Source organism: Bdellovibrio sp. MYbb2 (assembly GCF_056175685.1).
In genome coordinates, this window is the sequence record NZ_JBJKJI010000001.1 from 1,567,414 (window position 1) to 1,622,802 (window position 55,389).

Annotated in this window: 63 protein-coding genes (2 of these 63 cut by a window edge); 50 read left to right on the top strand and 13 right to left on the bottom strand. The window is 48.2% G+C overall.

The window, feature by feature from the left end; translation table 11 throughout:
• From rpoC to AC04MQ_RS07685, 33 genes are all read left to right on the top strand, one after another.
• On the top strand, positions 1-3,935 hold the 3' portion of the coding sequence (gene rpoC / locus AC04MQ_RS07525; RefSeq protein WP_475391758.1) for a DNA-directed RNA polymerase subunit beta'. The gene continues 193 nt to the left of window position 1, outside the view; the window shows 3,935 of its 4,128 coding nt (coding positions 194-4,128); the start codon falls outside the window, past its left edge; its stop codon occupies positions 3,933-3,935.
• 182 nt (positions 3,936-4,117) lie between these two features.
• The gene (rpsL, locus tag AC04MQ_RS07530; RefSeq protein ID WP_011165356.1) at positions 4,118-4,492 is read left to right on the top strand and encodes a 30S ribosomal protein S12; all 375 of its coding nucleotides are present in this window, start codon (positions 4,118-4,120) and stop codon (positions 4,490-4,492) included.
• Between the two features lie 10 nt (positions 4,493-4,502).
• Positions 4,503-4,976, top strand: coding sequence for a 30S ribosomal protein S7 (rpsG, locus tag AC04MQ_RS07535; protein WP_015092010.1), 474 nt, complete (start codon positions 4,503-4,505; stop codon positions 4,974-4,976).
• Between the two features lie 9 nt (positions 4,977-4,985).
• A complete protein-coding gene (fusA, locus tag AC04MQ_RS07540; RefSeq protein WP_015092009.1) occupies positions 4,986-7,091 on the top strand; it encodes an elongation factor G in 2,106 nt (701 codons plus the stop codon).
• A 207-nt stretch (positions 7,092-7,298) separates the two neighbouring features.
• Positions 7,299-7,616 carry a 30S ribosomal protein S10 gene (rpsJ, locus tag AC04MQ_RS07545; protein WP_011165353.1) on the top strand — a complete coding sequence of 106 codons (318 nt, stop codon included), beginning with the start codon at positions 7,299-7,301 and terminating at the stop codon, positions 7,614-7,616.
• A gap of 9 nt (positions 7,617-7,625) precedes the next feature.
• The gene (rplC, locus tag AC04MQ_RS07550; RefSeq protein ID WP_015092007.1) at positions 7,626-8,288 is read left to right on the top strand and encodes a 50S ribosomal protein L3; all 663 of its coding nucleotides are present in this window, start codon (positions 7,626-7,628) and stop codon (positions 8,286-8,288) included.
• Between the two features lies 1 nt (position 8,289).
• Complete coding sequence (gene rplD / locus AC04MQ_RS07555; RefSeq protein WP_015092006.1) at positions 8,290-8,919, top strand: 50S ribosomal protein L4; 630 nt, start codon at positions 8,290-8,292, stop codon at positions 8,917-8,919.
• The gene (gene rplW / locus AC04MQ_RS07560) at positions 8,919-9,197 is read left to right on the top strand and encodes a 50S ribosomal protein L23 (RefSeq protein WP_041577923.1); all 279 of its coding nucleotides are present in this window, start codon (positions 8,919-8,921) and stop codon (positions 9,195-9,197) included. Before rplD ends, rplW begins: the two co-directional genes overlap by 1 nt.
• 2 nt (positions 9,198-9,199) lie before the next feature.
• A complete protein-coding gene (gene rplB / locus AC04MQ_RS07565; RefSeq protein ID WP_015092005.1) occupies positions 9,200-10,018 on the top strand; it encodes a 50S ribosomal protein L2 in 819 nt (272 codons plus the stop codon).
• A gap of 9 nt (positions 10,019-10,027) precedes the next feature.
• A complete protein-coding gene (gene rpsS / locus AC04MQ_RS07570; RefSeq protein WP_011165348.1) occupies positions 10,028-10,315 on the top strand; it encodes a 30S ribosomal protein S19 in 288 nt (95 codons plus the stop codon).
• Between the two features lie 12 nt (positions 10,316-10,327).
• Positions 10,328-10,660 carry a 50S ribosomal protein L22 gene (gene rplV, locus AC04MQ_RS07575; RefSeq protein ID WP_015092004.1) on the top strand — a complete coding sequence of 111 codons (333 nt, stop codon included), beginning with the start codon at positions 10,328-10,330 and terminating at the stop codon, positions 10,658-10,660.
• A gap of 2 nt (positions 10,661-10,662) precedes the next feature.
• Entirely contained in the window at positions 10,663-11,328 is a 666-nt protein-coding gene (gene rpsC, locus AC04MQ_RS07580; protein ID WP_011165346.1) for a 30S ribosomal protein S3, read from the top strand.
• The gene (gene rplP / locus AC04MQ_RS07585; RefSeq protein WP_041577922.1) at positions 11,315-11,722 is read left to right on the top strand and encodes a 50S ribosomal protein L16; all 408 of its coding nucleotides are present in this window, start codon (positions 11,315-11,317) and stop codon (positions 11,720-11,722) included. The genes rpsC and rplP overlap by 14 nt, the downstream gene beginning before the upstream one ends.
• A gap of 4 nt (positions 11,723-11,726) precedes the next feature.
• The gene (gene rpmC / locus AC04MQ_RS07590) at positions 11,727-11,918 is read left to right on the top strand and encodes a 50S ribosomal protein L29 (protein WP_011165344.1); all 192 of its coding nucleotides are present in this window, start codon (positions 11,727-11,729) and stop codon (positions 11,916-11,918) included.
• Between the two features lie 9 nt (positions 11,919-11,927).
• Positions 11,928-12,197, top strand: coding sequence for a 30S ribosomal protein S17 (gene rpsQ / locus AC04MQ_RS07595; RefSeq protein ID WP_041577921.1), 270 nt, complete (start codon positions 11,928-11,930; stop codon positions 12,195-12,197).
• A gap of 9 nt (positions 12,198-12,206) precedes the next feature.
• Positions 12,207-12,575 (top strand): 50S ribosomal protein L14, encoded by a 369-nt coding sequence (gene rplN / locus AC04MQ_RS07600; protein ID WP_011165342.1) that lies wholly within the window; start codon positions 12,207-12,209, stop codon positions 12,573-12,575.
• A 10-nt stretch (positions 12,576-12,585) separates the two neighbouring features.
• On the top strand, positions 12,586-13,125 hold the full coding sequence (rplE, locus tag AC04MQ_RS07605; protein WP_011165341.1) for a 50S ribosomal protein L5: 540 nt from the start codon (positions 12,586-12,588) through the stop codon (positions 13,123-13,125).
• A 10-nt stretch (positions 13,126-13,135) separates the two neighbouring features.
• Positions 13,136-13,441, top strand: coding sequence for a 30S ribosomal protein S14 (gene rpsN / locus AC04MQ_RS07610; protein ID WP_041577920.1), 306 nt, complete (start codon positions 13,136-13,138; stop codon positions 13,439-13,441).
• Between the two features lie 10 nt (positions 13,442-13,451).
• Positions 13,452-13,841: a 30S ribosomal protein S8 gene (gene rpsH, locus AC04MQ_RS07615; RefSeq protein WP_041577919.1), complete on the top strand. Its 390-nt coding sequence runs from the start codon at positions 13,452-13,454 to the stop codon at positions 13,839-13,841.
• Positions 13,842-13,848: 7 nt separating this feature from the next.
• Entirely contained in the window at positions 13,849-14,391 is a 543-nt protein-coding gene (gene rplF, locus AC04MQ_RS07620) for a 50S ribosomal protein L6 (RefSeq protein ID WP_041577918.1), read from the top strand.
• 12 nt (positions 14,392-14,403) lie between these two features.
• A complete protein-coding gene (rplR, locus tag AC04MQ_RS07625; protein ID WP_015092000.1) occupies positions 14,404-14,769 on the top strand; it encodes a 50S ribosomal protein L18 in 366 nt (121 codons plus the stop codon).
• A 10-nt stretch (positions 14,770-14,779) separates the two neighbouring features.
• Positions 14,780-15,238: a 30S ribosomal protein S5 gene (rpsE, locus tag AC04MQ_RS07630; RefSeq protein WP_041577917.1), complete on the top strand. Its 459-nt coding sequence runs from the start codon at positions 14,780-14,782 to the stop codon at positions 15,236-15,238.
• A gap of 20 nt (positions 15,239-15,258) precedes the next feature.
• Positions 15,259-15,444: a 50S ribosomal protein L30 gene (gene rpmD, locus AC04MQ_RS07635; protein ID WP_041577916.1), complete on the top strand. Its 186-nt coding sequence runs from the start codon at positions 15,259-15,261 to the stop codon at positions 15,442-15,444.
• 2 nt (positions 15,445-15,446) lie between these two features.
• Positions 15,447-15,884, top strand: coding sequence for a 50S ribosomal protein L15 (gene rplO, locus AC04MQ_RS07640; RefSeq protein ID WP_041577915.1), 438 nt, complete (start codon positions 15,447-15,449; stop codon positions 15,882-15,884).
• On the top strand, positions 15,884-17,212 hold the full coding sequence (secY, locus tag AC04MQ_RS07645) for a preprotein translocase subunit SecY (protein ID WP_475391767.1): 1,329 nt from the start codon (positions 15,884-15,886) through the stop codon (positions 17,210-17,212). The genes rplO and secY overlap by 1 nt, the downstream gene beginning before the upstream one ends.
• Positions 17,212-17,847, top strand: a complete 636-nt coding sequence (locus AC04MQ_RS07650; RefSeq protein ID WP_015091996.1) for an adenylate kinase — start codon at positions 17,212-17,214, stop codon at positions 17,845-17,847. Before secY ends, AC04MQ_RS07650 begins: the two co-directional genes overlap by 1 nt.
• A gap of 127 nt (positions 17,848-17,974) precedes the next feature.
• Positions 17,975-18,088: a 50S ribosomal protein L36 gene (gene rpmJ / locus AC04MQ_RS07655; RefSeq protein ID WP_011165332.1), complete on the top strand. Its 114-nt coding sequence runs from the start codon at positions 17,975-17,977 to the stop codon at positions 18,086-18,088.
• 2 nt (positions 18,089-18,090) lie between these two features.
• Positions 18,091-18,465 carry a 30S ribosomal protein S13 gene (rpsM, locus tag AC04MQ_RS07660; RefSeq protein ID WP_011165331.1) on the top strand — a complete coding sequence of 125 codons (375 nt, stop codon included), beginning with the start codon at positions 18,091-18,093 and terminating at the stop codon, positions 18,463-18,465.
• Positions 18,466-18,479: 14 nt separating this feature from the next.
• The gene (gene rpsK / locus AC04MQ_RS07665; RefSeq protein WP_011165330.1) at positions 18,480-18,872 is read left to right on the top strand and encodes a 30S ribosomal protein S11; all 393 of its coding nucleotides are present in this window, start codon (positions 18,480-18,482) and stop codon (positions 18,870-18,872) included.
• 10 nt (positions 18,873-18,882) lie between these two features.
• On the top strand, positions 18,883-19,509 hold the full coding sequence (gene rpsD, locus AC04MQ_RS07670) for a 30S ribosomal protein S4 (protein WP_475391771.1): 627 nt from the start codon (positions 18,883-18,885) through the stop codon (positions 19,507-19,509).
• 20 nt (positions 19,510-19,529) lie between these two features.
• Complete coding sequence (locus tag AC04MQ_RS07675; RefSeq protein ID WP_038448232.1) at positions 19,530-20,561, top strand: DNA-directed RNA polymerase subunit alpha; 1,032 nt, start codon at positions 19,530-19,532, stop codon at positions 20,559-20,561.
• A gap of 155 nt (positions 20,562-20,716) precedes the next feature.
• Positions 20,717-21,262, top strand: a complete 546-nt coding sequence (gene rplQ, locus AC04MQ_RS07680; RefSeq protein WP_041577914.1) for a 50S ribosomal protein L17 — start codon at positions 20,717-20,719, stop codon at positions 21,260-21,262.
• A gap of 209 nt (positions 21,263-21,471) precedes the next feature.
• The gene (locus tag AC04MQ_RS07685; protein WP_015091992.1) at positions 21,472-22,044 is read left to right on the top strand and encodes a TlpA disulfide reductase family protein; all 573 of its coding nucleotides are present in this window, start codon (positions 21,472-21,474) and stop codon (positions 22,042-22,044) included.
• 80 nt (positions 22,045-22,124) lie between these two features.
• Here AC04MQ_RS07685 and AC04MQ_RS07690 read toward each other — a convergent pair whose 3' ends face one another.
• The 3 genes from AC04MQ_RS07690 to AC04MQ_RS07700 form a co-directional block, all read right to left on the bottom strand.
• A complete protein-coding gene (locus AC04MQ_RS07690) occupies positions 22,125-23,228 on the bottom strand; it encodes a hypothetical protein (protein WP_051026319.1) in 1,104 nt (367 codons plus the stop codon).
• 197 nt (positions 23,229-23,425) lie between these two features.
• Positions 23,426-25,381, bottom strand: coding sequence for a TIGR03545 family protein (locus tag AC04MQ_RS07695; protein ID WP_015091990.1), 1,956 nt, complete (start codon positions 25,379-25,381; stop codon positions 23,426-23,428).
• A gap of 12 nt (positions 25,382-25,393) precedes the next feature.
• A complete protein-coding gene (locus AC04MQ_RS07700) occupies positions 25,394-25,918 on the bottom strand; it encodes a DUF2062 domain-containing protein (RefSeq protein WP_015091989.1) in 525 nt (174 codons plus the stop codon).
• A 96-nt stretch (positions 25,919-26,014) separates the two neighbouring features.
• Between AC04MQ_RS07700 and AC04MQ_RS07705 the strand changes: the two genes are divergently transcribed.
• Positions 26,015-26,998 carry a D-glycero-alpha-D-manno-heptose-1,7-bisphosphate 7-phosphatase gene (locus AC04MQ_RS07705; protein WP_015091988.1) on the top strand — a complete coding sequence of 328 codons (984 nt, stop codon included), beginning with the start codon at positions 26,015-26,017 and terminating at the stop codon, positions 26,996-26,998.
• A 1-nt stretch (position 26,999) separates the two neighbouring features.
• Here the strand turns inward: AC04MQ_RS07705 and AC04MQ_RS07710 are convergent, their stop codons facing one another.
• Positions 27,000-27,995 carry a lysylphosphatidylglycerol synthase transmembrane domain-containing protein gene (locus AC04MQ_RS07710; RefSeq protein WP_475391773.1) on the bottom strand — a complete coding sequence of 332 codons (996 nt, stop codon included), beginning with the start codon at positions 27,993-27,995 and terminating at the stop codon, positions 27,000-27,002.
• Between the two features lie 206 nt (positions 27,996-28,201).
• On the opposite strand from AC04MQ_RS07710, the gene AC04MQ_RS07715 reads away from it, so the two are divergent.
• A complete protein-coding gene (locus tag AC04MQ_RS07715; protein WP_041577913.1) occupies positions 28,202-29,602 on the top strand; it encodes a mannose-1-phosphate guanylyltransferase/mannose-6-phosphate isomerase in 1,401 nt (466 codons plus the stop codon).
• Between the two features lie 66 nt (positions 29,603-29,668).
• Here the strand turns inward: AC04MQ_RS07715 and AC04MQ_RS07720 are convergent, their stop codons facing one another.
• Entirely contained in the window at positions 29,669-30,541 is an 873-nt protein-coding gene (locus AC04MQ_RS07720; protein ID WP_235046146.1) for a murein L,D-transpeptidase catalytic domain family protein, read from the bottom strand.
• A gap of 279 nt (positions 30,542-30,820) precedes the next feature.
• Here AC04MQ_RS07720 and AC04MQ_RS07725 point away from each other — a divergent pair, with 279 nt between their 5' ends.
• The 3 genes from AC04MQ_RS07725 to AC04MQ_RS07735 all read left to right on the top strand — a co-directional run bounded on the left by AC04MQ_RS07725 (position 30,821) and on the right by AC04MQ_RS07735 (position 32,716).
• Positions 30,821-31,078: a hypothetical protein gene (locus AC04MQ_RS07725; protein ID WP_041577912.1), complete on the top strand. Its 258-nt coding sequence runs from the start codon at positions 30,821-30,823 to the stop codon at positions 31,076-31,078.
• Between the two features lie 131 nt (positions 31,079-31,209).
• Positions 31,210-31,785, top strand: a complete 576-nt coding sequence (locus tag AC04MQ_RS07730) for a hypothetical protein (RefSeq protein ID WP_475391774.1) — start codon at positions 31,210-31,212, stop codon at positions 31,783-31,785.
• Positions 31,763-32,716 carry an HTTM domain-containing protein gene (locus AC04MQ_RS07735; RefSeq protein WP_235046145.1) on the top strand — a complete coding sequence of 318 codons (954 nt, stop codon included), beginning with the start codon at positions 31,763-31,765 and terminating at the stop codon, positions 32,714-32,716. The genes AC04MQ_RS07730 and AC04MQ_RS07735 overlap by 23 nt, the downstream gene beginning before the upstream one ends.
• Positions 32,717-32,759: 43 nt before the next feature.
• On the opposite strand, the gene AC04MQ_RS07740 is transcribed toward AC04MQ_RS07735, so the two are convergent.
• Both AC04MQ_RS07740 and AC04MQ_RS07745 read right to left on the bottom strand, forming a co-directional pair.
• Positions 32,760-33,704 carry an HTTM domain-containing protein gene (locus tag AC04MQ_RS07740; protein ID WP_015091981.1) on the bottom strand — a complete coding sequence of 315 codons (945 nt, stop codon included), beginning with the start codon at positions 33,702-33,704 and terminating at the stop codon, positions 32,760-32,762.
• Entirely contained in the window at positions 33,679-34,293 is a 615-nt protein-coding gene (locus AC04MQ_RS07745; protein WP_475391775.1) for a hypothetical protein, read from the bottom strand. The genes AC04MQ_RS07740 and AC04MQ_RS07745 overlap by 26 nt, the downstream gene beginning before the upstream one ends.
• 298 nt (positions 34,294-34,591) lie before the next feature.
• Here AC04MQ_RS07745 and AC04MQ_RS07750 point away from each other — a divergent pair, with 298 nt between their 5' ends.
• The 7 genes from AC04MQ_RS07750 (at position 34,592) to AC04MQ_RS07780 (ending at position 45,401) form a co-directional block, all read left to right on the top strand.
• Positions 34,592-37,513, top strand: coding sequence for a collagen-like protein (locus tag AC04MQ_RS07750; protein WP_015091979.1), 2,922 nt, complete (start codon positions 34,592-34,594; stop codon positions 37,511-37,513).
• 200 nt (positions 37,514-37,713) lie between these two features.
• Positions 37,714-38,247, top strand: a complete 534-nt coding sequence (locus AC04MQ_RS07755) for a hypothetical protein (RefSeq protein WP_015091978.1) — start codon at positions 37,714-37,716, stop codon at positions 38,245-38,247.
• A gap of 27 nt (positions 38,248-38,274) precedes the next feature.
• A complete protein-coding gene (locus tag AC04MQ_RS07760; protein WP_475391776.1) occupies positions 38,275-41,001 on the top strand; it encodes a hypothetical protein in 2,727 nt (908 codons plus the stop codon).
• Entirely contained in the window at positions 41,001-41,603 is a 603-nt protein-coding gene (locus tag AC04MQ_RS07765) for a hypothetical protein (RefSeq protein ID WP_015091976.1), read from the top strand. Before AC04MQ_RS07760 ends, AC04MQ_RS07765 begins: the two co-directional genes overlap by 1 nt.
• A gap of 46 nt (positions 41,604-41,649) precedes the next feature.
• Positions 41,650-42,930, top strand: a complete 1,281-nt coding sequence (locus AC04MQ_RS07770; RefSeq protein ID WP_015091975.1) for a hypothetical protein — start codon at positions 41,650-41,652, stop codon at positions 42,928-42,930.
• Between the two features lie 46 nt (positions 42,931-42,976).
• Positions 42,977-44,548: a hypothetical protein gene (locus AC04MQ_RS07775; protein ID WP_148278854.1), complete on the top strand. Its 1,572-nt coding sequence runs from the start codon at positions 42,977-42,979 to the stop codon at positions 44,546-44,548.
• Positions 44,549-44,552: 4 nt separating this feature from the next.
• Positions 44,553-45,401, top strand: a complete 849-nt coding sequence (locus AC04MQ_RS07780) for a hypothetical protein (protein WP_475391777.1) — start codon at positions 44,553-44,555, stop codon at positions 45,399-45,401.
• A 19-nt stretch (positions 45,402-45,420) separates the two neighbouring features.
• On the opposite strand, the gene AC04MQ_RS07785 is transcribed toward AC04MQ_RS07780, so the two are convergent.
• Complete coding sequence (locus AC04MQ_RS07785; protein ID WP_475391778.1) at positions 45,421-46,935, bottom strand: acyl-CoA dehydrogenase family protein; 1,515 nt, start codon at positions 46,933-46,935, stop codon at positions 45,421-45,423.
• 126 nt (positions 46,936-47,061) lie between these two features.
• Here AC04MQ_RS07785 and AC04MQ_RS07790 point away from each other — a divergent pair, with 126 nt between their 5' ends.
• Together AC04MQ_RS07790 and AC04MQ_RS07795 are read left to right on the top strand one after the other, a co-directional pair.
• Positions 47,062-47,958: a S1 family peptidase gene (locus AC04MQ_RS07790; protein ID WP_235046144.1), complete on the top strand. Its 897-nt coding sequence runs from the start codon at positions 47,062-47,064 to the stop codon at positions 47,956-47,958.
• A gap of 152 nt (positions 47,959-48,110) precedes the next feature.
• Positions 48,111-49,442: a hypothetical protein gene (locus AC04MQ_RS07795; RefSeq protein WP_475391779.1), complete on the top strand. Its 1,332-nt coding sequence runs from the start codon at positions 48,111-48,113 to the stop codon at positions 49,440-49,442.
• Here the strand turns inward: AC04MQ_RS07795 and AC04MQ_RS07800 are convergent.
• Complete coding sequence (locus AC04MQ_RS07800) at positions 49,439-50,104, bottom strand: type 1 glutamine amidotransferase (RefSeq protein ID WP_475391780.1); 666 nt, start codon at positions 50,102-50,104, stop codon at positions 49,439-49,441. The two genes, AC04MQ_RS07795 and AC04MQ_RS07800, sit on opposite strands and share 4 nt — an antisense overlap.
• 44 nt (positions 50,105-50,148) lie before the next feature.
• Between AC04MQ_RS07800 and AC04MQ_RS07805 the strand changes: the two genes are divergently transcribed.
• A complete protein-coding gene (locus AC04MQ_RS07805; RefSeq protein ID WP_041577909.1) occupies positions 50,149-50,430 on the top strand; it encodes a hypothetical protein in 282 nt (93 codons plus the stop codon).
• Positions 50,431-50,452: 22 nt separating this feature from the next.
• Here AC04MQ_RS07805 and AC04MQ_RS07810 read toward each other — a convergent pair whose 3' ends face one another.
• Complete coding sequence (locus AC04MQ_RS07810; protein ID WP_475391781.1) at positions 50,453-51,583, bottom strand: AGE family epimerase/isomerase; 1,131 nt, start codon at positions 51,581-51,583, stop codon at positions 50,453-50,455.
• A gap of 210 nt (positions 51,584-51,793) precedes the next feature.
• Between AC04MQ_RS07810 and AC04MQ_RS07815 the strand changes: the two genes are divergently transcribed.
• Positions 51,794-52,339, top strand: coding sequence for a hypothetical protein (locus AC04MQ_RS07815; protein ID WP_015091965.1), 546 nt, complete (start codon positions 51,794-51,796; stop codon positions 52,337-52,339).
• 71 nt (positions 52,340-52,410) lie between these two features.
• On the opposite strand, the gene AC04MQ_RS07820 is transcribed toward AC04MQ_RS07815, so the two are convergent.
• A complete protein-coding gene (locus AC04MQ_RS07820; RefSeq protein WP_475391782.1) occupies positions 52,411-52,857 on the bottom strand; it encodes a hypothetical protein in 447 nt (148 codons plus the stop codon).
• 104 nt (positions 52,858-52,961) lie between these two features.
• On the opposite strand from AC04MQ_RS07820, the gene AC04MQ_RS07825 reads away from it, so the two are divergent.
• Complete coding sequence (locus tag AC04MQ_RS07825; protein WP_475391783.1) at positions 52,962-53,801, top strand: helix-turn-helix domain-containing protein; 840 nt, start codon at positions 52,962-52,964, stop codon at positions 53,799-53,801.
• A 17-nt stretch (positions 53,802-53,818) separates the two neighbouring features.
• Here AC04MQ_RS07825 and AC04MQ_RS07830 read toward each other — a convergent pair whose 3' ends face one another.
• Both AC04MQ_RS07830 and AC04MQ_RS07835 read right to left on the bottom strand, forming a co-directional pair.
• Positions 53,819-54,001: a hypothetical protein gene (locus AC04MQ_RS07830; RefSeq protein WP_041577907.1), complete on the bottom strand. Its 183-nt coding sequence runs from the start codon at positions 53,999-54,001 to the stop codon at positions 53,819-53,821.
• A 112-nt stretch (positions 54,002-54,113) separates the two neighbouring features.
• A protein-coding gene (locus AC04MQ_RS07835; protein ID WP_041577906.1) for an MFS transporter crosses the window boundary here: on the bottom strand, positions 54,114-55,389 show its 3' portion. It continues 218 nt past the right edge of the window; only the last 1,276 of its 1,494 coding nucleotides appear in the window; the start codon falls outside the window, past its right edge; its stop codon occupies positions 54,114-54,116.

Here is a 55,389-nt window from a genome sequence, read left to right on the forward strand (position 1 = left end):
TCAAGGACTACGAGTGCTTGTGCGGTAAGTACAAACGTATGAAGTACCGTGGCGTCGTCTGTGAAAAGTGCGGCGTTGAAGTGACTCAGACCAAGGTTCGCCGTGAGCGCCTTGGTCACATCGAATTGGCGACTCCAGTAGCCCATATCTGGTTCCTGCGTTCTTTGCCTTCTCGTATTGGTAACCTTTTGAATCTTTCTTTGAAAGACGTTGAAAAGGTTCTTTACTGTGAAGCACACGTGGTTATCGATCCAATGGAAACTACATTGGAAGAAGGCCAGGTATTGACTGAAGAAGCATTGCAAGCGGCTCTGAATGAGTTCGGCCCATCCTTCAAATACGGAATGGGTGGCGAGGCAGTTCGTGATCTTTTGAAAAAAATCGATCCTGAATACCTTTCCCGCAAACTTCGCTTGGAAGTTAAAGACACCAAGTCTGAAGCTGGTATCAAAAAATTGACTAAACGCCTGCGCGTTGTTGAGGCCTTCAAAGGTTCCATCAACAAGCCAGAGTGGATGATGTTGGAAGCACTTCCGGTTCTTCCTCCTGATCTTCGTCCATTGGTACCTCTTGATGGTGGCCGTTTCGCGACGTCTGACCTGAATGATCTGTACCGCCGTGTAATCAATCGTAACAACCGTTTGAAACGTCTTCAGGAGCTGAACGCTCCAGACATCATCATCCGAAACGAAAAGCGTATGCTTCAAGAAGCAGTGGACGCTTTGTTGGATAACGGTCGTCGCGGTAAGACCTTCACTGGTCCGAACAAACGTCCTCTTCGCTCCCTTTCTGATATGTTGAAAGGTAAGCAGGGTCGTTTCCGTCAAAACCTTTTGGGTAAACGTGTAGACTACTCTGGTCGTTCCGTTATCACCGTTGGACCTACTCTGAGACTTCATCAGTGCGGTCTTCCGAAGAAAATGGCTCTCGAGTTGTTCAAACCATTCGTTTACAACAAACTTGAAGAAAAAGGTCTTGCGACCACTATCAAACAAGCCAAACGCTTGGTTGATCAGGAAACAGTTGAAGTTTGGGATATCCTTGCTGACGTGGTGAAAGAGCACCCGGTTCTTCTGAACCGTGCACCAACCCTGCACAGACTTGGTATCCAGGCGTTCGAGCCTGTTCTTCACGAAGGTAAAGCTATCCAGTTGCACCCGTTGGTATGTACGGCGTTCAATGCCGACTTCGACGGTGACCAGATGGCAGTTCACGTTCCACTTTCTGTGGAATCCCAGGTTGAAGCACGCGTTCTGATGATGTCCACGAACAACATCCTTTCTCCTGCCAACGGTAAACCTATCATCAATCCTTCCCAGGATATCGTGTTGGGTATGTACTGGTTGACTCGTATGCGTCCGGGCGCCAAAGGATCAGGCAAAGCCTTCTCCAGCGTTCAGGAAGCTCAATACGCGTTTGAAACAGGTCTGGTAGACCTTCAGGCGGTATGTAAGGTTCGTATCAACGGAACTCTGCAAGAGACCACAGTGGGTCGTGCAATCCTTTCTGATATCGTTCCTAAAGAAGTTCCGTTCAACGAAGTGAACGTGACAATGGGTAAAAAACAGATCGCGGCCCTGATCGACAAGACTTTCCGTCTTGCCGGTGCAAAAGCGACCTGCATCCTTGCTGACAAGATCATGGAATACGGCTTCAAGTATTCAACTGCAGCAGGTATGTCCATCGGTATCGATGACATGGTGATCCCGGCGGCGAAAGCTCCGATGATCGCTGACGCAGAAAAACAAGTTACTGAGATTCAGCAGCAGTATGACGAAGGTTTGATCACAGATGGTGAGCGCTACAATAAAGTGGTCGACATCTGGGCGCAGACTGCAGACAAAATTGCTAAAGAAGGTATGAACGCGATCGAAAAGCAAACATTCAACGTGAATGGTAAAGAGGTTGTGGGTCCTTCCTTCAATCCAATTTACATCATGGCTGACTCCGGAGCCCGTGGTTCCGCTGCTCAGATCCGTCAGTTGGGTGGTATGCGTGGTCTGATGGCGAAACCTTCCGGTGAGATCATCGAGACTCCGATCACTGCAAACTTCCGTGAAGGTTTGACAGTTATCCAGTACTTCATCTCCACGCACGGTGCGCGTAAAGGTTTGGCCGATACCGCATTGAAAACAGCGAACTCCGGTTACCTGACTCGTCGTTTGGTTGACGTTGCTCAGGACGTTGTTGTGTCCGAGATCGATTGCGGTGTTGAAGATGGTTTGGAAATCACTCCGATTTACGAAGCGGGTGAGATCGTACAAAACATCGGTGACCGTATCCTGGGCCGTACAGCTTTGAAAGACGTTGTTGATGCAGCGACAAACGAAGTTGTGGTTCGTGCTAATCAGGAAATCACTGAAAATGACGTTAAGATCATCGAAGGCCGTGGTATCGACAAAGTCGACATCCGTTCTGCTCTTATCTGTCAGTCTAAACGCGGTGTTTGCGTGAAGTGCTACGGACGTGATTTGTCCCGTGGTGCGACTGTGAACCTGGGTGAAACAGTGGGTATCATTGCCGCTCAATCCATCGGTGAGCCGGGTACCCAGTTGACGATGAGAACGTTCCACTTGGGTGGTGCGGCTTCTCGTGCGGTTGAACAATCTGTTCACACATCCCGTTATGACGGTGTTATTAAACTACAAAACGTTCATGCAGTGGCAAACCGTAACGGCAAGCTGACTGTGATGAATCGTAACGGTTCTGCTCTTGTGATCGACGAAGCGGGTCGTGAGCGTGAAAACTTCAAGCTCGTATACGGCGCTGTTTTGAACTTCAAAGAAGGCGACAAAGTTGCCAAAGGTCAGACTGTTGCGGAATGGGATCCATATTCGAATCCAATCATCGCAGAGGTTTCTGCGAAGATCCAATATCAGGATATCGAAGAAGGTTCCACAATGCAGGAGCAAGTGGATGCGGTAACTGGTTTCGCGACCAAAGTTATCATGGAATCCAAGTCTTCCGATGTTAAACCAACAGTGTTCCTTGTGGACGGTGCTGGCAAAACATTGAATCTTCCTGGTCGTGATATCCCGGCTCGTTACCTGATCCCAGTTGGGGCTCAGTTGCTTGTTGCGGATCAACAGGAAGTGCATGCGGGTGACGTAATCGCGAAGATGCACCGTGAAGCTTCGAAAACGAAGGATATCACCGGGGGTCTTCCGCGCGTTGCCGAATTGTTTGAGGCTCGTAAACCGAAAGAAGCAGCTATCATCTCTGAGATCGATGGTTATGTGACATTCGGTAAAGACGTTAAAGGTAAACAACGTGTGATCGTAACTCCTGAAGTGGGTGAGCAAAAAGAATACCTCATCCCTAAAGGTAAGCACGTTGCTGTAAGAGAAGGTGAGTACGTAAGAGCCGGTGAGGCTTTGATGGATGGTCCAACAAATCCTCATGACATTCTGGCGGTTCTGGGTGCTAAAGCCTTGTCTGCATACCTTGTAGATGAAATCCAGGAAGTTTACAGACTTCAAGGGGTTGGTATCAATGACAAGCATATCGAAGTCATTGTTCGTCAGATGCTACGTAAAGTAGAAATCCGTGATGCCGGCGACAGCCGCTTCCTGGCTGGTGAGCAAGTTGAAAGATACGCTTACATGGAAGAAAACGATCGTATTAACAAAGAGGGTGGCCAGCCTGCTACTTGCAGCCCACTTCTTCTTGGTATTACGAAAGTTTCTTTGAGCACCGACAGCTGGATTTCAGCAGCGTCCTTCCAGGAAACTACAAAAGTTCTTACGGAAGCAGCGATCAATTCTCGTACAGATCATTTGCGTGGCCTGAAAGAGAATATCATCATGGGTCGTCTGATTCCTGCGGGAACTGGTTTGACATCTTACAAACGCTGGAAAGTGTCTGTGCATGAAGATGACGATATCGGCTTTGTTGCATTGCCGGGTATGACGTCTTCCGTACAGCCTCAAGGCTAAAGTAAGACCACCTGATCGCCGGCTTCACAGGCCGGCGTAGGGTAAAAAGCTCATGGATTGGGGACCTCACGCCGCTTTTCATGGATAAATGTAATTTTAACAACAAAGTCTTGACCTGGGCGTCGCCGAAATGTAAGTTCCAGCGTCCAGAACCGCATAATTGTTTTTAAGGGGTATATAAAGTGCCAACAATTAATCAGCTCATCAAAAGTGAGCGTACTGTTCAAAAAAACCAAACAAAATCACCAGCTTTGGACTCTTGTCCTCAGCGTCGCGGTGTTTGTACACGTGTTTATACAACGACTCCAAAGAAGCCGAACTCCGCTCTTCGTAAAGTAGCAAAAGTTCGTCTGTCCAATGGCTTCGAAGTTATCTCTTACATCCCTGGTATCGGCCATAACCTTCAAGAGCACTCCGTTGTACTAATCCGCGGTGGTCGTGTGAAGGATTTGCCGGGTGTTCGTTACCACATCGTGCGTGGGGTATTGGACCTTCAAGGTGTAAACGGTCGTCTGCGCGCCCGTTCTAAATACGGTACTAAGAGACCTAAGAAATAAGGATTGAGAGATGTCACGTCGTAAAAAGACCTTTAAAAGAGAAATCATTCCAGATCCGGTTTTCAAGGATCTAGTAATTGCTAAGTTCGTCAATAAAATGATGATTCAAGGTAGAAAAGCAACTTCTCAAAAGTTGTTCTACGGTGCTTTGAAAGAGCTTGAAGGCAAAGTTCAAGGTGAAGAGCCTTTGGCAGTTTTCAAAAAAGCTCTTGAGAACGTTAAGCCTTCTATCGAAGTTCGCTCCCGCCGTGTAGGTGGTGCTACTTACCAAGTTCCAGTAGATGTTCGTCCATCCCGTCGTTTGGCTTTGGCTATGCGTTGGTTGGTTGAGTACTCTCGCGAGCGCGGTGAGAAAGACATGGCGAAACGTTTGGCTGGCGAATTCTTGGACGCGTACAATAATAGAGGAAATGCTATTAAGAAGAAAGACGACGTTCACAGAATGGCTGAATCCAACAAGGCATTCTCTCACTACAATTGGTAATCTGTTCAGATGTCAGCTAAAGATCCTAAAGTTGTAGCTGATCTCAAGTACACTCGTAATATCGGCATCATGGCTCACATCGATGCCGGTAAGACGACCACCACCGAACGCATTCTTTACTATACAGGTAAAAGTCATAAAATCGGCGAGGTCCATGATGGTGATGCCACCATGGACTGGATGGTTCAAGAGCAAGAGCGCGGTATCACTATCACCTCTGCTGCGACCATGGCGTTCTGGAAAGATCACAGAATCAACATCATCGATACTCCGGGCCACGTTGACTTCACTATTGAAGTTGAGCGTTCTTTGCGTGTATTGGATGGCGCGATCGCTGTTTTCGACGGTGTGAATGGGGTTGAACCTCAGTCCGAAACCGTTTGGAAACAAGCCGACAAATATAAAGTTCCCCGCATTTGCTTCGTTAATAAAATGGACCGTGTTGGTGCTGACTTTGTGATGTCCTTTGGGACGATCAAAGAAAAGCTGAACGCGAACCCAATCCCTGTGCAGGTTCCAATCGGCATGGAAGACACTTTCCGTGGTGTTGTTGATCTATTGGAAAACCGCGCTTACATGTGGGATCAGTCCGGAATGGGTGACCATTTCGAAATCACCGATGTTCCCAATGACATGCAAGAGGAAGTAAACCGCTTCCGTACTGAGGTCATTGAGAAGATCGTTGAATTTGAAGACGAACTTCTTGAGAAATATCTCAATGGAGAAGAAGTCACTGTGCCAGAGCTTAAACGTGCTTTGCGCAAAGGGACTCTTGAATTGAAAGCCTTCCCGGTATTCTGTGGAGCCGCTTTCAAAAACAAAGGTGTTCAGCCTTTGTTGGATGGGGTTATTGACTACCTTCCGTCGCCTCTGGAAGTGCCTGCAATCGTGGGCCACGATCCTGAGCGTCCTGATAAAGAAATCATCTGTAAAACTGAATTCGATGCTCACGCGGCTGCTTTGGCTTTCAAAATCGCCAACGATCCGTTTGCCGGCACTTTGACTTATATCCGTGTTTATTCCGGTGAAGTGAAGGTCGGGGAGCAGCTTTTGAATCCGCGCACTCAGAAAAAAGAGCGCATCCAGAAGCTGGTGAAAATGCATGCGAATTCCCGTGAAGAAATCAACAGCCTGAAAGCTGGTGATATCGGTGCGGTTATCGGTCTTAAGTTCACAGGCACAGGGGACACTCTGTGCGAAAGCTCTCATGCTGTGGTTCTTGAGGCGATCACATTCCCAGAGCCGGTTATTTCCGTGGCGGTAGAGGCGAAGTCTTCTGCGGACCAGGAAAAAATGCTGGCCGGCCTGGCTAAACTTGAAAAAGAAGATCCATCCTGTCGTCTGCGCACGGATCCTGAAACCGGGCAAATCCTGCTTTCTGGTATGGGTGAATTGCATTTGGAAATTCTTGTGGATCGCCTGCTTCGTGAGCATAAGATCCAGGCCAATGTGGGTAAGCCGCAGGTTTCCTATCGTGAAACCATCACGGCTGCAGCCAAGGCAGAACACGTTTACGAGCGTGAGATTGCCGGCGAAACTCACTTTGCCAAAGTCTCCCTTTCCATCGAGCCTATTTCTCAGGCGGATGGTATCCAGTTCATCAGTAAAGTGGCTGTGTCTAAAGAATTTACAGCCCCTATGTTGAAGGCTGCTGAATCGGGCTTCCGTGAAGCTTCCGAAGTCGGTCCTTTGGCAAGCTGCTCGATGCTGGGTATTAAGGGGACCTTAAATTCAGTTGAAGTTCGTCCCGATTCCTCCAGCGAAATGGCCTTTAAGGCGGCTGTTTCCCTGGCATTCCGGGATGCGGTTAAGGCGGCCTCTGTAGAGCTTTTGGAGCCTATCTTCAAACTAGAGGTCACTTGTCCGGATGACTTCGTCGGGAACATCGTGGGCGATTTGAATGCCCGCCGTGGGAAAATCCTGGCGATGAATGTGAAGCAGGGTGGTGGTCAGGTTATTTCGGCCGAAGCCCCTCTGGCGAGTCTGTTTGGTTATGCGACGGATGTCCGCAGTTTGAGCCAAGGACGAGCAAGCTTCAGTATGGAATTTTTGGAATATGCCATTGTGCCTGCGAAGGTAAAAACGGACATTCTCCATAAAATGGGAAGATATTAAAAAAAATAATATTTCCCTTTGACATTAGATTTCAAAGTGCGCATACTCGCGCACTCATAGCGTCTATATCTACAAAAAACCCCCCGCGTTGAAGGCGATTCAGGCCGCAAGGGCTAATTCGGGGCAAGTTTTCGATGGGATCAGGACGTTGAACGTTAACAAATTTGCTAGTAATTACGATACTTTATAAAAGAGAAGAGTGTCCATATGCAAAGTCAGAAGATTAGAATCAGATTGAAGGCATTCGATCATAAATTGCTTGACCAGTCGACGAAAGAAATCGTTGAGACTGCTCGTCGTACAGGCGCTAAAGTTGCGGGTCCAATTCCCTTGCCTACTCGCATCAACCGCTACACTGTATTGCGTTCTCCGCACGTAGATAAAAAATCTCGTGAACAATTCGAAGTGAGAACTCACAAGCGTATGCTCGATATTTTAGAACCAACTCAACAGACAGTAGATCAACTTATGAAGTTGGATCTTTCTGCTGGTGTAGATGTTGAAATCAAACTTTCTGCGGTTTAGAGGTAAGACGTGAGCGAAACTACAGAAACTCAAAATACTGCAGGTCTGAAATTGAACGGCCTGTTCGCCTTCAAAGAAGGTATGGCTACTATCTATAACGAGAACGGCGAAGCTGTTCCTGTTACTGTTCTTCGTTATGAGCCTTGGTTTGTTTCTCAAATCAAGACTAACGAAGCTGATGGTTACGAAGCTATCCAGGTAGCTTGCCACCCTAAAAAAGCTAAAAACTCCAACAAAGCAGAAAAAGGTCACCTTGAAAAAGCTGGCTTCGAGAATGGCGCTCAGTTCGTAAAAGAACTTCGTCAAGCTCCACCGGAAGGTACTGTTGTTGGCGCGCAAATCTCTATCGACAGCTTGGTTAAAGGTGATTTCGTAAAAATCACTTCCAAGTCTAAAGGTAAAGGTTTCGCTGGTTCCGTGAAGCGTTGGGGCTTCGCAGGTGGTCCTGCATCCCACGGTTCTAAATTCCACCGTCGTCCGGGTTCTTCTGGTAACAGAACATGGCCAGGTCGCGTAATGCCGGGTAAGAAATTCCCAGGTCATTTGGGTGCTGAAACTGTCACTGTTAAGAACGTAGAAGTTGTTCAGATTATCGCTGAAGAAAACGTTCTGATGGTAAAAGGGCCAGTTCCAGGTGCTAGAAACACTTTGGTTAAGTTGGTGAGAGAATAGTATGGCAACAGTAAATGTATTGAACTGGAAAAAAGAAAAAGTTGGCTCCGTTGAGCTTGCTGCTGACGTGTTCGAAACTCCTGTTAAAAAGGAAGTTCTTCACACAGTAGTTCAATGGCAATTGGCGGCTCGTCGTCAAGGCACTCACATGACTAAGACCAAAGGTCTTGTGTCTGGTGGTGGTAAAAAGCCGTTTAAACAAAAAGGTACTGGTGGAGCTCGTCAAGGTTCCAGCCGTTCTATCTTGATGCCAGGTGGTGGTACCGCTTTCGGTCCTCAGCCTCGCAGCTACGCTTTCGTTCTGCCTAAAAAAGTTCGTCGTTTGGGTCTGAGCATGGCACTTTCTCACCTTCAAAAAGAAGGCAAACTGTTCATCGTGGACAGCATGGCTTCTGAAGGTAAAACTGCTGAGCTTAACAAACGTTTGGCTGCTTTCGGTTTGAAGAAGGCTGTATTGGTTGACTCTGTAGTTGATGACAAATTCAACCGTGCTTCCAAGAATCTTCCAACATTCAAATACTTCCCAGTTGAAGGTTTGAACGTGTTTGATCTATTGAAGTACGACGCTGCTGTTATCACTAAAGATTCTGTGGCTAAAATCGTAGATCGTTGTTCATTGGAGAAGGCGTAATGAAACAAGTAATTAAAGCCCCTCTCATTACTGAGAAAAATACTTATCACAACGCTGCTGGTGTTTACGTGTTCGAAGTGGATATGAAATCCTCTAAAACAGAAGTAAAAGCCGCTGTTGAGAAAAACTTTAAAGTTAAAGTTGATAGCGTTAGAACTAGCGTCTGCCGCGGTCACTCTAAGCAAACTAAATTCGGTCTAACCAAGGTCGCTTACTGGAAGAAAGCTTACGTTAAGCTTGCTGAAGGTGAGAAGATCGCTCTTTTTGAGGGAGTATAAAGATGGGTATTAAAACATTTGCCCCACGCTCTCATGGTCGCAGAGGAATGACTGGTTTCGATTTCAAAGAAATCACTAAGACTACTCCAGAGAAGTCTTTGCTAGCTCCTCTTAAGAAACAAGCTGCGCGTAACAATCACGGTCAAATCACTATTCGTCACCAAGGTGGCGGTCATAAGAGAAAATACCGTTTGGTTGATTTCAAGCGTAACAAGCTTGAAGTTGCAGCAAAAGTTATCGCGATCGAGTACGATCCGAACAGAACTTGCCGTATTGCTCTGATCTCCTACATCGATGGCGCTAAGGCTTATATCCTTGCTCCAGTAGGTTTGAATGTTGGCGATACTGTTATTTCTTCTGATAAAGCCGACATCAAACCAGGTAACTCTATGACTCTTGGTGCGATCCCAGTTGGTACTGTGATTCACAATGTTGAATTGCGTCCAGGCAAAGGCGGTCAAATCTGCCGTGGTGCTGGTGCAAGCGCAACTCTTGCTGGTAAAGGCGACAAGTACTGCCAAGTACGTATGCCATCCGGTGAGTTGAAACAAGTGTTGACAGTTTGCCGTGCTTCTATCGGTCAAGTTGGTAATACTGACAATGAAAACATCAATCTAGGTAAAGCAGGTCGCTCTCGTTGGAGAGGTATCCGTCCTTCTGTACGTGGTATGCACATGAATCCAGTTGATCACCCACTCGGTGGTGGTGAAGGCGTTGGTAAAGGGCATCACCCGGTAACTCCTTGGGGTCAACCTTGTAAGGGGTTCAAAACTAGAAACAATAAGAGAACCAACTCTTCAATCATCAAGAGACGTAAGTAGGAGTAAAAGGTGGCACGCTCAATTAAAAAAGGTCCATTCGTCGATACTCATGTTCAGAAGAAAATCGACAATGCACTTGAGAAAAATGATAAAAAAGTTATTAAAACTTGGTCTCGCCGCTCAACAATTCTTCCAGAGACAATTGGACTGACATTCGCAGTTCATAACGGAAGAAAGTTCGTTCCTGTATACATCACAGAGAACATGATTGGTCACAAACTCGGCGAGTTTGCTCCAACCAGAACTTTCCACGGTCACGCTGAGAAGAAAGCCGCTGCTCCTGCTGCGAAGAAGTAATAGAGGTTTATTATGGAAGTTAAAGCAAGCTTGAAATATGCAAGAGTTGGCGCTCAGAAAGCAAGATTGGTTGTAGACCTTGTTCGCGGTAAAGACGTGAACGAGGCTGTAAAAACCCTTACTTTCCTGAACAAAAAAACCGCAGGTATGGTAAAAAAGTTGATCGAATCAGCTGTTGCCAATGCTGAATACAAAAAGGTTATGGATGTAGACAGCCTTTATGTTAAAGCTATCTGGGTTGATCAAGGTCCGGTTCTTAAAAGATTCCGTCCTCGTGCGCAAGGTCGCGCGTTCGGTGTTCGTAAGAAGACCAGCCACATTAACGTAGTACTCGAGGAGAAATAGTCGTGGGTCAGAAGGTTAATCCAATTGGTCTAAGAGTCGGTGTTATCAGAACTTGGGATTCTCGCTGGTATGCGAAGGGTCAACAATATTATGAAAACCTCCACGAAGACATCCGTTTGAGAAAGTTCCTTAAGGATAAACTTAAGAACGCGGGTGTAGCGAAAATTGAAATGGAACGTGCTGCGAAGAAGATTAAAATCATCATCTCCACAGCTCGCCCAGGTGTTGTTATTGGTAAAAAAGGTAGTGGTATCGACGCTCTTAAAGCGGAAGTTCAAAAACTTACACCCAACGAAGTTTTCTTGAGCATCCAAGAAGTGCGTAAACCAGACCTCGATGCTCAGCTCGTTGCTGAGAGCATTGCTCAACAACTTGAGAAACGTATCTCTTGGAGAAGAGCTCTTAAAAAATCTATTGCAGCTGCGATCAAAGGCGGCGTGAGAGGTATCAAGATCCGTGTTTCCGGGCGTCTTGATGGTGCAGAGATTGCGCGTTCAGAGTGGTACAATGAGAAGAGCGTTCCTCTTCATACATTGCGTGCTGATATCGACTACGGTACAGCAGAATCCCTGACAGCATACGGTATCATCGGTCTGAAAGTTTGGATCTATAAAGGCGATATCTTATCTGCTCGCGAAGTTGAGGAGGCAGGTCGTGTTAAGTCCTAAAAGAGTAAAATGGCGTAAACAATTTGTAGGCCGCGCTACTGGTTTTGCAGTAAGAGGCGCTAACCTTGATTTCGGAGACTACGGTCTTCAGGCAATCGAGGAAGGTCGTCTGACTGCTCGTCAGTTGGAAGCTGGTCGTATCGCTATCTCCCGTTCAGTTAAGCGTGGTGGTAAAATCTGGTGCCGTGTGTTCCCAAACATTCCGGTAACTAAAAAGCCTGCTGAAACTCGTATGGGTAGCGGTAAAGGTAACCCGGAACTATGGGTTGCTCGTGTTCTTCCTGGAAAAGTTCTTTTCGAAATGAACGGTGTGACACGTGAACAAGCTAAAGAAGCTTTCGAACGTGCAGCACACAAACTTCCTTTCAAAACTCGTTTCTTGGTAAGGGAGTAGTTGTATGAAGTTTGTAGAGATCAAAGATCTTTCTGTAGCAGAATTGAAAAAGAAAAGAGCGGCTCTTTCCGAAGAGCTGTTCCAGGCACGTATCAAGAATTCCATTGGGCAGCTTTCTAACCCAGTGCAAATCCGTGGTCTTCGCCGCGACATCGCTAAAATCAATACAGCGATCGTAAAAAAAGTGGCGAGATAGGGGTAGGAAATGACTGAAACTAATTCTAGAGGCCGTAAAATTGAAGTCGTAGGTGAAGTTATCAGTGACAAGATGGATAAAACCATCTCTGTTCTGATCTACCGCATGGTTAAGCACGCTAAGTACGGTAAGTACGTTAAGAAGACGTCTGTATTCAAGGCTCATGACGAAAAGAACCAGGCAAAAGTTGGTGACATCGTTAAGATCCGTGAAACTCGTCCTCTAAGCAAAACTAAACGTTGGGCTTTGGCTGAAGTCGTTGAAACGGCTAAGGCATAGGAGACTGTTATGATTCAAATGCAAACCAGACTGAATGTAGCAGATAACTCCGGCGCAAAAGAAGTTATGTGCGTTAAGGTTCTTGGTGGTTCTAAACGTCGTGTAGCATCCATTGGTGATGTTATCGTAGTTTCCATCAAAGAAGCTTTGCCAAATGCAAAAGTAAAAAAAGGTGACGTAGCTAAAGCTGTTGTTGTTAGAACTGTAGCAAAACTTCGTCGTCCAGACGGATCTTACATCCGCTTCGACGACAACTCTGCAGTTTTGATCAACGCTTCTAAAGAGCCAATCGGAACACGTATCTTTGGCCCAGTAGCCAGAGAATTGAGAGCAAAGTCGTTCGTTAAGATCGTGTCTTTGGCTCCGGAAGTTCTATAAGGGGTATGAGATGAATCGCTTACATACAAGATATAATAAAGAGATCGCTCCCGCTCTAAAGAACCAACTGGGAGTTAAAAACGTGATGCAAGTTCCTCGCTTGGAGAAAATCACTCTTAGCGTGTGCTTGAGCGAAGCTGTTCAGAATCCAAAAATCTTGAACACTGTGGTTGATGAAATCACAGCGATCACTGGACAAAAAGCTGTTATCACTAAAGCAAAGAAAGCAATTTCCAACTTCAAATTGCGTGCAGGCATCCCACTGGGTGTTCGCGTGACTTTGAGAAGAGAGAAAATGTGGTCTTTCATGGATCGTTTGAACACGTTGGCACTACCTCGCGTACGTGACTTCCGTGGCTTGCCTAACAAAGGCTTCGATGGTCGTGGTAACTACAACATGGGCTTGAAAGAGCAGATCGTGTTCCCTGAGATCAACTACGATAAAGTAGACAAAACTCGTGGGATGAACATCACTATCTGTACAACTGCGAAGAACGATACTGAAGGCAGAGCGCTACTTGAAGCGCTTGGCATGCCTTTCAGAAAATAAGAGGTGTCACTTGGCTCGTAAAGCAAGCATTGAAAAAAATAATAAAAGAAAAGCTCTTGCTGCTAAGTATGTTCAATACAGAGCAGAATTGAGAGCTAAAGCTGTTAATATGAAGCTTTCTGACGAAGAAAGAGCTGCTGCACGCACTAAGCTGCAGGGTCTTCCTCGTGACACTAACCCAAACCGCACTATCACTCGTTGTGTGATCTCTGGTCGCCCTCGTGGTAACTACAGAAAGTTCGGTTTGTCTCGTATTGCGTTCAGACAATTGGCCCTTGACGGTAAATTGCCTGGCGTAACGAAAGCCAGCTGGTAAGAGGTTCAGAATGGATACAATTTCTCAGTTCCTTACAATGATCAGAAACGCTGGAGCAGCAAGACACGAAAAAGTGGACATGCCTGCTTCTAAAGTAAGAGCCGGTATTGCTCAGATCTTGGTAAACGAAGGCTTCATCAGAAGCTTTAAAGTTGCTAAAGACAGCAAACAAGGCATCATGCGTGTTTATTTGAAGTATGACGAAGCTGGTGGCCACGCGATCAATAATATTGACCGTGTTAGCCGTCCTGGTCGTCGCGTGTATGTTAAATCTGACAAGATTCCAACTGTTCGTTCTGGTATGGGCATGTCCATCATCAGCACAAGCAAAGGAATCATGAGCGGTAAGCAAGCTACAGAGCAAAAACTCGGTGGCGAATTGCTTGCGACACTTTGGTAGGTGAATCATGTCTCGTATTGGTAAAGCACCCGTTATTTTTGATAACACAGTACAAGTGAGCGTTTCTCCTGCTAACGAAGTTGTCGTTAAAGGCGCAAAAAGCTCATTGAAAATCGGTATGAAACCAAATGTTTCCGCGAAAATCGACGGCAACAAAGTAGTTTTGACTCCGAATGATGACACAAAAGAAAGCCGCGCGATGCACGGTCTTTACAGAGCTCTTATTCAAAACGCAGTAATCGGCGTGACTAAGGGTTTCTCTAGAGGCTTGGAGCTTCAAGGGGTTGGATATCGTGCGAACGTAGCAGGTAAAAAGTTGGAGCTTTCTTTGGGCTTCTCTCACCCTGTTGTATTCGATATCCCAGAAGGTATTGAAATTAAAGTTGAGAAGCAAACCAGCTTGACCGTGAATGGTCCAAGTAAAGAGCTTGTTGGTCAGGTAGCAGCGAAAATTCGCTCCTTCCGTCCACCAGAGCCTTACCTGGGTAAAGGTGTTCGTTACGCTGGTGAGCAGATCAGACGTAAAGCCGGTAAGTCTGCTGGTAAATAATTGAGGTAAAGTATGAAATTGAAATTTAGTAAGCATACAAGCGAAAGAAAAGTAAATCGCCTCAAGAAGAAGATCAGAATCCGCAAGACCGTTAAAGGAACTGCGGAAAGACCTCGTCTTTGCGTATTCAGAAGCGGTAAGCACGTTTACGTTCAAATTATCAATGACGTAGATGGCAACACTCTGGTGGCTGTTTCTTCTTTGGGTAAAGAGGATAAATCCGGCATCGATATGGCGAAACTTGTTGGTATCGAAGCAGCTAAAGCAGCTACTGCGAAAAACATCAAAGACGTTGTTTTCGATAGAAACGGTTACCTCTATCATGGACGTGTTAAATCTCTTGCTGACGGCGCTCGTGAGGGCGGCCTGAATTTCTAAGGAGTGATGTGTGGAGAAAGTTCAAGCTCAAGCAGCTGAATTAGAAGAGCGTGTAGTAGCGATCAACCGCGTAACAAAAGTTGTTAAGGGTGGTCGTCGCTTCTCTTTCGCAGCTCTAGTAGTTGTAGGCAACAAAGCTGGTGATGTTGGATTCGGTTCCGGCAAAGCTGGTGAAGTTCCAGAAGCAATCGGTAAAGCAAGCAGATCCGCTAAAAAATCTGCTAAATCTGTAGCTTTGAAGGAAGGTCGTACGATCCCTCACGAAGTTATCGGTAGATTTGGTGCAGCTAAGGTTATCATGAAACCAGCTGCTCCAGGTACTGGTGTAATCGCGGGTGGTGCGGTACGTGCCGTTCTTGAATCTGTAGGTGTAAAAGACATTCTTACTAAATGTGTTGGTACTCGTAACCCTCACAATGCAGTAAGAGCAACAATCGACGGCTTGAAGCAGTTGAAACAACAGCTTTAATTCGCGGACTGGTGGCAAAAATGGCTAAGACATTCGTAGTAACATTGAAAAGATCAACTATCAAATGCACGCAAGATCAAAAGGATGCTGTACGTATCCTTGGTCTTAAGAAAATTCGCCAAACTGTTGAGGTGAAAGATTCTGCTGCGGCACGTGGTAATATCATGAAAGTTCAACATCTTCTTGATGTTGAAGTTAAGGGGTAATCATGAGCTTGCTTAAAACATTGGCACCTAAAGCAGGGTCCAAGCATGCTCCAAAAAGAATCGGTCGTGGTATCGGTTCTGGTATGGGCGGCACATCTACAAAAGGTCACAAGGGTCAGTTGGCTCGTACCGGTGGAACAGTGCGTAGAGGCTTCGAGGGTGGTCAAACTCCACTTCACCGTCGTCTTCCTAAGTTCGGTTTCAGCAACGTAGCGTTTGCTAACAACTTTGAGATTGTAAACGTAGGACAACTTGCTAAATTTTCTGGTGAAGTCACTCCTGAATCTCTATACGCTGCTGGACTTGTGTCCAAAGGCGCTGTTAAGATTTTGGGAAATGGCGAGCTTAAAACAGCTTTGACTGTAAAAGCTCATAAATTCTCAGAAAGCGCCAAGAAAGCTATCGAAGCTGCTGGCGGCAAAGTCGAGGTAATTAAGTAGTGTCTGCAATTGAGAGCATCGCAAAAAATTCTGATCTTCGTAAGCGCATCTTGTTCACATTGGCTCTTTTGGCCATTTACAGAATTGGTGTACACGTTCCGACTCCGGGAGTGGATGGTTCAGCGGTGCTCTCATTTTTCCAGGCTCAAAGCCGTGGAATTTTTGGCCTATTTAATACCTTTACAGGTGGCGCACTTTCCCAGTTCAGTATCTTTGCACTGGGAATCATGCCTTACATCTCCTCTTCCATCATCTTCCAACTTTTGACTTCTGCGATCCCGTATCTGGAAGCTCTTAAGAAAGAAGGGGAGCAAGGTCGTCGCAAAATCAACCAATACACTCGCTATGCGACTGTGGCTTTGGCGGTTATCCAGGGTTACGGCATCAGCACATGGTTGATGAATTCTACAAGCCCGGATGGACATCCTTTGGTGATCGCTCCGACCGTGGCCTTCCTTCCGTTCCAAATCATGACTATCATCACATTGACTGCAGGTACCTGCTTTATCATGTGGTTGGGTGAACAGATCACAGAGCGTGGTATCGGTAACGGTACTTCCCTGATCATCTTCACTGGTATCGCTGCTGCGATCCCAGGTGGTGTTCAACAGCTTTGGGAGCTTGTTCGTACTGGTGAAATGCGTTTTGCATTGGTTCTTTTGTTGGTTGCCTTCATGGTGGCGATCATCGCAGCCGTTATCTATATGGAAGTGGCTCAGCGTAGAATCACAGTTCAGTATTCTCAAAGACAAGGCGGCGGCGGTATGCAATCCATGCAGACTCCGACAAGCCATCTTCCTATCAAACTTAATATCTCTGGTGTTATCCCGCCAATCTTCGCGAGTTCCTTGTTGATGTTCCCGGCGACAATGGCTCAATTCGTGAACACACCTTGGTTGAAGGCGCTTCAGGATTCTTTGAATCCTTCCGGCACTATCTTCAACATCATGTTCGTGGCTTTGATTGTCTTCTTCTCCTTCTTCTATACGGAGATCGTTTTCAATCCTAACGACGTGGCAGACAACCTGAAAAAATACGGTGGTTTCGTTCCTGGCGTTCGCGCTGGTAAATCCACTGCAGACTACATCCAAAGAGTTTTGGAGCGCGTAAACGTAGTTGGTTGTATCTATCTTTGTACTATTTGTATTCTTCCAGGCATCATGGTTAACCAATTCAACGTGCCATTCCACTTCGGTGGTACCAGCTTGTTGATCTTGGTGGGTGTTGCTTTGGATACTGCTCAACAGATCCAGTCTCATATGATCACTCAGAAATATGAGGGCTTCCTTAAGGGTGCTAAGATCCGTAGCAGAAGGGTTCAGTTCTAATGAACTTGATCCTGTTTGGAGCCCCGGGGGCCGGTAAAGGTACGCAGTCTGAGCTTTTGATTAAACGCCAGGGAATGACACAGATCAGCACTGGCGATCTATTCAGAGCAGCCATTAAAGGCCAGACGGACCTCGGCAAAAAAGCCCAGGAATTTATGGATAAAGGTCAACTTGTGCCAGATAGCATCGTTATCGGCATGGTTGAAGAAGTTCTCCAAAAAGGCCTCCAAAACTTTATTTTAGATGGTTTCCCTAGAACTGTGGCTCAGGCCCAGGCTCTAGATGAATTACTTGTAAAAATGAATCTATCCATCGGGAAGGCAATCTTCCTTGAAGTTCCAATGAGAATCCTGATGGATAGGCTGACTGGCAGACGCGTTTGTAAAAATTGCGGCGCTGTCTATCATATAGTCAGTAAGCCCTCCAAAGTAGAGGGCAAATGTGATTTGTGCGGTGGTGAGGTCATTCAACGGAATGATGACAAGGCTGAGGTTATTGAGACCCGCCTGAAGACTTATGAAGAGTTCACGAGCCCCCTAAAAGAGTTTTATAAAAAATCAGGCAAATATATCGAAGTGGACGGAAATAGAGACACCGAAGAAGTCTATCAAGAGATCGAAAAAATAATAAAATAGACGGCTGTATTATTTTTATCTCTAGACTTTAATTTTTTTCGGTGTTAGCGTGCCGGACCGCATTCGTTTTTTTGCTGGAATTTTCACTTTTTTAATGAAGTGAAAACTAAGCGTATGGGAAGACAGTATGAAAGTAAGACCATCAGTTAAAGCAATCTGTAATAAGTGTAAAGTTATCAAAAGAAAAGGCGTTATTCGCGTTATCTGCGAGAACCCTAAACATAAGCAAAGGCAGGGTTAATCATGGCACGTATCCTTGGTGTCGACTTACCTAGAAATAAGCGCGTTGAAATCGCATTGACTTATATTTACGGCATCGGCCGTCCTCGTGCTGCTATGATCTGCAAGCAAGTTGGTATTCCTTCTGAACTAAGAACTGAAGGTCTGACTGATGAGCACATTGCTAAAATCCGTAGCATCGTTGAAGCTAACTTCAAAGTAGAAGGTGACTTGCGCCGTGAAATCGGTCAATCCATCAAACGTTTGATGGATTTGAACTGCTTCCGTGGTATCCGCCACCGTAAAGGCTTGCCTGTTCGTGGTCAGAACACTCGTTCTAATGCACGTACTCGCAAAGGTCCTAAAAAGACGGTAGCTAACAAGAAAAAAGCCGTATAATTGAGGTTGCGTAAATGAACACTGATAAAAAAGCTGTTACAAAGAAAAAAGTAAAAAGAAACGTTCCACAAGGGAACTGCTATATCCAAGCTGGGTTCGGTAACGTTATCGTAACGATGACTGATCCAACCGGTGCTACCGTGTCCTGGTCCTCTGCAGGTCACCTCGGTTTCAAAGGAAGCCGTAAAGGTACTCCATTTGCAGCTCAAGTCGCGGCAGAAGACGCTGCAAAGAAGGCTATGGAAGCAGGCATGAAATCTGTGGACGTTTACTTGAAAGGACCAGGCGCTGGTCGTGAGCCTGCAATTCGTGCATTGGCTGCTACTGGAATGAGAATCTTGTCTCTTAAAGACGTGACTCCAGTTCCTCACAACGGTTGCCGTCCACCTAAGCGTAGAAGAATCTAAGGAGTATATCGTGAGCTGCATTAACGAAAGCGTTTGTAAGCTTTGCCGTCGCGAAAACGTGAAACTTTTCTTGAAGGGTGACCGTTGTTACACAGATAAGTGTTCTTTCGAAAGAAGACCTTATCCTCCAGGACAACATGGTCAGTCTCGTTTGAAGTTCTCTGAATTTGCGCTTCAATTGCGTGAAAAACAGAAAGCCAAAAGATACTATGGCGTTTCTGAGAAACAATTTGTGAAATATGTTGGAGAAGCCAACCGTGCAAAAGAATTGACCGGTCATGCGCTTCTTAAATTACTCGAGACTCGCCTTGATAACGTTGTGTACACTTTGGGGTACGCAAATTCTCGTCGCGAAGCAAGACAGCTTGTTAAGCACAACCATTTCCTGTTGAATGGTAAAAGAGCTAACATCCCAAGCATTCTTGTGAATAAAGGCGATGTTATTCAAGTTGCTGAATCAAGCCGCGAAATGGCTAAGATCCAGTCTGCTATCCAAGCGGTAGCTAGACGCTCTGTGCCAGCATGGCTTGAAGCCGATCATGCTAAGTTCACTGGAACTGTTAAAGATCTTCCAAATCGTGAAGACGTAGCAGTTGCTGTTGAAGAGAACATGATCGTTGAATACTACTCAAGATAATTTTACCTCTCGGGGGAGCTATGCAAGAGCACTATTATAAGTTTTGGAGAGAAATGATCAAACCAAAGGGATTTGAGGTTGATCGTGATTCTCTTCGTGATGACTACGCTAAATTCATTATCCGTCCCCTTGAAAGAGGGTTTGGCGTTACCTTGGGTAACTCCCTAAGAAGAATTCTTCTTAGCTCCATGATGGGTTCTGCAATTACAGCTGTTAAGTTCGAAGGCGTATTGCACGAGTTCACTACGATCCCAGATGTTCTTGAGGACGTCACTGACATCATCCTGAACCTCAAAGAAGTGCGCTTTAAACAGTACACTGCAGATTCTTTGACTTTGAAGATCTCCAAAAAAGGTCCAGGCAAAGTGACTGCAGCGGACATCCAAACTACCGATAAGATCGAGGTTTTGAACCCAGATCTTCCAATCGCTACTTTGGGCGCGAACGCAAACTTCAACGCGGAAATCGTTGTAAGCTTCGGTCGTGGTTATGTACCAGTTGAAAACAGAGAAACTGATCTTCCAGTTGGCTTTATTGGCGTTGACGCTCTTTACAGCCCAATCAGAAAAGTGAACTACAATGTTTCTAATGCGCGCGTTGGTCAAAGAACTGACTACGATGCATTGACTCTTGAAGTTTGGACAGACGGTTCTTTGAAGCCAGAAGAAGCAGTAGCTCTTTCTTCCAAAATCATGAAAGAACAACTGCAAATCTTCCTGACTTTCGACGAGACTATGGAGCCTGCAGAAGAAGCACGCGAGCTTGGTTCTCCAACTCTGAACGAGAACTTGTTCCGTTCTGTTGACGACCTTGAGCTTTCTGTTCGTTCTGCGAACTGCTTGAAGAACGCTAACATCCGCTACATCGGCGAGTTGGTAGTACGTTCTGAAGCAGAAATGCTTAAGACCAAAAACTTCGGCCGTAAATCTTTGAATGAAATCAAAGAGATTCTGGGCGAAATGGGATTGGGCCTTGGCATGAAGATCGAAGGCTGGCCACCGGCTGGTTGGGATCCAAGTCAACCTCCTCAAAAGAGAGAGACTCAACAGTAACCAAAAATAGACACCAAGAATGGTGTTTGAACACGCGGCCCTGCGGGGCTGCGAGGGCACGGAGCCCTGAAAAAGCAACACTCGACCAAATTAACCAAAGAGTGTTCTATCGTGCTGATACCTTATACGGTCAGCCCGTTTAACCGGAGAATAAAATGAGTTCACACAGAAGAAGAGTAAAACATTTCGATCGTAAATCTGGCCCAAGAAAAGCTTTGTTGAGAGGTCTTGTGACTTCTTTGATCGAGCACGGCCGTATCACTACAACTGTTGACCGTGCTAAAGAAGTACGTCGCCACGTTGAAAAAGCGATCACTTTGGGTAAAAAAGGTGACTTGGCTACAACTCGTTTGTTGCTTTCTCGTTACCCGAACAAAGAAGCGGTTGCTACAATCGTTAAGGATCTTGCTCCACGTTTCAAAACACGTCCTGGTGGTTACACTCGTATCATCAAGATCGGTCGTCGCCCAGGTGACACTGCTGAAATGGCATTCCTTGAGTTCGTAGACTACGATTTCGAAGCTAAAACAGCTGACACTGCAGAGAAATCTGAAAAGTCCGCTAAAACTGCGAAAGCTACTAAAGCTCCAGCGAAAAAAGCTGTAGCTAAAAAAGCTTCCACTAAAGCAGTAGCAGCGAAGAAAAAAGCTGTTAAAAAGACTCAGAAAAAAGACAGAGCAGCATCTGCAGCTCGCGCTTAATTCTGGGATCTGATTAAGATCTTCAAAAAAAGGCTCAAGGAAACTTGGGCCTTTTTTATTTTTAGCATCCCTCGTTTTATCCTTCAAAACTATCGGACCTCTCGCTGGCTTTGCGAACCGCTCTCGCCATTTATCACCATTGCGTCTTGCCATCCCGGGCGACAATCTTTACCTTGGGTACTCAGTTCCTTGCTGAAAAGGGGAGTCCCATGAAACAACACCTTAAAGCCTTCGGTATCGTCTTTATTCTGGCAGCAGCTGGTTTGTGGGCCTACACCCAATTCTTTGCCAGCAAGCTGAACCAAACCACCTCAGATTACACCACGATTGAGGCTATGGAAAAGGAAGGCGTTCCTAACTTTGTGACCAAGGATCTGGACGGTAAACCCGTAGAGCTTGATGCCTTCAAAGGCAAAGTGGTTATCCTGAACTTCTGGGCATCCTGGTGCGGGCCTTGTATTGAGGAAGTCCCTTCCCTGATCAAGCTGATCAAGGAATTCAAAGGTGATGTTCAGTTGATCGCAGTTTCCGGCGATAGCAGCCGCAACGACATCGATGTCTTTATGAAGTCCTTCCCGGAAATGAAGGGCGCGAATATTCATATCGTTTATGACGAAGACCGCTCTTTAATGAAGCAGTTCCAGGTGGCGCGCCTGCCAGAATCCCTGGTGCTGGGCACGGATCACAAACTGGTTAAAAAGGTTGTGGGATCCATCGAATGGTTCAACAAAGACTCTGTGTCTTACGTTCAGTCTCTGCTGGGCGCAAAGCCGGCGCAATAAGGCCAAAGTAAAAAGCCGCTCGAGAGAGCGGCTTTTGTCGTTTAAAGGCAGTGAAGCGCGCGGCGAATGCCGTCGCCTTGCTAAGGAATCCCCTCTACGCAGTCGTATTGCAGGTCGATCTTGGTGCCCTCAATCAGGGCGTAAGTGAACTTCAAAACGCTCTTTTCGATTTTGTAGTTCAGGATATTCAAACCATCAATGCTGACCTTCAGAGTTTCAGGAACCGGTTCGCATTCCAGATTCAAGTTGGAAAGCGAGTTCACGATCTTGTCCTTGAATGTGTTCAGATTCGCACTGTAATCCGAATCACAAATACTGCCCACGCCACCATCGGTCAGTTTGGACGCTTCCTCATAGAAGTAGCCCGGGTGACTAGGCGAAGTGTCTTTGTCCTGTTCAGCTTCGCAAGCGGTGTCGCCGGGTTTCACGATGATCGAGCTGAAAGTGAAGCGCACATCCGGGCCGAAGACACTTTTGGATTTCGCCACCAGATTGGCTGGCATGTCGGAAGCCTCCATCGGCAAAAGCACGCCGGCAGCATCATTGGCTTTCACGCGGGAAGCCACGCCGCCCACAGATCGTTCGTCTTCATCTGAAATCACGATCACCGAAATTGCGGCTCCCGGACGATAGCAACCATGCACGCCAGCGGCTTCAAAGTGGTCATGGGCGGCTTTGATTGCGCGTTCATCCCCGGAGCTGCCACCCCCAATACCCAGGGTATCAATAGTGGAATTAAAGATGGTGTTCAGGTTGGCGGTCCCTTTTTTAAGGATATAGGCCGGAGCCCCGCCAACGGGCGCATAGTTGGCCCAATTATAAGGGCTGCCGTAGGTTAGGGAGCCACCGGAATTAACGCCTCTGGTGGTCGTCAGGCACATTTGCCAGTCGATATTGCTGGCATCCAGAGAGCTTACGAAGGTGCCCATGCGGGCCGCGAGTTTTTTAAGCTCGGGAAGCATTGAATTGGAATCATCCAGTACAAACAGGAAGTCGACCTGCTTATTACCGTAAGCCACGACCTCGCTGGTGGAGATTGTTTTGCTGGGAGTCGTGGTGGGCGGTGTAACCGCGGTGGTGTCCTGCTCAGGGACGGGCGCAAAATTCATTTTCGCGCAACCCGCGGAAAGGGTTCCAATCACACAACCTAAAACTGCTAAATGTGTTTTGAACGATGCTTTCATACCTACCTCATCGTCAAGGCTAGCAGAAAGTGAATGCCTAAAATAGAGGCAAAGTGAAAAAGTGAGGAAAATTGATAAGTGAAAACAGTAAGTTACAAGTTACTGCCGAAGATCTTTACAGGACCGTGCTGAAAAATTAGACAAAAAAAGACACCCTTTTTGGGGGTGTCTTTTGCGTTGGCAGAAAATTTCAAATCTTAAAGTCCGAATCTTTTCTTCAGATCATCGACAGCTTTCTGGCCTTCTTTTTCAAGCTGTTTCTTGCCCTGGTTTTCGGCGTCTTTTTTCGCCTGATTCACGCGGGCTTCAGCTTGTTTTTTCTGTTCGTTCAACTGGCCTTCGGCTTTCTTGATTTCCTTGTCCAGATCGCCGCGCAGTTTGTTGATCTCGGCTTCCACGCGGGCCCGCTGTTTGCCGATCTCTTCATTGACGTAGGCTTCGATCTTTTTGCGGGCTTCGTCAATCTTGGCCTGGATCTGCTTTTCGAATCCTTTTTGCAGCTCAGGTCCCAGGTTGGAGTTGATAGACAAAGGAACATTCGGGAACGTGCCCTGACCATCCACGTTCAGCGTCACTACCGGGATGCCGGCAAAGACGGCCTTTAGAATCTGATCAGCAATCTCGTTCTTGGATCCCACCGCGTATTCGATCTGCGTGAACTTGTTGTCCATGTTCACCGTGATGTTCTTTAGACCCACAAGCTTGCCTTCGATGCCGATGCTGCCCTTGGCTTTATTAAAGGCAATCTGCACGTCAGGGGACTGCACCAGCTCTTTGCCTTCGATCGAGTACGAATCCACCTTGAAGCGATAATCAACGATGCTGTCAGGCTTGGTGTTGTCCAAAGACAGGCGTACCAGGAAGCCCATGATTTCCTTGGACGGGAAGTCCCCGGACAAAGAGGCTACGGTCGGCTTGCCGATCAGTTTCTGGTGGGTTGTGATATCCAGAATCTCACCCTTGATGTTCCCCGCATCCGGAGTCAAGCCCGCTTGAGAGCTGACCGCTGTGCGTTTGATCCACACCAAAGGATACGAGTTCGGCCGTCCGAATTCATAGCTGATCCCGTTTTCACGTGGATGCGGCTGAAGTGGGATGTCTTCCGGGTCCTTTTCTTTTTTATTCAGCAGGTTTGGCGGAATGTATTTTTCAGCCATGGCCTTGTAACGGAAGAACTTGGCTTTGTACGGCCCCAGATAGCGATTGAAGATCGCCATCGACATGGACTTGGCATCCAGCTTTGGAATGCGGAAATGCTGTTCAAGACTTTTGATGTCGGCCTTGACCTGCTTTTCGATTTCCTTGTACTGGGCTTCAAGTGCTTTCAGGTCTTTTTGCAGATCATTGCCAGCGCCTTGCACCTGTTTGTACATGGCATCGCCATCTTTAAAGACTTTATCCAGTTCCTGCAAAGAAGACTGCAGTTCCTGCGGAGTTTTAAAGTCTTTGTACTTGATGGCGTTCAGGCGCTTGTTCAAAGCCTCGATATCTTTACCTTGAGGCAAAGACTTCATGCGCGCATCCCAAGTGGCTTGTTTGGCTTTTAGTTCTTTTTCAAAATTTTCCAGCATCGCTTTGGACGGCAATGAATCCTGCAGCTTTTGCAGTTGCACGTTGGCGTCAGTGCCCGTCAGCATCGCAATCACGTCACCCAGAACGCTGTCGCCGGCTTGTTGCTGGGCTTCGTTGATGGCCTGTTCTTTCAGTTTGTCAGCAAGGCCTGGTTCGTTGGACACCGGCTCTGGCGGAGCCACGCGACCCGGACGGGCCCGCTTTACGCCAAAGGCGATCTGTTCAACGGCGGCTTCATTCACGACCACTTTCGCACGCAGTAAGGCGTCCCACAGCATTGAGAAGCGGATGTCGCCGATGTTCAAAGAGTTGTGGGTTGGCTTTTCTGCGTCAGTCACTTCGATGCCCTGAATGCGCAGGCTGGCGTTGAAGAAACTGGTTTCAACTTTGGCGATGTTCACTTCGGCGCCGACAGCTTTGTATCCGGCCCATTCCATGCCCTTGCGCAGGTGAGAGTCGAAGAAGAAGTGGAAGTACAATCCAATAACCGCACAGATGATCACAAACGGAATGATGGCTTCCCAGCGGATCGGGCCTTTTTCTTTTTTCTTTTTTACGGGTGTTGTTTCAGGTGTTGTCATGTGCTGTGTGTCCTAGCCGTAAAGGTTGTCGTAAGTGCAGTACCAGTTGTAAAGCTTGGTTGCCGTGAAGGCTTTCCAGAACTTCGTGCCTTTGAATCGTGCCACCACGGTGGCGCGATATTTCAGGATCAGCGCTTTGAAGGCGAAGAATGCAAACGGCAAAAGCAGGATGGACACAATCATGGATCCCATCACGATGCTGTTGTTGAAGCGGGTCATTGGCACCAGCGGCATGTTGTACATGGTGGTGAACAGGGGTTTCAGGCTTTCGTTTTCAAGCACGGCTTTACCCAGGTGGTGAGCCGGTCCGTCAAACATGAAGGCCACGAACTTGAAAAAGAACGCCGACAGGAAGGCTGCACCAATCTGCACGCGGAAAATAAAGATAATCGCAAAGACCGCGAAAGTCTGAATGGAGATGAACGGGGAAAACCCCAGGATCAGTCCCAGCGACAGGCCCGAGGCCAGTTGGTTGGTTCCGGTGTCCGAGTTGAGGAGTTTTAGAAAATTAAAAATCTGCTTCAGTAAGGCCGTCATGAATTTCCTCCTGCAGGAATTTTAATAAGCATAAATGCAAGGCGGCAAGTAGAAACCCGAGGACACAAGGGGCGGTTTGTCGTAAACTGGGCCTCTATGTCACATCCCCTGGAACTTTTGATTGTTGAAACAGTTCAACTGGGTGGCAGTCTGGTCTTTATTGCAGATCAGAATCCGGCCACATTGTCGCAATGGCAGCAGCCATTGGTGCAGGACTTTGCCGGGGAAATTCCTTTTGTCACACGCACAGCTGAAGATCTGCTGGCACAAAAGTATGTCACACGTCCAGAAGATCTGGTCTTGTTCCAGTCCAACCAAAAATCTGTCCTGACTTCTGTGGATGCAATTCTGAATGGTCAACGGGTCTTGTTGGGGGCGGAAGCATCGTCTGCTGAATCCCATCAATGGGACTATACCTTTGCTGATTTAAGCCTGCACAAGTGGCAGCTGATTTTGCAAGCTTTGAAAGCCCATTGGGGGCAATGGTCGGCGCTGCAGGGACTGGATGGCGAGCACGGGGCAGGATGTCTGTTCCTGGATCGCGATGATGTGGTGGTTAAGAACGTTCCCTATAACAAAGACCCCGAAGCAGTTCAGCTGCTGCCGGGCATTTGCGAGCTGATTAACAAAGCCCATGCGCAGTCTTATTGGGTGGCGCTGGTGACGAACCAGTCCGGATTGGGGCGAGGCTGGATCAGCTGGTCTCAGTATCAGTCCGTGCATCAGCGTATGATGCAGCTTTTAGCCCAGCAAGGGGCGTGGATTGACGACTGCGAGTGGTCGGCGTTTATTGATGAAGCGGGCAGTCCTCGCGGGCGTTTGCTGGCGGGACTTCGCAAGCCTCGCAACGGCATGCTGCTGAAAGTGAACAGCAAGCTGCGTGTGAATATGGCGAAATCCGTGATGGTTGGTGACAGTGCTTCGGACCTGAAGGCGGCTTTTGCTGCCGGGGTGGGGCGTTTGTACCTGCTGGCTTCAGAAAAAACCGACAAAGAAGTGAAGTCTTTGCAGGCGCATCAGGCTGCGTATTCCAATTTCAAATTCACGGTTTTGGAAAAACTCTCGGACCTGACGCTTTGATTTAGCCCAGGTCTTCTAGTGTGGAAGCATCCACGCGTTCTTTAATACGCAGATAGAAGAAGGCACCCAGCAAGCTCACCACGAAGGTGGTGACTTGGAAGGCCGTGATCACAGTTGGACCGACTTCAGATGTTGATCCGTTATAGATATTAAACAGGAAATAGAATGCCGCCTGACCGACACCGACACCGGCTGGAGAAATCGGGATCGCCGTCGCCATATACCCCAGTGGCGCCACCAGGAAATAGGTTTTCGCTGCGACCTCCGTGAAGCCTGCCGCATTGCCGGCAATGATCAAAAACACAATCGAGCAGCCCTGGGACAGAAGGCTTAGGAACAGCACCAGCATGAAGCGTTTTCCGTCTTTGCCGTAAAGGTGCATGCTTTCATAAAGCTTCATGAACTTTTCAGACAAAGGCAGTTTGTTGATCACGCGCTTTAGCAGCGAGGTCTTGTAGATCTTTGGCGAAAAGATCAGGGCCAGAGCAATCACAAACGCAAAGAACAGCGCCAGAATGAACCAGAACAATGTCGTCAGGGTCGGGATGGTCATGATGTGGTTCAGGTCATAAAGCATCACCAGCAGCGCCAATAGAACCATGGCAAACAGTCCCAGCACCCGGTCCATCAGGACGCTGGTCACGGCAATGACTTTGGAACCGGGATTGGCCCGGGTGAAATAGTAAGCTTTGATAACATCGCCGCCGACCCCGCCGGGCATGGCAAAGTTAAAGAATGAACCAATCAGGCTGAGCTTAAAGACCTTCAAAGGACCCGCATTCATGCCTTGGGAACGGATCAGGGTGCGCCATCTTTCGCTGGCCAGGAACAGGTTCAGCAAAACCAAAAGCAGTGCCACAGACGCCGTGGTCGGTGTCAGCAGGTTTTTAAGGGCAGAGAAGTTCAGCTTTCCGGATTGGATCAGCCAGTAGATGATGCCGGCTGAAAAAAGAATCTTAGCGGACTGAACCAAAAGCTTTTTGGTGTGTTTAACCATGGGGACTGTCTTACTTGAATTCGGGCCGGAACTCTACCTCGAAGTCGTGGTATGCAAAGATTTAGGGGGCCTTAAATTCGATTTGACGACATCTTTTAAGCAGCTAAAAAGCCTCAGTTTTTTGACGAATTGAGCCATTGTAAGGTCTTAATTACTCAGAAACTGCCTTTGATGATATAGATTGAGGACTGATCTCGGAGGTAGTTTTGATACCGGTTATATTATCGGGAGGAAGCGGAACACGATTGTGGCCCGTATCCCGTCAGCAGATGCCCAAACAATTTTGCGACATTTTCGGGGAGCCTCTACAGACTCTGACCCTGAAAAGATGTATGCGTATGGGAAGCCCCTGGATCGTAACCTCCAAGGCCCTGCAGACGTTGACTGAACTGAATCTGAAAGCCAACCAAGGCGAAGGTGTTAAGGCCAACCAAGGCGAAGCCGTTCAGGTTGTTTACGAGCCAACGGGCAAAAACACCGCTCCTGCCGTGGCGGCCCTGTGCAAGCTTTTACTGGATCAGGGTAAAGGGGACGAGATCGTCGGGGTCTTCCCGTCAGATCACCTGATCACCAAAGAAGATGCTTTCCTGAAAGTTGTGGAATTTGCTTCCACCGTGGCGAAAGAAAACCGCGTGGTTACTTTGGGCATCACGCCTTCATATCCAGAAACTGGCTATGGCTATATTCAGACCAAGACGACCAGCTTAAAAGATCAAATGGGGTTGAAGGCTTATTCCGTGGTGAAATTCCATGAAAAGCCGGATCTGAAAAAAGCGGAAGAATTTATCTCTCAAGGTGGTTTCAGCTGGAATGCGGGGATCTTTGTTTTCAAAGTTTCTCATATGGCGGGTCTGTTTGAAAAACATCAGCCGACTTTGTGGAATCAGATTTCAGCCTTGAAGGCCGATGCTTCCAACCTAGGTGATATCTATGCTCAGGTTCAAAGCATTTCTATTGACTATGCGATCATGGAAAAACTGAGCGAAGCGGAACTGGCTTGTGTGCCGGCGGACTTTGGTTGGAGTGATGTGGGTTCTTGGGATGCCGTGGCTGCTTTGCAAAAAGGGCAGGACATCATCAATGTCAAAGGACAGGATAACTTTGTCTTTGGCGATCCGAATAAGAACTATTCCATGATTGGTTTGGAAGATGTGATCGTCGTGGATACCAAGGACGCCCTGATGCTGGTTAAAAAAGGCCAGTCTCAGGATGTGCGCCATGTGGTTGAGACTTTGACTCAAGCCAAATCCCCACTGGTGAAAGAGCATGTCTATGAGTATCGTCCTTGGGGTTATTTCGAAATCCTGAAGGATACGGAAAACTTCAAATCCAAGGTTATTCGCGTGAACCCGCATTCCCAGTTGTCATATCAGTCTCACGCCAAACGTGAAGAGCACTGGACGATCACTCAGGGATCCGGCGAAGTGGTTCTGAATGATCAGGTGATCCCGGTGAAGGCTGGCAGTCACATTCATATCCCACTGGGGGCGAAGCACCGCATGCGCAATAATTCCGGCGAGATGCTGGAGTTTGTAGAGGTTCAATTGGGAACCTACTTTGGTGAAGACGATATCGTCCGTTATCAGGACGATTACAGCAGAAATTAGATATTGAAAATTTGAGATTGGATTTAGGAAAAAAGAAAGGGCTGCGGTTGCAGCCCTTTTTGTTTTTTAGTCTCTGGAATCTTCCAGTGGGACTGAAAGAATTTCGGCATTTCCGGTTGGCAGGCCGCTGGTGTTTGGAGCTGCTGCCGTTGGATTTTTACGAACGCTTTCTTCTTCTTCCGGAAGATCGATGTCTACCTCTTCCACGTGCTCTTGCACGACTTGCAGGGTTGGATCCTTCTGGGTGCTGGCTGTCAGATCTTTATGGTAGGCGTAAACCAGGCCACCGTCTTTGAAGTTCGTCAGCATTCTTTTGATAATGCCGGGAGCAACTGCCGGGCAACCCCAGCTACGGCCCAGACGGCCCTGGCTTTTTACGTAGTCTTCAGAAACGTAGCTTGCTGCATGAACGACAATGTCACGTTCAGCCGCATTGCTGTTGGAAGCTTCCAAACCGTACAGATTCAAAGATTCACCGTGACCACCATAGTACGTGTTGCCACCAAGGTACAGACCCAGGGAAGACATCTTGGAACCATCGATGTTAGAGAACTTCGCCGCCACATTTACGCCAGAGCCTTTGCCGTGAGCCACGAAGTGCTTGGTTACGCCACCGGTCTGCATGTTCATGATATAAAGGCGTCTTTCGCTGGAAGGTTTTGAGAAATCAATAACTGCGACAAATTCAGATTTGATAGTGACATCGCGAGTGCTCATGTAAGTCTTTTCGCGACCGCGGATCTTCGCCTTCATTTTGACGGTTTTGCCGGCGTTGACATCCAGGAATTCGAAAGTTCTTTGCAAAGCCGCCTCAGGCACGCCTTGCTTTTTAAACATGTCGTAAATGCGCACGTCTTTGATTTTCTTGTCATACAGGCTGTCAGCATAGCTTTGGATGCTGGCAAGGGTGATGATAAGGGCGGTCACAAGTTTCTTCATGCTTTCCAACTTTCAATTACGTGAGGATTCAATAATTCCATGAACCTTCCTTACAAGGCATGTGCCAGCTTTTTTACCTGTTTTAGTGTCCTAAATTTGATCTGAACGGGAGCATGGTGCCGCTAAAAGTCCCCCTGTATATAAAATAGACGCGTGTTCGGTGACGTTCCAGAATAGCCCCATTTTCTCTGCTCTTAGGCACTTTTAGGGGTTCGGAATTGAGGTTTTTCCAAGGGTGATTCTAATAATAATCAAACACGACTCTTACAAGGAGCTGACATGAAATTCATAGTTGTACTGGGCGCAATGTTGTTTTCAATGAGTGCTTTTGCGGCGAAGACCTATCAGGTGACGGGTCCGATTGTTGAGCTTTCTGATTCCCGCATTATCGTGCAGAAAGGCAGCGACCGCTGGGAGATTGAAAGAAACCCGAACACCAAAGTGACGGGTGATTTGAAGGTCGGTCAGAAGGTGACGATTGAATACACGATGGCCGCAGACACGGTGGAAATCAAAAGCGACAGCAAAAAGAAGTAGTTTTTGTCTTGTCTTAAAGGGCTGAAATCTAGCTGATGAATTCTTAATTTAGATGCGCTTGAATGCTGTTGTGTCAGGCGGGGCGGCTCGGATAAACCCTGATGTTGGTCAACAACAACAGGGGGTTCGCCATGGCGGCACTCAAGAAGGTTCTGATTTCAGCCTTTATTACTGGTCACATCGTGATGATGGTCACGGCGGCATTGCCAGACCGGAGTGCAGTCGGTGACCGCATTCTGCAGGCTCTTTCTCCGTATCAGGTTTTCTTTGGGTTGGATCAACCCTGGAGCATGTTTGCTCCCAATCCAGCCTCAGTGAACTCGTATCTAACGGCCACGATCACATTCAAAGATGGCTCGACAGAACAATGGACATTCCCGCGGGCGTCACAGCTGGATGGCTGGGATCGTTTCACGGCCGGTGAACGTTATCGCAAGTACCAGCAGGACAATCTGTTGCCGATGGAAAAGTCAGAGCTGTGGTTTGATCTTTCCCGCTATGTGGCGCGCGAGGTGGCTAAGCTGGAACAGTTCGGGCGCAAGCGTGAATTTGAACAGCTTTATTTCTATCGTCATACCAGCACTGTTCAACCGCCGACCCAGGTGTTCATACCTCATGGTCAGATGAGCAAGGATTATAACAGCGAAAGTGTTTTCCACTTTAAGCCGACTGGAGGGCCTCGTTATGAAGCTAACAACGCTCACTAATGGTTTGAATGATTTTTTCTTTAAGCCCCAGCCGGTGCATACCGTGGCTTTGTTGCGGGTTTTATTCGGGGTGGTGCTGCTGATTAATTGGTTTATGGTGTGGAGTCATCTGGACACCTTCTGGGGAGTCGAGGGGATTTTCTCTTTGGAAAGCTCTTTGAAGATGGCAGGGGCGTTCCGTTTTAGTCTGTTTGATCTGCTTCCGCCAGACCCACGTGTGCCGGCATTGGTTGCCTTGGTTCATCTGGGGGCGGTGATAGGGGTGTTGTTCGGAGTTTTCACCCGCACCTCGATTGCTTTGGCGTTTTTCACCCTGATCTCGTTTCATAACCGCAACGTCTTTGTTTTGAACAGTTCAGATATCGTGATTCGTAATTTCCTGTTTTTGTTGTTCCTGACTCCGTGTGGGGACTGGCTGTCCTTGGATCGTTGGTGGCAGGTGCGCAAGGGGATGGCCCCGGCAGAGCCTTTGGAAAAGGCCCCCTGGGGGCTGCGGTTGATGCAGATTCAATTCAGCGTCATTTATATCGCCACGGTGATGTTCAAGATGAAGGGGCCCTTATGGGCGGATGGTACAGCGGTGTATGTCGCCACACGCCTTGATGAGTTTGTCCGAATGCCGCTGGGGCTTTTGAACAGTCTTGTGGTGATCAAGTTCCTGACCTGGTCCACGCTGCTGGTGGAGTTTGCCTTGGGGACGCTGATCTGGATTCGCGAGCTGCGGTACTGGGTGATTCTGGCCGGGATTGGACTGCATCTGGGGATTGAGCTTTCGATGAATATCCCGATGTTTGAATGGATCATGATTATCACGATGATCTGCATGGTGGACCCAAAAGATCTGAAAGACTGGCTGACCCTGGCGAAAGAGGGCAGACTGTTTTCAAGCATTCTGGCCTGGAGACCGCTGATCCTGGTTAAATCCAAATAAATAAAAAGCCGCTGGGAACAGCGGCTTTTTTTATGTCCTGATTTTATGTGGTTTGTGGTTGGGGAGTCTGTGCCGTGCGGGCTTGCTGGCGGTACTTGCGAAGTTTTTCCATCCAGCGCTCGATATCCCGTGAATCCACCATGCTGACCATCACCACAATCATCGCCCATTCAAAGACGGGGATCGACATGGTGTACTCAATTCCCAGATGCAATCCGACTCCGGCCAGCAGAATCCAGTAACGAAGGTCTTTGATCCACACCAAAGTTCCCAAGGCAAATTCCACCAGCAGCGTGGACCAGGTCAGGTATTTGATAAAGATCATATTGTTCAGCAGTGGAAGTTCAAAGCGGACAAAGTCATCCAGTCGGGTGGCGATATATACGGCCGTGCCGTCGACCCACCGATCGCCTTTAATTTTGAACATCACCGTGGCCAGATAGATAACGCAGAATTGGATTTGGATCATGCGCAGGGCCCAAGGAGCTTTTTCTGCAGGCACCTCAGGGGCCTGACCTTTTAGGCGCAAACGCCAGCGGTCAATAGCGAAGGCATCGCCGCAGGGGGTGAACATCAGCAGAAACAGAAAGTTTCTTAAAACCGAGTCGGCGCTGTTCATGACAAAGCCATTGCGGTGGTGAAATGAAATCAAAGTCACAAAGGCAACAAAGATGGCGGTGCGGGTCCAGGCACCAAACGTCATGGCCAGAACGGCCAGCAGATTGATGAAGGCCAGGGTGTGAGTCACCTTCGACGTGTTCGGCATATAATCAAATAAAGAATAGCGGAAGGGATTTCCGTATTGTTGAGCGGTCTGCAGTGAAACCATCCCATCGGGGCCGAAAAGGATATCCAGATCCGCATAAAGCATAAGCCAGTTGAACAATAAGATCAGACCCAGGCCGATTCGCATCAGGGCAACACTATAGACAGGCTGGGGTTTGAACAAAAATTCTTCGAAATTATTGAAGATCGTTTTTAGCTTCATGGCGAATCCTTTCGAAGGTCGGTTTATAGACGAACAAGGTTTCAGTGTCATATTTGGTGCTCAAAGTCCCGTGAGGAATCAACGGCGCCTCTGGCGGAGGTCGCACGCGGCTTTGATATCTTTTGAAGACAACTTCTTTCAGAACTCGGTTTTTTCCGTGTGTTTCAGCTTCCATCACTTCGCGGGTGATAAATCGGGACACATCAAACCAAACCAGTTCATTTTCTTTCGGCAGCAGGGTTTCCTGACCGAACAGACGATAGCGATCTCCGGTCAGCACTTTTCGCGGTCCCTGCATGATTGTCGGGCGAGGCATTTTCCAGACGCCGGTTGAACCGTCTTCAAAGATCAGGTCAGCTTCGATATGGGCGTTGGTGTTCATCGGGTTTGGGGCAAACATGGCCCAGGGCTGGTAAAGCATCACCATGGCCTGATAGCGACGCACGGCTTTGATGAATCGCTCACCGAGTGTGCTTTGATCGGGCAGTCCATCGACAATCATGATGCCGACATTCAACGTGAAGAAGCTCATTATCAGAATCTTCTTTCCTTGTTTGAAGATGAATTTCAGGTCTTCCTTCAATTTCATAAGGCTTTTTCCTTCATTGGAGTCAGTTGGTTCTTGTGGTTATTAACATAGTTCTTTTGCAAAAGTTCTTTACGGATTTGAAAGAAAATTGTTGTTTCAAATAAAAAACGAAACGGCGGATGTCGTATGACACTTTCAAAATGTGTTAATTAAATGGCTGAAATTATGATTTATTAAAGTGCCAATAATAATTCCTGCATTCTAAAAATTTTGTCAGCTCGAACAGAATTTAACCGATCTTGCCTGCGAAGATTGAACATCTTCAATTTTTGCGGACGGGGTTACAAAGGAGAATGCAATGGGTGGGAAGTCAGGGAAGGTGATTTTCCTGGCGGGAATGACAATGGTTGCAAACGTCGCTTTTGCGAATGCACCATCTGAAACCGTCACGAAAAATACTCAATTGATCCAAACCGGAGGCCAAGGCGGATTCGTAAATTGGAATTCAACGCCTGGGGGCAATGGTACCAAAGGGATCATCGGCAACGGCAACAAAGGGGACAAGGGCAACTATGGGAACAACGGTGACCATGGTGACAAAGGTAGCAAAGGCAACTATGGCAACAATGGTGACCACGGAGATAACGGTGATCATGGTGTTCTAGGAAACCACGGCATTCTTGGGAACAAGGGCGATAAAGGCAACTATGGTAACAATGGTGACCATGGTGATAAAGGTAATTACGGCAACAACGGTGATCACGGCGATAAGGGCAGTAAAGGCAACTATGGTAATAATGGTGACCATGGTGATAAAGGCAATTACGGCAACAATGGTGACCGTGGTGAGAAAGGCTCTAAAGGCAATTACGGCAACAACGGCGACAATGGTGATCACGGCGATAAGGGCAGTAAAGGCAACTACGGTAACAACGGGGACCGTGGTGAAAAAGGCTCTAAAGGCAATTATGGCAACAACGGCGACAACGGTGATCACGGCGATAAAGGCAGTAAGGGCAACTACGGTAACAATGGGGACCGTGGAGACAATGGTCATAAAGGCGATAACGGTCATAAAGGTGACAATGGTCACAAGGGCAATTATGGCACTAACGGCCATAAAGGTGACACGACTGGGTATTCCACTGGTTATACAACTGGATACAGCACCGGCTACACAACTGGCTATTCCACGGGTTACAGTACGGGTTACAGCACTGGCTACACAACAGGTCATCAGTCCACTGGTTATACGACTGCAACGACTTATGGTCCAAGCACAAGTACTTATGGACCAACTTCGACGGCCACCACTTACAATCCTGATACGGCGACCACAGTAACGACGGCAACGTCGACTTCTGTGACAACGTCCACGACAGGTGAAGTGACAACGTCATCCAGTTCTTCCTCGTCTTCAACTTCCACTTCGACATCAACGACCGGAGAGTCCACAGCGACGTCCTCCAGCTCGACTGGATTCAAAGAAGAAGAGAAAAACAAACTCAGAGCAAAATTGAAGCCTCTGTTCCATCTGAGCTTCGATTATGGTCAGTACATCGTGAATCTGACTCCGCACTTCAGAAATGTGCAGCCGACATCCATCGTGAAGTATGACTACCGTCCGACTTCCGATACATTGATCTATGGCGATTACCGTGATGGTTTCCAAAAAACTGTCTACGGCGCAATCGAAGTGGGTCTGGGTGCTCAGGTGCGTTTCTGGTTCGACAATGCGACAGGTTTGCGTCAGCACTTCTGGGGTTATGTCGGCGTTCTGCCAATCATGGGCAAAGAGACAGAGTCTGTTCGCTATGTGAGCACTCTGGACAAAGCCCGTAATATGGGTGGTCGCTGGTCTGTACCTAAGGATGCAGCAGATCTGGACACTTGGGATCCAGGTGACAGCATCACCTACATCGGTCACGGAGGAATCATCTTCTCTGCAGGCGCGGGCTTCGGTCCAATCGGTGCAGGGGTGGCGAAACTGGCGAACGGTACTTGGGAAACTTACGTGGAAAAAGTCGGCTCTGAGCGTGCTTACGTAAAAATGTCCAAAGGTAAGCTGAACAGCTTCTCGATGTTCACCAACGTATCCATCCTGACTTTAAGCTTGAGTGAGTTCAGATCTTCAGACGATGGGTTCTCGTTCTTGTTTGATTTGACGACCGATACTGGCCGCAAAGCTTACGAAGACGTGATCCGTGGTAACGTTCTGGCGTCAGAAACACTGTCAGCCGACAAACCAAGAAACTTGGTTGAGCGCGCACCGGTGGTAAAAGTTGAAACCTTCAGATCCGTTGCGACGGGCCGTGTTGTCAGCAAATCTTTGGCTTTGCCGATCATTTGGGACAAAACGTACAGCAAAGGTAAGATCAATTCTTACACCACTTCTGAAATGCATCTGGACCGCAATACAGCAGTTGTGAACTACGGTATCTATTCTGATTCCGAAGACAGCCGCTTCTGGTTCAAGCACAAAGAAAAAGACTTCATGTTCTACGGAGCGAAATACTCGGTTGAGAACTGGGACAGCAAAGCACGCATGGAAAGCATGTTTGGTACTTATTCTTATGCCTTCAAGCATGAAAGCGCCAACGGCAAGCGTCTAAGATCCGGCATCTATGCTTTGGTTAAAAAGACCGGCCTGGATTCCCTGATGGTGGGCGTGCCTGATGCAGATCTGGGTTATACCGGCATTGAATTCAACGTGAACTTCAGTGACGAAAACACCATGAGACTGATGAGAGCGGCTCAGACCATGAGTCAGGATGCCTTCATCGACAAGTCCACGGATCAGATCTACTCCTACTTCAACGAGCGCAACGATCCTTACGATCTGTGCATGATGGATGGCGGATCTCGTATTCCGGGTTCTTGCGTGAACGTCACGACCAAGAAAACGGCCGAGGCTGCAAGCAAAATGTACTATGCTTTGAAAACCATGTACAAAACGATGAACTCCGATGCTAAGGCGTTTGCGGCCGCTTATGGCGCATTCGGTGAAGGTATGGCAGAGAATCTGTTCACATTCCGCGCGGCGATGGCCCTTGCGGGTGCGGGCACCACCATTGATTACTTGGTTGAAGGTACTCACATCAACATGTACTTCCGTGAATGGATGGTGGACGGTTCCGGACGCTGGGTCCCTGCAGTTCAATCCCCGAACTACAAAGGCCTTCCGTTCCAGCCAGCTACACGTCACTCCAAAGTGCGCGGTATGATCATCGGAAACTCCGATGCAGGAAAAATTCCGCACATGATGCCAGTCACTTTCTAGCCCCCGGTTAGACAAGTGTTCTCGCAAAAGGCCGTTGGTGAACACCAGCGGCCTTTTCTTTTTTTTCGCCGAACATCTGCGGGCGAGAATTACATTCTGTTTAATTGCTGATCTGTAGTTTGAATTTACTTTTATCAAGTTGGTAAAAATTATTTCGCACCAAAAAACAAATTCCAATCACGGAATGGGAAAGGGAAGTTATGAAACTCAAGGCGCTTCTTGCAGGGGTTTTGTTGGCGACAACGATGCAGGCGACTGCGAATGAATTTGATGATGGCACTGGAGAATTCGATCCACGTCCACTTCCTCAATACTCTGAAGCAGAACTGCAGAAGAAAATTGAGAATGAAATGGCGATCGCCTGTTCAGGCAATCTTTGTAAAATCGTCGGGCAGGACAGCAGTGGATCCGGATGGACTGTGCAGTTCCAGGTTGGCTACGGTCGGGCGAACGGCGGCGAAGGGGATACAATCTACATTGGCGACTATGACAACGGCAATAACAACAACAGCAATGGCTATGCAAACATCACAGTGACCTACAAAAACTACAAGTGCCGTTCCAATCTTCTGGTCACACCTGCAGTTTATCGCTTCGTAAATACGTACCTGTACAACATGGTGAACTCTGATGGCTCTGTGAAGAGAAACTTCTCTCCAGCGGATCAGACAGTGGTTTTGTTCTATACAACCATGTTGAACAAAGTCAGCTCTTGCGGCACCGGTCTTAATTAGAGGTTTTAAATGAATAATGCAGGGTCTATGGGCAAAATTGTGTTGATGACAGTGATCTGGATGATGGCGGCGGGTGCCGAGGCACAAACGACTTCCACATCTCAGGTTCAGTTGAATAAATTAAGAATTACAAATCGTGCGCAATGCGCCGTAGACTCTGAGATTCCGACCGAGTCCGCATTTATCGTGGTGGATGGATACAATGCGGGAAAGATGGTTTATTCCCTTGGTAAAAATATCGGCTCCAATGCTGAAGCGATGAGCGCCGAGGGCATGCAGCAGTTTCGTATTGCAGTAACCCGTCTTACCAAAGTGATTATGAACAAGCTGATGGCCGGACAGCTTCCACTTCTTCCGACCAATCTGAAGACTTCGGCATTGACCGGCTATAATGCCATTGCTGAAAAATGTCAGAACAAGACCTATTGTCCTGAGTTGAACGGCTATCTTTCCAAACTCTGGGATAACTCGGAAGGGGCCGGACTGCGCTGGGAAAGTCTGGATAAGTTCAATGGCACCCACTTTATGTCCATGAAAAAGACAGATCGTGTGGCCTGCTTCTATGTAAAAAGGTTCTCGGCTCTTCAAGAGCAGTTGAATTCAGTAGAGGTGGACAAGTCAGTCCTTCTTTCTGTGGCCCAGGCGGCAATCACTAAAGACAAGTACATCACGGACTGTGAAAGTGCTGATGCGACCCTGGATTCGCGTAATTCCATTATCCAGCTTGATTTAAAAATTCCTCGTGCTGTGGAATTCGGCTCTGTCGGATTCGATTTCTGGAACAGCGTAAAAATCTATCTTTCTTTTGCCTGGAGATATTCCAATATCCCGCTTCAGGTGGCGCCTGAGTACGGTCAGATGTTCCGTTCCATCGCCCTTGAAGAATCCATTATGATGATTCCCAACGGCTGTAAAAGCATTGAAAAGCCCGAGTGCGATGCCGCCACTCTTTCTATGAACAGCATTCGCGAACTGGCGCGTCCGGACGGCAATGAAACCGAGCATCGCAAAGAAGTTCCGAAAGGTCCTGAAGACGATGTTGTGAATCGTGGTCCCCGTGATGTGAATGATGACTTCCTGGGAACCCGCAGCTACGAAGATGCCTCGGACTGGGTCGAGAACTTCCGCAAGAATTACGTGACAGCCCGCGGATCGATGAAAAATCGTGTGCAAAGCGCCATCCAGTTCCTGAACATCGTGGCCGGCGCTATGACTCCAGTTGAACTGGGGGAGTTTGTAAAACCACTGGCTTTTGCCAAAACCTATTCCAACCAGCACCGTGATGAACTTTACTACCTGTGTACTGAGGCACGTCTGGCAGGGGACCAGCGTCTGGACTTTATGAAAACTGGCATTGATAAGGTTCAACAGCTGGATGTCATGCAGCGTTCGTTCCAAGGTTCCCAAGTTCAGTTGGCAGATGCCACCCGGTACTTTGATAAAGTCAGTGAAACCGTGGTTGCATTCTGTGATTCACTGGAACGTGAAAAGATCTGGAATGCGGCTGGATACACAGTGAACAGAAGCGGCTTCCATGCGTGGGCGCGTGAGCTTTTGGGTGTGGCGCCTCCGGCGACGATTGCTGCTGATATTCAGCCGATGAAGTTTGGGGCGCCGTTGCTGGTGTGGGATGCCACTCGTGTCAGCGATCCAGGGAACTCCATCTGTGCTTCTGCGATTGATTGCACACGTCGTCTTATTAAGTCCATGGTAGATCTTTATGCTGTCGCTAAGTACGCGGATGCGTTCCTGCCGGTCAATTCGACGGTTTCTACGCCTGACGTTTTCAACCCTTACGCCGATCTGAAAGCATGTAAGGTATATGATCCCTGGTATCAGACCCGTCGTGCGAACAAGCGTCTGATGGCTGATTTGGCCAGCACGGCTTTGTTTGGCTGGAATGCTTTGCCTCTATATATAGATGTGGACTTCAAGCCACCCAAGGTCACAAGCCTGAACGCGATGATCAAAAACGGGGCCGTGAAGTTTGACCCTAAGATTCAGAAAGAAAAAATGGAAGTGGCTCTTTTGGCGGACTTCGGTCCATTGCTGGGGGCTCCGTGTGCGGTGTCTATTGCTCCGAACAGTGCCAAAGACTTCAGCTTCTATGCCTTTAACGGGATCTCGGTGAACTACTGTAAGATCCGCGACAACGGGACGGTGATTGGTGAATCCAATGGCAGTCTTCAGACCAGCCCTCACGTAAGCAAGTCCTATTGCGGTGGTTGTTCCATCAATTTTGTGGGTGTTGCCGGGGGGGCGGCCGTGTCAACAGGCGGCCTGCCTTTGAATCCGATCAAACTGGGTGTTTACCTGTTCCGCAGCATTCATCGTTACATCACTGCCAAAAAAGACAAGGTCAATATTCCTCGTCTGCAGGAAGTGGATGTGAACAGAGTGGTCGAGACCTACAAAAAGTACGGCACGATCCCGGATCACTGTGTGGACCAATTGGCTGCTGGTGTGGGTTGTTATCAGAATGTCTGCGCCGCCAAGGCCGCTGATTACTTCGAAAGATACACAGGCAACAAAGTGAAGCATCTGGAGCTTGAAGAGCTGACAGATGCCAATGGCAACACCACGCCGTCTTCTGCCGTGATCATTCAGTCCGACTACTGCGACGGTAAAGTGCGCGTGAAGTACAGCTGCTCTGAAGATGGGAAGAAGTTCAAAACTTATGAAAAGTTCGGGGGCATGTACGGCATGAGCAAAGACTGTCGTCAAACCATCGGACATAACTTCTGGGGCTTCTAGTGAAAAAGTTGATTGGAACCATTGCGACATTGATTTTACTTCTATCATTTTCCGCCCACGCGTTTTTGGTCGAAAGCACTTACGCCAAACAGCCAGGCGGGCAGTATGCAAAAGTGACCAAAGTCACTTGCGACACGGCATCATCAGGGGATTGTCAAAGCCTTTGCCAGAACGCGACGGCCTGCCAAAGACCCGAGCCTTACTGCCGTAACTGTGCGGGGACAACATCGCCACTACTGCGCCAGCTTTTCACCGAGATTTCCAGAGTCTATGCCATTTCCAGAGAAGTGAACGACCGCAAGGATCTGATTCGCTTTCTGGGGACTGAAAAGTACGTGATGCTGGATCTGAAAAGCGTCTTTAACTATTACAGCCCCGTCGGCGGAGAAGCCTTTACCAAGGAACTTCGCTTTTTCTGTGGCGAGACCGGCGAAAACACTCTGCTGGCTGTGAAACTGGATGATGTTCATCAGCCGATGGCACTGAGCTATGTGCTTTGTCGCAACAATGTCGGCCAGACTTCTGCCTTCGAGGTTCAGCCTCGACAGCCAGGCTTCGGTCAGCGTCCTTTAAGTGCACCTTTAATTTTTAAAATGAACTGATTTATCAGTTTACTACAACAACACCCTTAAATGGGAAGGAGACAACATGAAACGTTTGTTAAAAGCGATGGCTACTACAGCCGTCACCTTGGTGGCGATGCAGGCAAACGCCATCCAGGTCAACTATAGCTTCCGAGTGAACAGCTCGGGTCCAAGCATCTATCCCTGTAATGCGGGTTTGCTGACTAAAGGCGACACCTATGGCGATAAAAAGATCTGTTACTATGAAGGCACGAACACGGCGTGTACACCTAAGTGTGATGGCTTGGATTGTGAAGGCGGCTCTAAGCCAACTCCGCAGTTTATCCAGAACCTGGCTACGTGGTCCAATACACCACTGAATACGAAATCCAGCTGTGAGGCTGCAGGTCGTAACTGGGTTAGCACTCCGACTCACGCAAGCAACGTACCTCCGGGCGTTTTGGGTAACGAAAAAGATCAGGCTGGTCCTGGCAAATTCGTTTATTGCGATGTTTCCTGTAAAACATCTGGTCACACGTTCAATTCTCAGGACAGAACTTGTTCCAATCCAGGTGGCGGTAACGGTGGCGGCAACGGCAACACTTGCGTGTGCTCCACTCAAGAAGGTCGTAAATTCGGTAACTACGTTCACGCAAGCTGGACTAAGTGGGAAGACCGTCAAGATCCTCACACTGACAAAGTTTCCGGTGTAAGCCCTTACTTCGCGACACTATTCGGTGAAGTTGATGCGTTCGACAGAGTATTGGATAAATTGTCCTTCAATCTGGGCAGTGAAACATACAATGCGGCATACTTCGTGGATATCTGCTACCGCGGTTCTCAGATTGACTACAGCCACTACAAAGCGGCTTACAAAGTCATCGCTGAAGCGTCTTTGACAGACATCGGTCACAAGTACAACGGTAAAGGTTACAGCGACTTCGCAGACCTTGAAGTTCAAGCACACTTGATCTGTACTTCTCAGACTCAAAACTGTGAAAACGGCAACTGCAGCGACACTGATGAGCATCCAAACGGAAGCAACACTCCTCAGTTCGACAACGACATCACTGACATTGACGATCCAGTAAGCAATCACACCAAGTATCTTGCTGGTGATATCAAAGATCTGATCAGCGGTGCGAACTTCGTGCAGACGATCGATAAAAACACTCCGATCTATCTTGATAAGTACAACAAAGGTGCAGCAGCGAAATTCTGTAAAGTTCGCTACATCTTCAAGGAAAAAGACGGTCTGGGTCACTATCCTAAACTGCGCAAATGGCAAAAACACGGTGCAAACATCTGCACTCACACGAAAATCGAAATGGCAGATCTTGATGGAAACTGCCCTAACTGCAAATAGTTAATTGATATCAGAAGGAACAGATATGACTAAAATTGGTGGTTCTATGAAAAATGAGTTACGAATCTTGGGACGTCTGCTCCTTCTGATTGTATCTTTAACTATGGCAGAATCAGTTCACGCATCCGGCGGATGCGTGGCTGATACTGATGAAAAGATCGAGATTCAAATCTCCCCGGCGAATCAAAGCTGGGGGGATTATACAGGCCGACAGCTGATTCCATCGACCCTGGTGGATAAATGTGAAAAGGATGCGGGCCGTTTTTTAATGATTTCCTTGGGCTCGGCGTTTTGGGATACAACCAACACGGGCATTAATACCAGTATCTTTGGTGATCATGCGGCAAGAAATTGCAGTATCAATAACTCCCAGGTCTTGGGAGATTTTAAGCAGGACAGGGCTACGGCCAGTCTACTGCGTCAGTACAAGTTTATCAGATCATGCTTCGACGTCCGGGTAGTTGATGTCGGTGGTGAACCTATCATTGCCAAAGAAAATCAGGAATTCTGCCAAATCCGTCGTGAAGAAGACGGGGCAGTGACCTTGATTGGCGATATGTGCTTCTTAAAGGTTCGCGGCAGAAATAAATTCGCAATCCAACCGGTTTTCAAAGGCAAATGTCTTGATCCGTTGTATTTGCAGGAACTGGGGATCGAACCCCAGGATATGTATGCAAAATTAAATACTTTGATTGCCGGGGACGATACCGGAAACAGTCAGGACCTGACTCATATCGGAAGTCGCCTGCTTCATTTGAATATTGCACCAGATTCGAAAACTTTGAAGTTAACAGAGGACTACGGTCCCACGACTCCGCGATTTGTCACAGACTATAGCGTCGAATCCGATATTTCTGATATTGAGATCAAACAACAGTCCGACACCTCCGAATTGCAGTTGAAGTTCCTGGTTTCCAACTTCGCACCTGAAAAATGTGTGGGGAACGAGTGCGCCAGTGCCTCGAATTATACCCAGCCTTTCTTTGGTCAAGTGGAGCTTTATCAGGTTGGGAAAACCAAGCAGACTTTGATTGATGAATGGTGGGATGGCGGCTTGGTGCCGCCAAACTGGCAGGGGCTTGTGCCTGGAATGAAGTTCAGACTGTCAGAAGGGCCTTTGGTAAAAGGGGGGCGCTATAAAGTTGTCGTTACAATGCAGAATCCGACAGATGACTATGCTATCTTCCTGAGCGGTTTCAGACAAATGCTTCTGAATATGTATGCGACAGAAGACGCAGAGGTTGGAATCGACATTTTCCCGAATATTTCCTCTTTGAGTAATCTGGGGGTTTTGCCTTCCTTCGGTGGAGTGGGCTCTTTGGTACGACACAATCAGGGCGTATCCCTGGGAGAGATTGTTCGTGGCTTGGATGGCATTATTAAGAGCCAGATATGGCCTCCGTACTATGACCGTGTCTGCGATGACAAAACCACCTGCTTGAAGGTCGGAAACAAGAAGTTTCATCAAAAGTACGTTGTGGAATTTGTCGTCGGGGAAAAAGATCCTGAAACCGGTGCGCAGAAACTGTTGAACCTGTCCATTTCCAAACGAGGTGTTCTGGGCGGAAATTATGATAATAAAACCAGCGGCTTTGCCACTTTGAAGTGCGAAAGATAGAAGTATGAAGAACTCTGTTTTTGCTCTGTTGTTTCTTTTTTCGCTTAGTTCCGGAGCCAGTACTGGCAGTATCATGGGCTCGTCATTGAATCCCACGACGGGAGAGGAGCTTTATGCCTGCAATGCCAAAATTCGCAGCTCTTCGTCATCCACAGAGCAGATTTGTCTGAACCTGGGCACCGGAGAATCCTGCGATCCGACCCGCGTCGGGCCAACGGATGGTCCCTGTCAGTGCTACTCCAAAGAAATGATAGGAAATCAGATAGTGGCCACTCATTCAGACGGAGCGGCTCAGGCCATTCACAGCACTTCGCAGTGGAAGCAGTTTGTGGATGACGGAAACTTATTCGGAGGCAAGCTGAACAGTCTGGAAGTGCAACTGGGAAGCGAGATTCTGGGCGCAGAGTATGGTTTTACCTACTGCTATAAAGGGCCTTTTGCGACTTCAGGAACTGATCAGTCATTGGGGACTTACGGTTTGGATTTCACTTTGCAGGGAAGTGCTTACGCGGTCGCCTTGGATTCAGTGGAAATCAAGTATGCCTGCGATCTGAGATATCGTGGGCAAAGCGGAAGTCCTCGTCAGCCGAACTCCAGTCCTAATTATGGCGACTTGTATTCTGATTTCATCCGTACCGAGACAGTTTATAAGCGGGTGGATGAAAGAAGCCCGAAGGAAATCGGTTATCAAAAGATTAGAATGCCTCTGAATCAGGTGGCCCACGAAGTCCCTCGATTCTGTGTGGTGGAAGTCCGTTTTAAAGAACGTTCTGGCAAGGATTTGAAACGCGATGCTTTGGCGACAACGTCATTCAACGGAAGTTTGTCTATTAAAAAACAAGGCTCTATGTGAGCCTTGTTTTCTTTGAGTCCTATAAATAACTTTTTACTGCGAATCCTGCTGTCAAATCGGCAATCAGGAAAGCAATGTCGCGGGCATGCGTTTCTTTTTCTTCAGGACTCAGGGCCATTAGTGCTTTTAAGCGACCCAGTCCCTCAGTCCCAGCCGCAGAGCGCTCCAGGAACTGTTCCAGAATCTGTCCGGCCTGATCGCGTTCAAAGGCACGCAGCATATCCAGCGACAGCACATTCGTGGTGCCTTCCCAGATAGAAAACACCTGCGCGTCACGCAGCAGGCGGGGAATGCCGGTGTCCTCCACATAGCCTGCACCGCCGAACATCTCGACGACTTCACTGGAAATATGGATGGATTTCTTTGCGGTATATAACTTCAGGATCGGGGTCAGAACCCGCAGCAGGATCTTTTCAGAAGCCGAGGCTTCACCGACTTCCTCTTTCCCCAAAAGATTTGCCACAAAGAAGCTAAAGGCGATGCACTTGCGGAAGTCCGCTTCTAATGCATTCAACGTTGAAAGGTGCAGGGGATGGTCTTTCAAAAGCTTTCCGAATGCCTGGCGTTTGCCGGAGTAATCCTGAGCCAGATCCAAAGCGCGTCGCATGTGACCGACAGCGCAGATGGAATTATAAATACGGGTGATATTCAAAACACTGGCGATGCGTTTCACACCTTCGCCCACGCCGCCGATAATACGGGCGGGAGTTCCCTGCAGACTCAGCTCGGCGGTCGGCAGGGCTTTGGTGCCCAGCTTGTCTTTCAGGCGGTGAATCTGGATGTGATTAAGCTCGCCCTTGTCATTGCGAAGCTCCAGGAAAAACAAACTTAAACCGCGGGAACCGGCCGCCGCGCCATCAGGACGGGCCAAAGTCAGCGCCATCTGTGACGTCGTCGCGGAAGTAAACCATTTGGTCCCATGCAGGGAATGGGTCGCGCCAAATTCGCTGGTGCCAGTGAATGGGTGTGCATCAGTGGAAGTGCCACTGACATCAGAACCGCCGGTTCTTTCCGTCATCCATTGGCCGGCCGTCCAGAAAGTCTTTGGATCACGGGACAGCAGGTGAGGCAGCACGCGGGCTTTCAGGTCGTCATCGGCGTAAAGCTCCAGCGCACGGGCCGCTCCGTCCGTCATCGCCAAAGGGCAAGAGAAGATCGCTGAGCTTGGAGAATACAAATACAGCAACGCCATCTGATAGACTCGTGAAGCTGCGCCAAAGCGACGGTCATAGGCGGTGGCAACGATGCCTTCTTCGGCGGCGACTTTTTCCAGAGCTTTCCAGCCGTGAGATGTCTTGATGTCATCGATTCTTCGACCCCATGGGTCAAAAGGAACGTGAACCGGAGGCTGGGATTCAGCTTCTTGGGCCCAAGTCAGCATGTCAGTGACGGCTCGTTCACCGAGACGTTCAAGGTGAGGAAGAGCCACTTTCTGAGCTTCTACTGGCAACAGGGACTTCAGGATCTTCTGAAGGGCTTCATCGGAGCGGAAGGTATTCGAAAGCTGGGGGCCGTCTTGGTAAAAGTTTTTCATACCATGAATTTTATTCTTTCATAGGGAGAACTCAAGAACATGTCGGGCACCTCGCCTTTTTTTAAAAAAGTGTTGCCGTTTGGTAACGTCCTACATATAAGAGCCGCTCTTTTGGGGGAGGCACATTTGAATCGTATTCTACTGGCATTGGTGGCCATTGTTTTGGCTTCCTGTGGACTTTCTAATCGTCCTCAGGTGGATACCAAGGATTCCGCGGGTATTATGGGCGGCACTTTGGTGGCTGAAAACGCGAAAATCGCATCTGGAATCGTGGGAATCATGGACTTGCAGAGCAATGGTATCTGCACGGGTTCCATTATCGCTGAAAACTACATTCTGACGGCTGCTCACTGTGTGATTGGTCTGAAACCAGGTAAGTTGCGTTTGGTCTTCGGTCTTGATGTGGACGAACTGATGGGGGCGCGCGAGCAGGACATCGTTCAGATGTACACTCGTTCCGTGTCTGACTATAAAATTCATTCCACTTACAACGAAGCGGACCAGGAAGAAAAGCAATCTGACTGGGGCGACATCGCTTTGATCAAGTTCCACGGTGCTTTGCCTCCGGGTTACAAGCCGGTTCAGATGTTGAAAGACGACACGATTCTGCGTCGTGGTCTGTCAGTGACCTTGGCGGGTTATGGCGTTTCTCAGGTGGATGTAGAGCCTGTGGACGCAAGAAAGGTCAAAGATCTGGATGAAGCCCTGGAATATGGCGAAGTCATCTGTGATGACGATCTGAAAAACTGCCTGAAAGTGGACATGTCCGGCGATGGGGTTTTGCGCCAAACCAAAGCTCCGATTTCTTCTGTTCAGGAAACAGAAGTGCGTCTGGATGAATCCAAAGGTTCCGGCACTTGTGCTGGTGATTCTGGCGGCCCAGCGTATGTGGAAATCAAAGGTGAGCTCTTCTTGTTCGGCGTTACCAGCCGTGGCAGCGCTTTGTGTGACAGCGTGGGTGTTTACACCAATGCTGTTTACTATGCGGACTGGATCAAATCCACGATGCCAAAAATGCGATAGTCTCATTCTGAGACTGTCAGTTTCCTGACATCTGTATAGCAAAAAACTTCTGCGGGGAAAGAGCTCATGTTCTTTCCCCGTTTCTTTTTGTTCCTGAGCTGGAACACCCTTTGAAATCCTTAAGATCTGAACCATTCTTGGAGGATTTCGAAATGAAAGTGTTTAAGACTTTTGTGGGTTCCGCAGTTGTTGCATCGATGTTGTGGTCCCAGCTGGCGCTGGCCATCACTGATGAAATGCGGGATTTGGTTTTGTATGAAACCAAAGCCAATGCCGTGGCGACCCGAAGTAATGAAAAGAAAGTCATTCATCACTACGAAATTCCACTTAAAATCCTGGAATCCGATCTGAAGATCGACGCCAATGCCGGTTACGTCAAAGCTTTGACCTTTGAACGTGACGGCGAAAAGTATGTGCGCTGGGTGCTGAACCCGGAAGACACCCGCTGGGAAAAAGCCGTGCGCGTATTCCTGCTTCGCAATGGCATTGAGCCAGTTAAGAAAGCCTATTTTGAAGGTTATATGACCGCTTCACGCAGTTATATCCTGGTGGACCCGGTGACGGGGGCCGAGTTTTCTTTGAAGACCTCCACGAACCGCACGGGCGGTTACTGGGCCGACAAGAAACAAACCTGGGATGATGCTTCCCAGATCCGCAAAATTTCTGATTACGTGATTGAGCGTCTGAAGTCTCAGCCGCCTTTGCAGCATTCCATCGTCTTGGATGAACCGATTGCTTTTGGTATCAAACGTTTTGATATGGGTATGATCGTGCGTTCTTACGAAGAGCTTCCGGGCACGGGCAAGCGCTATGTGCCGGGCTTCTCAATCATGCACGAAAATCTGGGGCGCGAGCTGGCAAAAGCCAACGGTTCTTCTGATCCGGCAAATTATTGGAATGAAAACTACAACAAACCTCTGGCGCGTGCGCTGGCGGAATTCTTTGTGGCGACAGGGATTCGTTATGATTCCCCGCACTCTCAGAACTTTCTGGTGGAACTGGATGAGCGTAACAAGCCGACGGGCAAGATTGTCCTGCGCGATTTCGGTGATTCTTATCTGTACGAAAAATTCTTCAAGGCCATCAAACGCACCGATATCATTGATATCTGGGAAAAGGGCAACATCATGAAGGGTGACATGGGTATGACCGTGGGTATCCTGCATGGTAACAAGCCACCCAGCTGGATCGACTATCGCAACGACAAGGCCTCTGCCGACAGCTACGATAGATGGGGCCGTGACTTCTTTGCAGAATTTGAATCCGAAGTGAAACGCCAGACGGGTGTTGATATTCCGGCTCGTACGGTTATTGATCGCAGTATCTATGAAGATCCGGAAACCAAAGTGAAGCACAAGATGGGTTACTTCACGCGTGATTACAAATTGCTGTCAGTGGATAACGGATTCCTGAAAATGGTTTCGTTGGATAAACAGCGCGAAACGGGTGCAGCACGACTGTGTGGCCGCGTGTTCAATCACTAGACTTGGTACCATTGAGTCAAAGTTTTAAAGAACCAGTCCTGCATGGGCGGTTGCAAGGAGATGCTTTCGAGCATCTCCTTTTTTGTTTGGACCAGGCCTGCTTGTTCCGGGGTCACGGAATCGGCGCATTCGTGGATCCATTCCAAAGTGGATTCGGGATGGAACTGGGTGGCCACCACGTTGGTGCCCCAGCGGAAAGCCTGATTCGGGAAAAAGTCGTTCGTCGCCATCAGTTCGCCACCCGGAGGCAGATCGAAAGTGCATTGATGCCAGTGGAAGACATTCAGGGTGTACGGACTCGTCTGATCCTTCATGGTCACCGGCACAAAGCCAACTTCCCATTTTCCGGCAGCGTACACACGTCCGCCCAGAACTTCCGCCAGCAATTGGCTGCCCAGGCAAAGGCCGAAGACGGGCATGCCCAGCTTCACGCATTTTTTGATAAAGACTTTTTCGTCAATCAACCAAGGGTGCTTGTCTTCTTCGAAGGTGTCCATCGTACCACCGCAAATCACCAAAGCTTTGATGTCCTCAGGTTTGAACGGAGCCGGTTCTGTGGCAATATTCCAGACGTGGGGTTTTAGTCCCTGTTGTTTCGCCCAAAGCAGAACGGTGCCCGGAGGAGTGTCATTTTCGTGCTGGATAATAAGAAGATCTTGCATGGGGCGCACTATAGTCAGAAACTCAGGAAAAGGGGACGATTTTTTTGAAACAGAATATTGAAATTTGTTCAGGGTGCATCGCCAGATCCACGGAATCCAGAGCTGAAAGCGCTGTTGAATCCCGCAAACTTTTTCTGGCTGAAGTTCAAGAGGCGCTGACTGCGCGTCGACCGGACGTGGAGTGGAATCTGAGCACTGTTTCTTGTATGCGTCTTTGTCCTGAAAACCGACTCAGTATTGTGGTTTTAAACCGCATGGGCATGACCCGGGGATCGACGGTTGAAAGTATCGTCGACGACATCCTGATCAGAATTGACCGCCCTTAGAAAGGGCGGTTTTCGTTTCGCTTTACAGTTTTGGGCGATAGCGCACGTATTCGTTGATGGCGCCGATAATGTGATAAAGCGAGCTGGCCTTGGCTGGCTGAATTCGGAATTCACCGCTTTCCTGCCAGGTATCAAACCATAGACCTTTTTGTGGAGTTTCAAAGAACTTAAACAATGTCGCCATGGCTTCATCGGCCGCCTGTGCATACTGCGCGCGCTGGTCTTTCTTTTCCAGACCCATCTGCAGAACCGCTTTGATGCGTTCACACTGAGGCCAGAAGCGGGATGTTTTTGTTTTGGCAGACAGATCACTCCACACTTCATCGATCACGGATTTACGCTCGTTCCAGATGCCATGCTTTTCACTCAGCACGATCAGATTTTCACGCACGGCCGTCAGATCTTTGCCGGTCAGGCCCTGATAAAGTCCCATCAACCACGCCCATTCATAATGGTGGCCGGGTTCAAATACGAACTTGCCGTTTTCCAGAATCGGGGACCAGTCGGCGTTGAAGTGTTCAGCCAGGGTGCCGGATTCAGGATCAATGAATTTCGTCAGGCACAGATTCAGAATTTCGTCGGCCAGCTTTTTCCAAAGAGGATCATTGTCCACGGCCATCCACGCAACCGCGGATTCAAACATGTGCATGTGCGGATTGGCCTCGTACTGCACACCTTTGTCGGTCAGTTCGGTGAAACCCCCTTGGGTCAGGTGGCGTTCGTTGTAAAGATACTGAACCAACTGGCGGGAACGCTCTTTGTATTGCGGAAGTGGATTCACGGCATAAGCGTGTGCCAGTCCGAACAGGGCAAAGGCCTGAGCATACAGGTCCGGTGTGGTGTTTTTCGCCTCGCCCTCTTTGGTTGCAGAGTGGATGAAACCACCGGAAGGCAGAGAATAGTTTTTGATCAAAGCCGCGGCCCCGATGTCGATGGCTTTACGGGATTTTTCCGGATCGCAAAGGCCCAGTTCCATACCCAGACGCAGACTGTAGATCTGGCGGGCTTGAACCATCGAGCGACGTGGAACATCCTGAGGTTCGCCTTCCAAAGAAAATGATTCAACGAAGCCGCCGCGTTCCCAATCAACCCCTTTGTTCAACCAAAGAGGAAGGACGTCTTTTGAAAGCCAGTTCTTGCAGTTTTCAACCATAAGCACCTCAGAATGTAACTAGATGTGAGCGTTCACAATATCCTGTCTGCCAACAGGAGTCCAGCCCGCTGTTACCATGGGAAGTATGGGAAAATGCAGGGGTTTGTCGGTAAAGATATGTGTTTCGTCCGACGGCTTGCCTAGTTCCGCGAATTACCTCCGAATAGAGAACACGGACAATTTATTGTACGAAACAAGGAGGAAGAAAGTATGAAAAAGTTGATTCTGTTTTTGGCGATCGGTCTGACAGGAGCATTTGCCCAGGCCAGCACGGATGCGGTGACAATGGATAATGATGCCAGCATCATGGGAAATCGCCTGTGGGGTTGCGGCATGACCTTTAAAGGGACATCCAAAGGTATCAAAGTTATTGTCGGGCATTTCAAAACTGTGGCCTACGGGACACTTCATTGTAAGAGCATCAAGGGGACTCGCTATACACAGGATGTGATGGTGACGATCGGACATCATTGGATTGGCGCAACGGCGGGAATCGGCTATTTCAAGCTTAAAGGTGTTTCTTCTGAAATCAGTCTGTTCAACTCCAATCCAGACGTGATCCTGGGTAAATACCTGGTGGCGCAAGGTGAAGCAGCTATCATCGGTGGCGTGGGCGCATTCACAGCTGTGAAAGTGGGCCTGCCACAACTGGCAATGAATATCTCTTTGCAATTGTTGAAAGGTATCGGAGTGCAAGTCGGTGTGGATAAGCTATACATCGAAGCGATCTCTGAGCCGGAAGTTGAGCCAATCTAATAGCAGACAGGCTTAAAAGAAAAGGCGCTTCTCGAAAGAGAGCGCCTTTTTTATTTGTTGGGTCTTTAGGATTATTGCTTCTTCACGTAAGCATTCAAACGCATGCCCGGTGCGATAGAGCTGGTCAGACTGACGCTCGTGCCGCGAGCCAGATCGTCCGTGGTGGTGGTGCCAAAGTCGATATTAAAGCTGATTTCCTTGGAACGGTCGCTTGGGCAGGTGAAAGAGCCTTTGAAATTCTTTTTAGCCGCCATGATCAGGAATTCTTCATCCCAGCTGACGCTGCTGAGCAGGTTGAAGGTGCCGTTGCAGACCTCATCCACATTTCCATTGGGATAAGTTCGTTGCACTTCGAATTCGGTTGTATTGACGACGCGGAAATTCGCATAAACTTTCTGGAACCCGGCGCGGGCCTCCACTTTGTAGCGTCCCACCAGATTTCCCGGTGTCAGTTCGGCGGCCCAAGCGGGGCTTGCCGCGCTTAAAATCATTGCTGCAGATAAAAAATACTTTTTCATTGTGATACCCTCCATTGGTTGATGAGTTTTTATACCGGGGTTATGATAAGTCGGACAAAATAAAACCCGGATCTGTGAGGTTTTACAATGAGGAGTGATTTGACATGGTAAACACACTTCATCCCATGAAGTCATTGGGAGTAGTCAAAGCTGAACGCGGTGACATTCGCGCCGAGCGTCTGGAAGGCCGCGTGAAACCAGCGGTGCCATTTCCTCATCGTCATGATTTCTTTCAGGTCGTCGTTGTGGCTGGGGGCCGAGGTCAGCACGAGATCGACTTTGAAACCTATCCGATCAAGGCAGGAGCGGTCTTTGTAGTAAAGCCGGGGCAGGTGCACCGGTGGGATCTGCAAGGCGCCAAGGGCTATGTCATTGAGTTTTACGTCGAATCCTTAAGTCTTGATGCCATGGACCGGGAATTGTTCCAAAGCCTGCATGAATTGCCAGAACATTTGAAGCTGTCTTCAGCGGCTCAGCAGAAAGAATTCTATTTCCATTGTGAAAAGATGTGCGGCGAGTTCGTCTCGCGTGATCGCGGGTACGGCAGTGCTTTGAAGAGTCATTTGAATATTCTGATTCTGTCCCTGTTTCGTCTTTCTGGCAGAACAGCGGTCAAAAAAAGTGAGGGGGCTTTCCTCGGTGATTTTGAACGATTGATTGAATTGAATTTCAATCGTCAGCACAACGTCGAATTTTATGCCAAGGCTTTGGGGCTTTCACCCAAAGCACTGACCATGCGGGTGCATCGATTGTTGGGAAAGTCAGCACGCGAAATGATTCACGATCGCTGTTTGCTGGAGGCGCAGCGCTATCTGGGATACACATCCATGCCGGTAGCTGAAGTGGGTCTTACTTTGGGGTTTCAGGATCCGAATTATTTCAGTCGGTTTTTTAAGGCGAAAACAGGATTCAGTCCGGGGGCCTTCAGGGATAAAAACAACTAGGTCGCAAGGACTGCGACCTAGCCTTTGATAGGAGTGTTGCCAGGGTCTTCTGATTCACCTTCGCGGTGGCTTTGTTCGGCACGCAGGGCGATCTTGCCTGTGATACCAACCCATTCAGGGAAGAACACCATAAGGCAGAAGTAGATGATCACGGAGATTCCGGCAACTGCCAAAAATCCAAGTACAAACCATAATTCCATGATAAAGCTCCTTTTGCTGCCTTCAATATAGAACAGTTCAGAGCTTTTTACCAGAGACGGGCTTCACAATCACTAGCACAAAGGTAACAAAAAGCGGCTTTGGACCAGAGAGTCAATGCTGTTTCTGGGCTTCCGCCTTTTCGACTTCCAGAATGTATTTCTTGGTGGCTTCCGGAAGCTCTTTCCACATACGCAAAGCCAGGATCAACCCCAGTCCCGCAAACGGGATCAGGAACAGAGGCCAGTAGTGCCAGTTCTTTGCTGACAGATACCCAATTGAAAGAGATTGCAGGCCTGATCCAAGATACACGCAGCCATCCACAATACCCGATGCGGTGGCAGTCATTTTTTTGCCGCCAAAGTCAGCAGCGGCAGTTCCCGACATCAGTGAATGCACGCCGATCACCGCCAGGGTCATCAGCACGGCTGCCAGGCCGAACATGGTTGGATTCTTTGTCAGGAAGAAACACATCGCGATCAAAAGGAAAATCATGATGAAATTGTTGATTGCCGCTGGAGGCCCGCGACGGGACTGGAACATTTTGTCTGAAACAAGTCCTGCGATAAAGCCGCCCAGAACCCCGGTCAGGCACAGCAACAGACCCCAGTTTTTGATAAAGAACTCAGATCCTGCATAGAATGCCGGATTTGTTTCTTTGGTTTCATTGGCGAAGATTAAGTACCATTGCATGATGCCGTTACGTAAAACACCCGAGGTGAAATCCACCAGAGCAATCGTGATCATGACAGGGTTGGCAAAAACTTTCTTGAAGATCAAACCCATGGTGATTTTGACATCGTCATCATCGCCAGAAGAGGCGTCGGCGGTGTCAAATTCATCGAAGTTGGCTTCTTTGGGGGAGTCCTTCAACAGGACCATGTCAATCAGGGCCCACACGATCAGGATAAAGGCCGGAATGGTAAAGACCAACCAGGTTGCATCGGTGGCCCCGGTATCAATGGCGAAGATATGCTGGATGAAATCCTGGAAGGCGGTGCGAGGCCCTTCGGGATTCAGTTTTGAGGCATCCACAATCGCCTGACCCCAGTCGAAGGCAAAATAGACACCGAAAGAAATCAAAGTGCCGAAGATGGCGCCAAAGATCCCGCGCTCGCGCACGTGGAACCAATAAGCTTTCACTTTGATGATGGAAACGGCACCGTAACTTTGAAAGAACATGTTCAAGGCATACAGAACCGAGAAGGCCACGACCATATTGGTTTTCAAGCGGCCCATAAGATAAAGATAAGTAGCGCCACCCATCAACAGATTCATCAACGCTGAACCCAGGGTGGCAATGATGATTCCTTTTTTTCCGCCGATGCGATCCACCAGAGGGCCGTTAATCAGAAATGACAAACCGTAAACGATGGTGCCGGCGGCAAAG

What these genes read in the sequence shown, in the direction of transcription:
- rpsG (WP_015092010.1), top strand. Translation starts at nt 4,503, where the DNA reads ATGTCACGTCGTAAAAAGACCTTTAAAAGAGAAATCATTCCAGATCCG.
- fusA (WP_015092009.1), top strand. Translation starts at nt 4,986, where the DNA reads ATGTCAGCTAAAGATCCTAAAGTTGTAGCTGATCTCAAGTACACTCGT.
- rpsJ (WP_011165353.1), top strand. Translation starts at nt 7,299, where the DNA reads ATGCAAAGTCAGAAGATTAGAATCAGATTGAAGGCATTCGATCATAAA.
- rplD (WP_015092006.1), top strand. Translation starts at nt 8,290, where the DNA reads ATGGCAACAGTAAATGTATTGAACTGGAAAAAAGAAAAAGTTGGCTCC.
- rplW (WP_041577923.1), top strand. Translation starts at nt 8,919, where the DNA reads ATGAAACAAGTAATTAAAGCCCCTCTCATTACTGAGAAAAATACTTAT.
- rplB (WP_015092005.1), top strand. Translation starts at nt 9,200, where the DNA reads ATGGGTATTAAAACATTTGCCCCACGCTCTCATGGTCGCAGAGGAATG.
- rplV (WP_015092004.1), top strand. Translation starts at nt 10,328, where the DNA reads ATGGAAGTTAAAGCAAGCTTGAAATATGCAAGAGTTGGCGCTCAGAAA.
- rpmC (WP_011165344.1), top strand. Translation starts at nt 11,727, where the DNA reads ATGAAGTTTGTAGAGATCAAAGATCTTTCTGTAGCAGAATTGAAAAAG.
- rpsQ (WP_041577921.1), top strand. Translation starts at nt 11,928, where the DNA reads ATGACTGAAACTAATTCTAGAGGCCGTAAAATTGAAGTCGTAGGTGAA.
- rplN (WP_011165342.1), top strand. Translation starts at nt 12,207, where the DNA reads ATGATTCAAATGCAAACCAGACTGAATGTAGCAGATAACTCCGGCGCA.
- rplE (WP_011165341.1), top strand. Translation starts at nt 12,586, where the DNA reads ATGAATCGCTTACATACAAGATATAATAAAGAGATCGCTCCCGCTCTA.
- rpsH (WP_041577919.1), top strand. Translation starts at nt 13,452, where the DNA reads ATGGATACAATTTCTCAGTTCCTTACAATGATCAGAAACGCTGGAGCA.
- rplF (WP_041577918.1), top strand. Translation starts at nt 13,849, where the DNA reads ATGTCTCGTATTGGTAAAGCACCCGTTATTTTTGATAACACAGTACAA.
- rplR (WP_015092000.1), top strand. Translation starts at nt 14,404, where the DNA reads ATGAAATTGAAATTTAGTAAGCATACAAGCGAAAGAAAAGTAAATCGC.
- rpmD (WP_041577916.1), top strand. Translation starts at nt 15,259, where the DNA reads ATGGCTAAGACATTCGTAGTAACATTGAAAAGATCAACTATCAAATGC.
- rplO (WP_041577915.1), top strand. Translation starts at nt 15,447, where the DNA reads ATGAGCTTGCTTAAAACATTGGCACCTAAAGCAGGGTCCAAGCATGCT.
- AC04MQ_RS07650 (WP_015091996.1), top strand. Translation starts at nt 17,212, where the DNA reads ATGAACTTGATCCTGTTTGGAGCCCCGGGGGCCGGTAAAGGTACGCAG.
- rpmJ (WP_011165332.1), top strand. Translation starts at nt 17,975, where the DNA reads ATGAAAGTAAGACCATCAGTTAAAGCAATCTGTAATAAGTGTAAAGTT.
- rpsM (WP_011165331.1), top strand. Translation starts at nt 18,091, where the DNA reads ATGGCACGTATCCTTGGTGTCGACTTACCTAGAAATAAGCGCGTTGAA.
- rpsK (WP_011165330.1), top strand. Translation starts at nt 18,480, where the DNA reads ATGAACACTGATAAAAAAGCTGTTACAAAGAAAAAAGTAAAAAGAAAC.
- AC04MQ_RS07675 (WP_038448232.1), top strand. Translation starts at nt 19,530, where the DNA reads ATGCAAGAGCACTATTATAAGTTTTGGAGAGAAATGATCAAACCAAAG.
- rplQ (WP_041577914.1), top strand. Translation starts at nt 20,717, where the DNA reads ATGAGTTCACACAGAAGAAGAGTAAAACATTTCGATCGTAAATCTGGC.
- AC04MQ_RS07685 (WP_015091992.1), top strand. Translation starts at nt 21,472, where the DNA reads ATGAAACAACACCTTAAAGCCTTCGGTATCGTCTTTATTCTGGCAGCA.
- AC04MQ_RS07690 (WP_051026319.1), bottom strand. Translation starts at nt 23,228, where the DNA reads ATGAAAGCATCGTTCAAAACACATTTAGCAGTTTTAGGTTGTGTGATT.
- AC04MQ_RS07695 (WP_015091990.1), bottom strand. Translation starts at nt 25,381, where the DNA reads ATGACAACACCTGAAACAACACCCGTAAAAAAGAAAAAAGAAAAAGGC.
- AC04MQ_RS07700 (WP_015091989.1), bottom strand. Translation starts at nt 25,918, where the DNA reads ATGACGGCCTTACTGAAGCAGATTTTTAATTTTCTAAAACTCCTCAAC.
- AC04MQ_RS07705 (WP_015091988.1), top strand. Translation starts at nt 26,015, where the DNA reads ATGTCACATCCCCTGGAACTTTTGATTGTTGAAACAGTTCAACTGGGT.
- AC04MQ_RS07710 (WP_475391773.1), bottom strand. Translation starts at nt 27,995, where the DNA reads ATGGTTAAACACACCAAAAAGCTTTTGGTTCAGTCCGCTAAGATTCTT.
- AC04MQ_RS07720 (WP_235046146.1), bottom strand. Translation starts at nt 30,541, where the DNA reads ATGAAGAAACTTGTGACCGCCCTTATCATCACCCTTGCCAGCATCCAA.
- AC04MQ_RS07725 (WP_041577912.1), top strand. Translation starts at nt 30,821, where the DNA reads ATGAAATTCATAGTTGTACTGGGCGCAATGTTGTTTTCAATGAGTGCT.
- AC04MQ_RS07730 (WP_475391774.1), top strand. Translation starts at nt 31,210, where the DNA reads ATGGCGGCACTCAAGAAGGTTCTGATTTCAGCCTTTATTACTGGTCAC.
- AC04MQ_RS07735 (WP_235046145.1), top strand. Translation starts at nt 31,763, where the DNA reads ATGAAGCTAACAACGCTCACTAATGGTTTGAATGATTTTTTCTTTAAG.
- AC04MQ_RS07740 (WP_015091981.1), bottom strand. Translation starts at nt 33,704, where the DNA reads ATGAAGCTAAAAACGATCTTCAATAATTTCGAAGAATTTTTGTTCAAA.
- AC04MQ_RS07745 (WP_475391775.1), bottom strand. Translation starts at nt 34,293, where the DNA reads ATGAAATTGAAGGAAGACCTGAAATTCATCTTCAAACAAGGAAAGAAG.
- AC04MQ_RS07750 (WP_015091979.1), top strand. Translation starts at nt 34,592, where the DNA reads ATGGGTGGGAAGTCAGGGAAGGTGATTTTCCTGGCGGGAATGACAATG.
- AC04MQ_RS07755 (WP_015091978.1), top strand. Translation starts at nt 37,714, where the DNA reads ATGAAACTCAAGGCGCTTCTTGCAGGGGTTTTGTTGGCGACAACGATG.
- AC04MQ_RS07760 (WP_475391776.1), top strand. Translation starts at nt 38,275, where the DNA reads ATGGGCAAAATTGTGTTGATGACAGTGATCTGGATGATGGCGGCGGGT.
- AC04MQ_RS07770 (WP_015091975.1), top strand. Translation starts at nt 41,650, where the DNA reads ATGAAACGTTTGTTAAAAGCGATGGCTACTACAGCCGTCACCTTGGTG.
- AC04MQ_RS07775 (WP_148278854.1), top strand. Translation starts at nt 42,977, where the DNA reads ATGAAAAATGAGTTACGAATCTTGGGACGTCTGCTCCTTCTGATTGTA.
- AC04MQ_RS07780 (WP_475391777.1), top strand. Translation starts at nt 44,553, where the DNA reads ATGAAGAACTCTGTTTTTGCTCTGTTGTTTCTTTTTTCGCTTAGTTCC.
- AC04MQ_RS07785 (WP_475391778.1), bottom strand. Translation starts at nt 46,935, where the DNA reads ATGAAAAACTTTTACCAAGACGGCCCCCAGCTTTCGAATACCTTCCGC.
- AC04MQ_RS07795 (WP_475391779.1), top strand. Translation starts at nt 48,111, where the DNA reads ATGAAAGTGTTTAAGACTTTTGTGGGTTCCGCAGTTGTTGCATCGATG.
- AC04MQ_RS07800 (WP_475391780.1), bottom strand. Translation starts at nt 50,104, where the DNA reads ATGCAAGATCTTCTTATTATCCAGCACGAAAATGACACTCCTCCGGGC.
- AC04MQ_RS07810 (WP_475391781.1), bottom strand. Translation starts at nt 51,583, where the DNA reads ATGGTTGAAAACTGCAAGAACTGGCTTTCAAAAGACGTCCTTCCTCTT.
- AC04MQ_RS07815 (WP_015091965.1), top strand. Translation starts at nt 51,794, where the DNA reads ATGAAAAAGTTGATTCTGTTTTTGGCGATCGGTCTGACAGGAGCATTT.
- AC04MQ_RS07820 (WP_475391782.1), bottom strand. Translation starts at nt 52,857, where the DNA reads ATGAAAAAGTATTTTTTATCTGCAGCAATGATTTTAAGCGCGGCAAGC.
- AC04MQ_RS07825 (WP_475391783.1), top strand. Translation starts at nt 52,962, where the DNA reads ATGGTAAACACACTTCATCCCATGAAGTCATTGGGAGTAGTCAAAGCT.
- AC04MQ_RS07830 (WP_041577907.1), bottom strand. Translation starts at nt 54,001, where the DNA reads ATGGAATTATGGTTTGTACTTGGATTTTTGGCAGTTGCCGGAATCTCC.